This is a genomic window from Sphingobium sp. HDIP04 (genome assembly GCF_000445085.1).
Classification (GTDB): Bacteria; Pseudomonadota; Alphaproteobacteria; order Sphingomonadales; family Sphingomonadaceae; genus Sphingobium; species Sphingobium indicum.
On the sequence record NZ_ATDO01000108.1, the window covers coordinates 1 to 57,671 of the forward strand.

A 57,671-nucleotide genomic window follows, 5' to 3' on the forward strand; every position below is an offset into this window, starting at 1 on the left:
CCCACCCCAACCCCTCCCCTGAAGGGGAGGGGCTTAGCACCGATCGATATTCAAGAGATGGCAAGCTTTCGACTTCTTCGTTTCGACGGGGCTGGAGCCGACTCGGCTTTAGGTTTAGGGGCATCGGCATGTTGCGCCTTTCCGGATTGAAGCTGCCCCTCGACCATCCTGCCGAGGCGATGCCAGCCGCCATTTGCGAGCGGCTGGGCCTGGAACCGCAGCAATTGCTGAGCCATGTCGTGGTGCGGCGGGGCAATGATGCGCGGCGGAAGAATGCGATCCAGCTTGTCTATAGCGTCGATATAGAGGTGACGGACGAGGCGGAGGTGCTGGAGCGCTTCGCAGGGGACCATGACGTGCGGCCGCGTCCGGACACCGACTATCGCTTCGTGGCGAAGGCGCCCGCGGGCTGGTCGGGCAGGCGGCCCGTCGTCATCGGCGCGGGGCCGTGCGGGCTGTTCGCGGGCCTCATCCTCGCGCAGATGGGCTTCCGCCCGATCATCCTGGACCGGGGCAAGGTGGTGCGGGAGCGGACCAAGGATACATGGGGCCTGTGGCGCCGGGCCGAGCTGAATCCCGACAGCAATGTCCAGTTCGGCGAGGGCGGGGCGGGGACTTTTTCCGACGGCAAGCTCTATTGCCGGGTGAAGGATCCGCGCTTCCTGGGCCGCAAGGTGCTGGAGGAATTTGTCGCGGCAGGCGCGCCGGACGATATTTTGACCGAGGCGCATCCGCATATCGGCACCTTCCGCCTCGTTTCCATGGTGGAGGCGATGCGGCGGCAGATAGAGGGGTTGGGCGGCGAATATCGCTGGCTGCACCGGGTCGACGATCTGGAACTGGAGCGGCAGGGCGACGGCACGCGGAAGCTGCGCGGGGTGCATCTGGCGGACGGGGGCTTCATCGAGACCGATCATGTCGTGCTGGCGGTGGGGCACAGCGCCCGGCCGACCTTCGAAATGCTGCATCAGCGGGGCGTGCATATCGAGGCGAAGCCCTTTTCCATCGGCGTGCGGATCGAGCATCCGCAAAGCTGGATCGACCGGGCGCGCTACGGCAATTGCGCCGGGCATCCGGTGCTGGGCGCGGCCGCCTACAGCCTGGCGCATCATTGCGGCAATGGGCGCACCGTCTATAGTTTCTGCATGTGTCCCGGCGGGCGGGTGGTGGCGGCGACTTCGGAGGAGGGGCGCGTCGTCACCAACGGCATGAGCCAATATTCGCGTGCGGAGTTCAACGCCAATTCCGGGCTGGTGGTCGGCATCGATCCGGAGCGCGACTATCCCGGCGGGCCGCTGGCGGGGATAGAGTTGCAGCGCCATTGGGAAAGCATGGCCTTCGTCGCGGGGGGCGAAACCTATCATGCGCCGGGGCAGCGGGTCGGGGATTTCCTGGCCGGGCGGGCGTCGACGGCCTTGGGAGAGGTCATTCCCTCCTACAAGCCGGGCGTCACCATGACCGACCTGTCGCGATGCCTGCCCGAATTCGTGGTGGAGGCCTTTCATGAGGCGATCCCGGTGTTCGGGCGGCAGATCGCCAATTACGATCATCCCGACGCGGTGATGACGGGGGTGGAGACGCGCACCTCCTCCCCGATCCGGATCACGCGGGGGAAGGATTTTCAGAGCCTGAACGTCGCGGGGCTCTATCCCGCCGGGGAAGGGGCGGGCTATGCGGGCGGGATACTTTCCGCCGCCATCGACGGTATCAAGGTGGCCGAGGCGGTGGGGCTGAGCATCGCCGGAGCATAGCAGGGTCGCGCCATCCTCCCGCGACTTCGGCATCGGGACGCCGTCACCGCCCGACGGCGCGGGGGCCGGCACTGACCGGGAGGAACCGGAACCCCGGCACAGACATTGTGCATATCGTCAGCGGGCGAGGCGTCGGGACGGGACGCGCGGGCGCATTATGCCGCGATCCTCTCGACCATTTGCCCGAATAACGCCGGCGTGCGGCCCACGCCGCCGGAAGGGAGGCGCGGCGATGATCGTCATTTACGTTCACGCCCTGACGGCGACTGGCGTGGTGCGCAATGCGCGGCTGCTGGCGGCGGCTTTGGCGGAGCGCGGCCATCGTGTGGAACTGGTCACGGCGGCGCCCGGCGGCGAGGGCGTGCCGGGGGTGCGGCACTTCCCGCTGCTCCAGCGGAGCCATGCGTCGAGCCTGATCGAAAAGCTGATCGCGATCCGCGCGCTGAGCCGCCATTTGCGGCGGCGCAGGCCCAGCCTGCTGATCTCCGCCGGCAATCATGGCCATTTCGTCGCCTGGGCGGCCAGCAGGGGCCTTGGCGGCCCGCGCCGGGTCTATCGCATCAGCAACGACATGGTGCGCGCCATTCCGGGCGCCCCGCATGGCGGGTCGGCAGGGTGGGAACGGCGGATCATGACCCACCTGATCGCCGCGGATGCAGACCGGATCGTGCTGGTGTCGCCGACCCTGGCCGCAGCCCCGGCCTTTGCGGCGGCGGCGCGCGAGGGGCGGGTGGCGGTCATCCCCAACGGCATAGACGCCGCCGCGGCGCGGGCAAGGGCGGAAGGCCCGGCGCCCCATGGCTGGATGACGGAGGGTGTTCCGGTCATCCTCGCCATCGGGCGGCTGGCCAGGCAAAAGAATTTCGAGACGCTGCTGCGCGCCTTCGCCACCCTGCGGCAGAGTCGGCGGGCGCGGCTCATCATCCTGGGCGAAAGCCGGGACCGCATGCGCGACAGGCTCATGGCGCTGGCCCGAAGGCTGGGCGTGGCGGACGATCTGGCGCTGCCCGGCGTGGTGGCCAATATCTTCCCCTGGCTGGCGCATGCCGACGCCTTCATCCTGCCGAGCTGGTGGGAAGGATCGCCCAACGTGCTGCTGGAGGCGATGGCCGTGGGCGTTCCGGTGGTTGCCTCCCGCACGGCAGGCAATGCGGCCGATCTGCTGGATGGCGGGCGCTTCGGCCGGCTGGTCGATCCCGCCGATGCCGCAGCCATGGCGGATGCGCTGCTGGGCCAGATCGATCCGGCGCGCGCCGTCCTGCCGGGCGACAGGATCGATGCGTTCAGCCTGGACCGGGTGATGGCGGGCTGGATGAATATCGTCGAGCGGCGGGACGTGCCGGCATGCCCCGGAAAGGACCGAGTCGTCGCGGCGAGGCGCGGTCCGGCCCATCAAAACTGATCAACGACAACGGGTTGGCGCATATCCTGACCTCATCCTTGCAGCCATGCGGCCGCACCCGGGAAACGGGCCGATCGTGAAATATCATGCATGCCGATGAGATTGTTGGTTTATATTCATTACCAGGAAAGCCAATTTTATAATATATAACTTCGCGCCGCTTTCGGCCGGTCAGATACCGCCGCAGCCGCGATCCACTCAATCATTATCCCGGCGGAGGAGGCCCTTATGCGTGCCAGATATTTGGTGCTTTGCTCATCCCTGCTGCTGTCGACAGGGGTGAGCGCCAGACAGCCCGGCGAACAACTGACCGTCATTGCGTCTGCGGACAAGGAAATGACCATCGAAAAATGGCAGGGACGGACCGCGAGCCGGCTGGCCGGCAGCATTCGCCGCGCCGCCGACCAGAATTTCGACCGCGATGCGACCGGCTATACCCGCGTCGAATTCCGTCTGGGCGAGGATGGGCGGCCCCAGGCCGTCGCGCTGGCCCGACCTTCATCCTCGCGCGCCGTCGACCGCATATCGCTGCGCGCGGTGAGCACCATGGGGCGGTTGACGCCCCTGCCGCCGCAGATCGCCGCTACTTCCCGCTTCGAGGCATGGATCATCGTCGCCAGCGATGCCAGGGAACGCGACGACATGCTGGGGCGGTTGCGCACCGACCACCGCGCCCGGATGATGGCGCAGGCCGGCGGCGACCGGCCCGTCCTGATTGCGTCGCGCTGAACGCCGTCCTTCCCCCCACGGACGACATGGCGCGACGCGGAGTGTGGAGGAGCGGCTTGCCGGCACGATGCGGCGCGGGCCACCGGCGCGCATCCGCCCATTCGCTCCTCCAGCTTCCGCCGCCTGTTAGCGGAATGGGCGGCGGAGCGGCGTTAGGGCTGCGCCTTCGCCATCCGGACACGGTCATGCGTCTTGCGGGCAATCCCCATGCCGAAATTCAGCGAACAGATAGGCGTTGACGCCTTTCCCTATGCTCGACCTGTCGGTTCCCGCCTGTCCACGGCTCCCGTCGCGGCGCCGGCGTCATGGCGCCCAGATCGACGGGCGTTTTCAGCCGGGTGCCCGTCAATGCCGGACATGGTCGCGACCTGAACCAGCCTGTCTCCTGCGACAAGCGCCCCAGCGTGCACGCTGAATATGTCGGAAGCCATATATCGGCTGAACGGATATTTTAATATTCTGTATCAAAGCGATACATATTTGCTCCCCATGTCGAAATAGGGTGGAGCATCGATTGTGGATGCGTAAAGATACGCAACAGGGACAGGCTTCCGGTCGGAAACGGGGCTGGCCGGCAGCGGGGGTTCAGCGAAGGCCAGTTCCGATGCCGACGCCGGCCTTCCGGAACCATCGGAGGCATGAATTTGGCGCCAATCTCCCCGCGGGCTCCCGCAACGGCTCTGCGGATGATCGCGCCAATATGCTGCACAGGGCGACAAGGGTGGGAGAGGACATGATTGGCAGCTTGGGGGTCGCGCTTCCCGGCACGGGGTGCAGGGCATGATCGCCGCGATGTTCCTTGCTTCCGCCCTGACCGTGGTCGACGGCAGCATGCTGCGCGTGAATGGCGAGCCGATCCGGCTGCTGGGCATCGAGGCGCCTGACATTGCCGGCCGCTGCCCCAAGAGGAAGGCCTGCACGCGGGATAGTTCCCGCCAGAGCAGGGAAAGCCTGAAGCGCGCCTTGCGCGACCCCATCACCATCGTTCCCGTGGCGCGCGACGCCTATGGCCGCACGGTCGCCATCGTCTATGCCGGGGGGCTCAACATGTCGTGCGAGCAGCTTCGCAAGGGCATGGCCGTCTACAAGCCCGCCTGGGACTTGGGGCGCCGCCTGGCCAAGGAATGCCGTTTCGCGACAAAGCGCTGACCGGGCTGGCATCCTTGGCGGTCAATGCCCGACAGGTTTTGCCGCTCTCAATATTTTCGAAGAAAGTCTGGATGCCCGACAAGGATTCGAACCTTGATTGACGGAGTCAGAGTCCGCTCTCTTACCATTAGAGGATCGGGCATCAGGATGGGCCACAGGCTCACCGGAGAGGCGCAAATAGGCGGCGATTCCGGATTGGTCAAGGGGGTTTGAGACAGGCTTTCCCGACAATCTTACCCTGCCGACCGCCGCCCCGAAAGAAAACCCGCCGGACAAGCTGTCGCTTCCGGCGGGTTCTCCATCGATCCCTTTTGGGGTACGAAGGGCTGGGAGCCGCTTCCTGAGATAGGAAGCGGATCCCTTTATTTCAAAGCGCTTATTCCATGTCCTCGGTGGTGAAATCCTCACCCTGGACGACGGCCAGCGGATCGTCGCCGATGGCGGCTTCCGGACCCTGGCGGAGTTCGGCGGCATGCTCCTCGGCAGCCGTCTTGGGCGCGATCAGATCAACCTGGCTGGAGGCGCGCAGCGCGGCCCGCATCGCCGCGTCGCGCGACGAGGCGGCGACCCGCATGCGGTTCATGCCTGCGCCCGTGCCCGCCGGGATCAGGCGGCCGACGATGACATTTTCCTTCAGGCCCACCAGCGTGTCCTTCTTGCCCTGGACCGCCGCTTCCGTGAGGACGCGGGTGGTTTCCTGGAAGGACGCCGCCGAGATGAAGCTGCGGGTCTGCAGCGACGCCTTGGTGATGCCCAGCAGCACCGGCTTGCCCTCCGCCGGCTGGAAGCCGGGCTGGAGCTTCGCGTTGATCTCCTCCATCTCCTCGCGGTCGACCTGCTCGCCCACCAGCAGGGTGGTGTCGCCGGACACGGTGATCTCGACCTTCTGCAGCATCTGGCGAACGATCGTCTCGATGTGCTTGTCGTTGATCTTCACGCCCTGCAAGCGATAGACTTCCTGGATTTCGGCAACCAGATATTCGGCCAGCGGCTCGATGCCCAGCACCTCCAGAATGTCGTGCGGGTCGGGCGAACCACCGATCAGATTGTCGCCGCGCTTCACATAGTCGCCTTCCTGGACGTCGATCACCTTGCTCTTGGGGATGAGGTATTCGACCGGCTCGCTACCGTCCTCGGGATTGATGGCGATCTTACGCTTCGCCTTGTAATCCTTGAGGAACTGGACGCGGCCCGACACCTTGGCGATGATCGCATTGTCCTTGGGCTTGCGGGCTTCGAACAGTTCGGCGACGCGCGGCAGACCGCCGGTGATGTCGCGGGTCTTGGCCGCTTCGCGGCTGACACGCGCCAGCACGTCACCGGCCTGCACCTGCGCGCCGTCGTCCACCGACAGGGTCGCGCCCACCGCCAGCATGTAGCGAGCGGCTTCGCCCGACTGGTCGTCGAGCAGGGTGAGGCGCGGACGCAGATCCTCCTTGGTGCGGGCGGAACCGCGATGCTCCGTCACCACGCGCTGGGCGATGCCGGTGGCTTCGTCGGTCTGCTCGGTCAGCGTCTTGCCGTCGATCAGATCCTGATATTTCACGATGCCCGGCTTTTCCGTGATCACCGGCATGGTGAAGGGATCCCACTCGGCGAAGCGCTCGCCCTTCTTCACGGCATCGCCATCCGCGAACAGGATGGTGGCGCCGTAAGGCAGGCGGTGCGTTTCGCGTTCGCGGCCCTCGGAGTCGATGATCGCGATCTCGCCGTTGCGGGCGAGGCTGAGGCGGCGACCGTTCTTGTCGGTGATGGTCGGCATGTCGCGCAGCTCGATCGTGCCGTCCGACATGGCTTCCAGGTTCGACGTTTCGTTGAAGTTCGCCGCGCCGCCGATGTGGAAGGTCCGCATGGTGAGCTGCGTGCCCGGCTCGCCGATGGACTGCGCCGCAATGACGCCGACCGCTTCGCCGATATTGACCGGCGTGCCGCGAGCGAGGTCGCGGCCGTAGCACTTGCCGCAGACGCCCATCTTGCTCTCGCAGATGAGAGGCGAGCGGATCTTCACCGACTGCGTGCCGATGGCCTCGATCTGCGCCACGAGCGCTTCGTCGAGCAGCGTGCCGATCGGCACGATGACCGAACCGTCCTTGCTGTCGACGATGTCCTGCGCCGTGGTGCGGCCCAGGATGCGCTCGCCCAGCGAGGCGATGACGCTGCCGCCCTGGACGATGGCCTTCATCTCCAGCGCCTTGTCGGTGCCGCAGTCCTCTTCGACGACGGTGCAATCCTGGCTGACGTCGACCAGACGGCGGGTCAGGTAACCTGAGTTCGCCGTCTTGAGCGCGGTGTCGGCAAGCCCTTTTCGAGCACCGTGGGTGGAGTTGAAATATTCAAGGACGGTCAGGCCTTCCTTGAAGTTCGAGATGATCGGCGTCTCGATGATCTCGCCCGAAGGCTTGGCCATCAGGCCGCGCATGCCGGCAAGCTGCTTCATCTGCGCCTGCGAACCGCGAGCGCCGGAATGCGCCATCATGTAGATCGAGTTGATCGGCGCCATGCGGCCGGTCTGCGGATCCTTGGGTTGGGCGCGGATTTCGTCCATCATGGCGTTCGCGACCTGGTCGCCGCAACGGCTCCAGGCGTCGATCACCTTGTTGTACTTTTCCTGCTGGGTGATCAGGCCGTCCTGATATTGCTGCTCATAATCGGCCACCAGCGCCTTGGTTTCATCGACCATCGCGGTCTTCGAATCCGGGATCACCATGTCGTCCTTGCCGAAGGAAATACCGGCCTGGAAGGCGTGGCGGAAGCCCAGCGCCATGATGGCGTCGGCGAACAGCACCGTGTCCTTCTGGCCGGTGTGGCGATAGACCTGGTCAATGACGTCGCCGATTTCCTTCTTGGTCAGAAGGCGGTTGACGACGTCGAAGGGCACCTTGTGCGACTTGGGCAGGCATTCGCCCAGCAGCATGCGGCCCGGCGTGGTTTCAAACCGCTTCATATACTGGTTGCCGGCTTCGTCGGTCTGCGGCACCCGGCTGATGATCTTGGAGTGCAGCGTCACCGCCTTGGCATAGAGCGCCTGATGCACCTCCTGCATGTCGGCCAGCAGCATGCCTTCGCCCGGCTCGCCCTCGCGCTCCATCGACAGATAATAGATGCCCAGCACCATGTCCTGCGACGGAACGATGATCGGCTTGCCGTTTGCGGGGCTGAGGATGTTGTTGGTCGACATCATCAGCACGCGGGCTTCAAGCTGCGCTTCCAGCGAAAGCGGGACGTGGACGGCCATCTGGTCGCCGTCGAAGTCGGCGTTGAAGGCCGAGCAGACCAGCGGGTGAAGCTGGATCGCCTTGCCCTCGATCAGCACGGGTTCGAACGCCTGAATGCCGAGGCGGTGGAGCGTCGGCGCGCGGTTCAGCATCACCGGATGCTCGCGGATCACCTCGTCCAGGATGTCCCAGACTTCCTTGCGCTCCTTCTCGACCCACTTCTTGGCCTGCTTCAGGGTCATGGAAAGACCCTTGGCGTCGAGGCGGGCGTAGATGAAGGGCTTGAACAGTTCGAGCGCCATCTTCTTCGGCAGGCCGCACTGGTGCAGCTTCAATTCCGGGCCGGTCACGATGACCGAACGGCCCGAATAGTCGACGCGCTTGCCGAGCAGGTTCTGGCGGAAGCGGCCCTGCTTGCCCTTGAGCATGTCGGACAGCGACTTCAGCGGACGCTTGTTCGCGCCGGTGATGACGCGGCCGCGGCGGCCATTGTCGAACAGGGCGTCGACCGCCTCCTGCAACATGCGCTTTTCGTTGCGGACGATGATGTCCGGGGCGCGCAGTTCCATCAGCCGCTTCAAACGGTTGTTGCGGTTGATGACGCGGCGGTAGAGGTCGTTGAGGTCCGAGGTCGCGAAGCGGCCGCCGTCCAGCGGCACCAGCGGGCGCAGTTCCGGCGGGATCACAGGAACCACGTCCAGGATCATCCATTCTGGGCGGTTGCCCGATTCCAGGAAGCTTTCCACGACCTTGAGCCGCTTGATGATCTTCTTGGGCTTCAATTCCGACTTGGTGACGGCCAGCTCGTCGAGCAGCACCTGCTTCTCGCCCTCCAGGTCGAGGTCCATCAGCATCTGCTTGACCGCCTCCGCGCCGATCCCGGCGGAGAAGGCGTCCTCGCCATATTCGTCCTGCGCGTCGAGCAGTTCGTCCTCGGTGAGGAGCTGATACTTCTCCAGCGGGGTCAGGCCCGGCTCGGTGACGATGTAGCTTTCGAAATACAGGACGCGCTCAAGCTGCTTCAACTGCATGTCGAGCAGCAGGCCGATGCGCGAGGGCAGCGACTTCAGGAACCAGATGTGCGCGACGGGCGCGGCCAGTTCGATATGGCCCATCCGCTCGCGGCGGACCTTCGACACAGTGACTTCGACACCGCACTTTTCGCAGACGATGCCCTTGTACTTCATGCGCTTGTACTTGCCGCACAGGCATTCATAGTCCTTGATCGGACCGAAGATGCGGGCGCAGAACAGGCCGTCACGCTCCGGCTTGAAGGTGCGGTAGTTGATGGTTTCCGGCTTCTTGATCTCGCCGAAGGACCAGCTGCGGATGCGCTCCGGAGAGGCAAGGCCGATCTGGATCTGGTCGAAGGTTTCCGGCTTCTGGATCGGATTGGCGAAGTTCGTCAGTTCGTTCATTTTCATGCTCCTAAGCCAAAGGCTTCAGGTTCAAATTCCGTCCGTTCGCCCTGAGTAGGGACTGAGCTTGTCGAAGGCCCGTATCGAAGAGTCCTTCGATACGCCATTTCGCTCAATGGCTACTCAGGACGAACGGTGATTCCATGGTCCGGCTTACTCGGCCGCCTGCGCGAAGCCGTCGTCGTCCTCGATCTCGTCCATCGACGCGAGTTCAACGTTGAGGCCCAGCGAGCGCATTTCCTTGACCAGCACGTTGAAGCTTTCGGGAATGCCAGCCTCGAACGTGTCGTCGCCCTTGACGATCGCCTCATAGACCTTGGTGCGGCCGACCACGTCGTCCGATTTCACCGTCAGCATTTCCTGCAGCGTGTAGGCGGCGCCATAGGCCTGGAGCGCCCACACCTCCATCTCGCCGAAGCGCTGGCCGCCGAACTGCGCCTTACCGCCCAGCGGCTGCTGAGTGACGAGGCTGTAGGGGCCGATGGAACGCGCATGGATCTTGTCGTCGACCAGGTGGTGCAGCTTCAGCATGTAGATGATGCCCACGGTCACCTTGCGGTCGAACTTGTCGCCCGTGCGGCCGTCATACAGGTCCGACTGACCTGAGGAGTGCAGGCCCGCCAGCTCCAGCATCGCCGACACGTCGGCTTCGCGGGCGCCGTCGAACACCGGGGTCGCCATCGGCACGCCGCGCGACAGATGTTCGGCGAGGTCGACGATCTGTTCCGGCGTCCGGCCTTCGATCTGATCGGCATATTGCGGCCCATAGGTTTCGAGCAGACGGGTCTTCACCGCGTCCGGCATCTCGCCCCCTTGAGCGTTCGGATTGGCTTCGCGCCATTCCTCCAGCGCATGCTTGAGCTGCTGGCCGAGGCCACGGGCGGCCCAGCCCAGATGCGTCTCGAAAATCTGCCCGACATTCATGCGCGACGGCACGCCCAGCGGATTGAGCACGATGTCGACATGGGTGCCGTCCTCCAGGAACGGCATGTCCTCGATGGGCAGGATGCGGGAAATGACGCCCTTGTTGCCGTGGCGGCCCGCCATCTTGTCGCCCGGCTGCAGCTTGCGCTTCACCGCGACGAAGACCTTGACCATCTTCAGCACGCCCGGCGGCAGTTCGTCGCCGCGCTGCAGCTTGTCGACGCGATCCTCGAACTTCTCGACGATCAGCTTCACCGCTTCGTCATACTGCGCCTTGACGGCTTCGATACCGGCCTGGCGGGCGTCGTCCGCGACCGCGAACTTCCACCATTCATGCCGCTCGACCTCGGCCAGCAGCGCTTCGTCGATCTCCACGCCCTTCTTGATGCCCTTGGGCGCGGCGGCGGCGACCTGACCTAGCAGCATTTCCTGCAGGCGGTTGAAGGTGGCGCGGTTGAGGATGGCGCGTTCGTCCTCCCGGTCCTTGGCCAGGCGGTCGATCTCCTCCCGCTCGATGGCCATGGCGCGTTCGTCCTTGTCGATGCCGTGGCGGTTGAAGACGCGCACTTCCACCACCGTTCCGGCGACGCCCGGCGGCAGGCGCAGCGAGGTGTCGCGCACGTCGCTCGCCTTTTCGCCGAAGATGGCGCGGAGCAGCTTTTCCTCCGGGGTCATCGGGGATTCGCCCTTGGGCGTGATCTTGCCGACCAATATGTCGCCCGGCTCCACTTCGGCGCCGATATAGACGATGCCCGCCTCGTCGAGGTTGCGCAGCGCTTCCTCGCCGACGTTCGGGATGTCGCGGGTGATGTCTTCCGGACCCAGCTTGGTGTCGCGGGCCATGACCTCGAACTCCTCGATATGGATCGAGGTGAAGACGTCATCCTTCACGATCCGTTCGGAGATCAGGATGGAGTCCTCATAGTTGTAGCCGTTCCAGGGCATGAACGCGACGAGCGTGTTGCGACCCAGCGCCAGTTCGCCGAACTCGGTCGACGGACCGTCGGCGATGACGTCGCCCGCCTCGATCAGGTCGCCCACCTTCACCAGCGGGCGCTGGTTGATGCAGGTGTCCTGGTTCGAACGCTGGAACTTCTGCAGCGTGTAGATGTCGACGCCCGACTGGCCGGGTTCGATGTCGCCGGTGGCGCGGATCACGATGCGGGTCGCGTCGACCTGATCGATGATGCCCGCACGACGCGCCGCGATGGCGGCGCCGGAGTCGCGGGCGACCGTGCCCTCCATGCCGGTGCCGACGAAGGGCGCTTCGGCCCGGACGAGCGGAACCGCCTGACGCTGCATGTTCGATCCCATGAGGGCGCGGTTGGCGTCGTCATTTTCCAGGAAGGGGATGAGCGAGGCCGCGACCGAAACGAGCTGCTTCGGGCTGACGTCCATCAGGGTGATATGGTCCTTGGGCGCCATCAGGAATTCGCCCGCCTCGCGCGCCGAGATCAGGTCTTCCGCCAGCGTGCCGTCGGCGTTCAGTTCCGCGTTGGCCTGCGCGATGGTGTGCTTGGCCTCTTCCATCGCGGACAGATAGACGACCTCGTTCGTCACCTTGCCGTCGATCACCTTGCGGTAGGGCGTCTCGATGAAGCCGTATTTGTTGACGCGGCTGAAGGTGGCGAGCGAGTTGATCAGGCCGATATTCGGGCCTTCCGGCGTTTCAATCGGGCAGATGCGGCCATAATGGGTCGGATGGACGTCGCGGACTTCGAAGCCTGCGCGCTCGCGGGTCAGGCCGCCCGGCCCAAGCGCCGACACGCGGCGCTTGTGGGTGACTTCCGACAGCGGGTTGGTCTGGTCCATGAACTGCGAAAGCTGGCTGGAGCCGAAGAATTCGCGCACCGCGGCCACGGCGGGCTTGGCGTTGATCAGGTCGTTCGGCATCACCGTCGACACGTCGACGCTCGACATGCGCTCCTTGACGGCGCGCTCCATGCGGAGAAGCCCGACGCGATACTGGTTCTCCAGCAATTCGCCGACCGAACGGACGCGGCGGTTGCCGAGATTGTCGATATCGTCGATCTCGCCCTTGCCGTCCTTCAGGTTCACCAGTTCCTTGACGACCGCAAGAATGTCCTCGGTCCGCAGGGTGGTGACGGTATCCTCGGCGTCGAGGTCGAGGCGCATGTTGAGCTTCACGCGACCCACCGCCGACAGGTCATAGCGCTCCGGATCGAAGAACAGGCCCGCGAAGAGAGCTTCGGCGGTTTCCTTCGTCGGCGGTTCGCCAGGGCGCATCACGCGATAGATGTCGGCCAGCGCCTGGTCGCGCTCCTCGGCCTTGTCGGCCTTGAGCGTATTGCGGATCCACGGCCCCGTGGTGACATGGTCGATGTCCAGCAGTTCCAGCCGGTCGATGCCCGCCTTGTCCAGCTTTTCGAGATTTTCCGGCGACACTTCGTCGCCCGCCTCGATATAGATTTCGCCGGTCGCCTCGTTGATCAGGTCATAGGCGCTGTAGCGGCCATAGACTTCCTCGGTCGGGATCAGCAGGGTTTCCAGCCCGTCCTTCTCCGCCTTGTTGGCGGCGCGGGGCGAAATCTTGTGACCGGCGGCGAATACCACCTCGCCCGACTTGGCGTCGACGATGTCGAAGGCGGGCTTCTGGCCGCGCCAGGCTTCGGCGGTGTAGGGGATCTGCCAGCCGCCTTCGCCGCGCAGGAAGGTCACCTTGTTGTAGAAATAGCCGAGCATGTCCTCCGGCGTCAGGCCCAGGGCATAGAGCAGCGCCGTGACCGGCAGTTTGCGCTTGCGGTCGATGCGGACGTTGACGATGTCCTTGGCGTCGAATTCGAAGTCCAGCCAGCTACCGCGATAGGGGATCACGCGGGCGGCGAACAGATATTTGCCCGAAGAGTGGGTCTTGCCCCGGTCATGGTCGAACAGCACGCCCGGCGAGCGGTGCATCTGCGACACGATGACGCGCTCCGTGCCGTTGACGATGAAGGTGCCGTTCTGCGTCATGAGCGGCATGTCGCCCATGTAAACGTCCTGCTCCTTGATGTCCAAAACGGAGCGGGTTTCGGTGTCTGCATCCACCTCGAACACGATCAGGCGCAGCGTGACGCGCATCGGCGCCGCATAGGTGATGCCGCGCTGACGGCATTCCTCGACGTCATATTTTGGGTCTTCCAGCTCGTAATGGACGAAGTCCATCTCGGCGGTGCCGGCGAAGTCGCGGATCGGGAAGACCGAGCGCAGGGTCTTTTCCAGGCCGGAGACATAGCCGATCGACGGATCGGAACGGAGGAACTGCTCATAGCTCTCCCGCTGGACCTCGATCAGGTTCGGCATCTGCACCACTTCGTGGATGTCGCCGAATACCTTTCTGATGCGCTTCTTCGCGCCGGTATTGCTGATCGTCGGGAGAGCCTTGGTCGCCATTGCGTATCCTGCCTGGTTGTTCGTCGCATTTTTTCGCATCGCAGCGAAAATTCAGCCTGGCGTGGCGATTTCAGGGGTGATTCGCCCCATCATCGCCACGCAAAAAAGTGCGGGCCGGGACTGTCCGATCCGCACTGTCAGCGTCCTGTGACCCGCCGTTTTCGCCCAATCCCGCCGGTTCCGTGCGCTAAACGAAGCCGGTCCCCGGGCGATCCGGGGGACGGTTCCTCCCTTGCCCGAAGGCAAGGCCGGAACCGGATTTGAAAGGTGCATATAGGCCCCATGTCCCCCTTTGTGAAGGGGGCAGGCGGCTTGATTCTGGCTGGTTGCCGCCAAGGGTCGTTGCTGTAGAGAGATGGGGTGATTCCCGCCGTCATTCAACCCTTTCCGCCATCGTCGCGCCTGCCGTGAAGCAATGGGCCCGCCTGTGCTGCGTATCGGCGCTGGCCATGGCGCCTGCCCATGCGCAGGCGGATGAGGGCGAGGGCGCGCAGGGGCGGATCGTCTTCGTCACGGCCCGCCGCGTGGCCGAAGCGCAGGACGGGGTTCCGATCAGCCTCGTCCGCCTCGATGCGACCGACCTGGAACGGCGCGGCGTCGCGCGGCTGGCGGACCTGGCGGGGGTCGTGCCCAATCTCGCCATGCCGACGGTCGGCGCCTTCGGCGCGCAGCAGCCGATCATGCGCGGCGTCTTCTCCCCCATCGGCGCGTCCACGGTCGGCCTCTATGTCGATGACGTCCCTGTCCAGATCCGGTCGCTGGAGGTGGCGGGCAATCCCGACCTGCGCCGTTTCGACCTTGATCGCGTGGAGGTGCTGCGCGGCCCGCAGGGCACGCTGTTCGGCGCCGATTCCATGGGCGGAACGATCCGCGCGCTGTCCCGGCAGCCCCAGTTGGAAGGCCTGGATGCATGGGCCGGCGGGGAGCTTTCGTCCGTCAGGGGCGGGGGGCTTGGCCGCGAAGTGCAGGCGGCGCTGGGCGGCGCGATAGTGCCCGGCCGGATCGGCGCGCGCATCAGCGCCTATCATCGCCGCGACGCGGGCGTCGTCGATCGGTTTGATCCCGCCTCCGGCGCTTTGCTGGCCCGGAATATCGATCATGACGCGACGCTGGGCCTGCGTTTCGCCGTGAAGGCGGCCCTGGGCGATCGTCTGGAGCTGACGCCGTCGCTTTTCTACCAAAGGACGGCGCGGGGCGACCTGCCCTTTTACGAAAGCAGCCTCGGCCCCTTCCGCCAGTCCGCCAGCCTGCGCCAGCCGGGCCGCGACCGCTTGCTTCTGCCCAGCCTCACCGCGCGGCTGGACCTGGGCGGCGCCACGCTTACCGGCGTCACCGCATGGCTGGATCGCCGCAACCGCCAGATCGTGGACTATTCCGGCTTTTTCGGGGAGATCGTGCTGGGCGGCATGGTCCCCGGCATCCGCACCCCAGGCGGCAGCTACAGCCGCACGACGGTCGACCAGGCGGTTTTCACGCAGGAACTGCGCGTCGCGTCGGCCGATCCGCAGGCGTCCGTCCGCTGGCTCGTCGGCGCTTTCTACAGCCGTTCGCGGATCGCCATGGAACAGGGGGTGGTGGAACCGGGGATCGCCGATCTGGCGCAATCGCAACTGGGCCTGTCGGTCGAGGAGATTTTCGGCCTGCCGCTGCTGCCGGGCGGGCAGAGCTATCACAGCCGCCAGCAGATCCGCGAGCGCAGCCTGGCGGCCTTCGGACAGGTGAGCTGGGCCTTCGCGCCCCGCTGGGAAGTGACGGGGGGCCTGCGGTTGTCGCATAATCCCTTGCGCTTCCGCCTGATGTCGGAGGGGCCTTTCGCCGGCGGCAGCAATGCGGTCGGCCCCCGGCGCCAGAGCGACACGCCCCTCATCCCCCATGCCGCCCTGTCCTGGCGTCCGGGGGGCGACAGCCTGGTCTATCTGAGCGCGGGCAAGGGTTTTCGCGGCGGGGGAACCAATGGAGCGGTGCCGGCGAACGGTTGCGCGGCCGATCTCTCCGCATTGGGCCGTGCCGCCGCGCCGGACAGCTATGGCTCCGATTCGCTCTGGAGTTACGAGGCGGGGGTGAAGGCGGGATTGCCCGATCGGCGGCTTCGCCTGTCGCTGGCCGCCTTCCGCATCGACTGGCGACGCATACAGCAGTCCGTCACCCTGCCCAATTGCGGCTTTTCCTATGTCGACAATCTGGGCGCGGCGCGCAACCGGGGCGTCGAGCTGGCGTTGCGGAGCGAGCCGTCGCGGCGGCTGGCGCTGGATTTTTCGCTGGGTTTCGTCGATGCGCGCTTCCGCCGCGATGTCGGACCTCCGGGCGCGGGCATCGTCGCTGCGGGGGACCGCATTCCCTATGTGCCGCGCTGGTCGGGGACGATGGCGGCGGAATATGGCTTCACGCTGCCGGGACGGCTGGAGGGGTTCGTCCGGACCGAATGGCGGCATGCCGGACGTTTCCGCCGCGCGCCCTCGACCCGGTCCACCGCCTATGATCCACGCGTCTATGCGGGCGAAGGAAGCGACCTGCTGTTCCTGCGCCTGGGCATCGGCCGGGACGGATGGCGCCTGTCCGCCTTCACCGACAATCTGCTGGACAGCAGGACGGTGCTCTATCGCAATGCGGAACTGGTGCCGGCGACCGGATCGCCCCTGCGCGAAATGACGCAGCGGCCGCGCACCGTCGGCCTCTCAGCCAGCATCGGCCTTTGACGGACGCACCGACGCGATGAGCGGCGCCGCGGCCAGCGCCAGCGCCGCATAGACCGATATGGGCAGGCCATAGCCGCCGCCCGCAGCGCGCATCTGGTCGGTCCAGAGCGGCGCCAACGCGCCCAGCAGGCTGACCACCGCGGTGTTGAGGCCCAGCAGGCGCGCGAACGCCTCCTCCTTCACGATGTCGGCCAGCAGCATCGATCCGGACTGGCCCGGCAGCGCGCTGGCGACGCCCCAGAGCAGGACGAACAGCCAGACCCCGGCCATGCCCATCATGCCGGTCCCCAGCAATGCCATCGTCCCCGCCGCCAGCAGCAGCGCCGTGGCGATCAGGCTGCGCCGCGCGCCGATGCGGTCGGCCAGCATGCCGCCCGCCAGCAGCGCGGGCAGGCCGACCAGGTTGGCGCTGCTATAGGCCAGGACCGCGCCGGACTGGCCCAGGCCCTGCGCCATCAGGCAGTCCACCGCCGCGAACAGCACGCCGTTGATGGCAAGCTGCAACAGGGTCATGGCCAACAGGATCCGACGGAAATTCCCGCTGCCCAACGCCCTCCATGGCGCGTCCCGACCCGCCGCCGGTTCCGGCGCGACATCCGCCCGCCCGCCGGGTACGATCAGGACCAGCGGAGGGCAGGCCAGCATGATCGCCGCGGCGCAGAGCAGCATGGCCGCGCGCCATGTCCAGCAGGTCATGGCCGCGCCGACAAGGGGCGGCACCACCGCCCCTGCGGCGACGGCGGCGCCCAGGAAGATGGCGAGCGCCAGTCCGCGCCGCGCGACATGATGCCGGGTGATGACAGCGATGCCGGGCACGATGGTCGATGCGCCGACGCCAAGGCCCGACAACGCCATGCCCGCCATCAGGACGGGCCGCTGCTGCGCCATGGCGGCAAGGGCGAAGCCCGCCGCGCTCAGCAGAATGCCGATCAGCAGCACCGGGCGGACCCCCGCCTTGCCCAAGGCCCAGCCGACCGTCAGGCTGGCCAGGCTCATCGCCAGCAGGAATATGGTGATGCCGCCGCCTGCCTGTCCGAAATCGGCCGCCATGCCGGGAAGGAGCACGCCCAGCGACATCAGCGTGCCGCCCTGGACCAGCAGGGTGATCGCCGCCAGGGCAAGGACCGGAGGCCAGCCGCCGTCTGCCGAAGGGCGGGGAGAGGGGTGCAAGGGGCGCGGCACGGCAGCAGCCTTATCGGTTTTTCCAGTGATTTGAATGGGGAATGTCCGATTTGTGCAATGCGGCGAGGTGCGCTTGCGTATATCCCGTTTCGGGAAATCGGGGAGAATGGACAAGGCTGTGATCCGGACGGAGGAAATCTACGACGCGGCGACCGACGATGAGGCGTTCGATCGGCTGGCTGCGACGCTGGCCGATGCGGTCGGCGCGCGATCGGGCGTCCTGCATTGGGGCCGCACGCCCCAGCATGTCGCGGAAATTTCCTATTCCGGCTATTTCTCCGACGCGCAAATGGCGCTTTACGACGAGGAGTTTCAGGGCGACGACATCTGGGGCGTCGCGCTTGACCGGGCGGAGGCGATCAACCGCGTCTGGAATGTGGAGGCTCTTGTGCCCATCCGGGCCTATGAGGACAGCCGGATCTATAATGAGTGGATCAGGGGCATGGGCGACGACACTTTCCATTGCCTGGGCGGCGTGATCCAGAAGGACGGGACGACCGGCCATATCGGCCTGCACCGGGGCCGAGCGCAAAAGCCCTTCAGCGAGGGCGAGGTGCGGGCGATGCAGGACAATATCGGTCATATCGGCCGCATGTTCGCGATCCGCAGCAAGCTGGACCGCGCCCGTCATCATGGCCGTTCGCTGCACGCGACGCTCGACATGGTGGGCCACGCCGTCTTCACCCTGCGTCCCAACGGCGCGCTGATCGACTGCAACCGCCTGGCGGACGCGCTGCTGCGCCGGGGCGATGCGCTCGGCCTGCGCCAGCGGCAGTTGAAGGCGCTCGACCCCCGCGACGACGAAGCGTTGCAGGCGGCCTTCCGCGCCGCGGCCGCGCGCCAGGGCGGGCAGGCAAGCGCGATCTTCGTCCATCGCGAACGGGGCCTGCCCTATGTGCTGTCGATCGCCGCAGTGCGCGTCGGCACGGAACGGCAGATCGTCGCGATCGTCACCGATCCGGCCGACCGCGACCTGAGCCTTTCCAGCCGCATCCGCGCCCTATACGGCCTCACCAGGGCGGAGGCGGAGGTGGCCGAGGCGCTTTGCCAGGGACGGGGGCTGGAGGAATTGTCGCAGGAACGCGGCGTCGCACTCAACACGGTGCGGACGCAGATCAAGAATATCTATGTGAAGCTGGATTGCAGCCGCCAGTCCGAACTGGTCGCCCGCATCGGCGCGCTGCCGCGCCTGAGCGGGTTCGAGGACATGGAATAAAGGGCGTGACGCGGCGCGCCTTCACGGTTGGGCGGGCGCCGTGACCGCCGGTGAGGGCGGCGCGATCTTCACCACTTCGAAGCGTTCCTTCCGGCGCACGCCCGCCAGTTCCGGGGCGGTGGCGGGCGGCGTGGAGGCCGACGTCCTGGGATTGCGCTGGAGCATGCATTCATCCTTGTTGGCCCGCGGCGTCTGAAAGCAGTTCCAGAGCGATCGCTGCAATCCCGTGGCGCTGTTGTGGATATAGGCGAAGGCCATGCTTTCCATCTGGTCGCCCGACAAGGGCAGGCCGCCCGGCGCAGTCCCTGTCCGCCAGGCCATGATCCGGCATTCCGGTCGCCCGGCGCAAAAGGTCTGGGCCATGGCGGGCCAATTGTCGGGCGAGGCGGTGCGCCCCAGTTCGACCAGGAAGCTCCTGGCCCCCGGCGCGATGGCGATCAGCCGCACGCCCGCCATCGTCCGGCCCAGCGAATCGGCCCCGATCATCTGTTGCGGCCTGGCGGCGAGATCGGTCACCGTGCCGCCGGCCAGGATGAGCGGCGACGGGCCGGCAGGCGCGGCCGGATCGCCCTGATGCGCGGCAGACAAGCGCGCGATGCGCTGCACCAGCGGCTCGCCGCTCTCGCCAGCGCGGCGGAAGGCGGGGGGCGTGCCCCACCAGCCCCGCCAGCGGAAGAAGAGATGAGTGCCGACCGACGCGATCTTGTCCAGGCTGCCGCTCCAATAGGGAACCACCCAGTCGGTATGATAATGGGTGGCGTAGCCGACCGGCCTGTAGACCTTGCCCGCCAGCGCCGACCGGGCGATGTCCCGCGCCCTTTCCCAGGCCGCCTGAGTCGGTGCGCGGGCGAGCGCGCCGTCGCAGGTGAAGGTGAACTGGCACCCCGTAGCGCGTTCCTGCCCCTGGAAGACGACGCCGCAGACCGTCTTGGGAAAGGCGGGATGCCGCACGCGGTTCAGCACCACCTGCGCGACGGCCCGCTCGCCCACGGCATCGTCGCCCGCCTCGTAAAGCTGCGCGGCGGCCAGGCAGTCCGTGGCGCGGGCAAGGTCGACGGGCGATCCTGAGAAGATGAATGGCCGCGCCGCCGGATTGGGCAGGCGGGAGAAGGGAATGGCGGCGTTCAGCGCCCGCGCCTGGTCGCGCTCCAGGGCATAGACCTCCACCGGGGCAACCGCAGGCGGGGGCGTCGCGGGACGCCTGAACCGGGCGGCGGCGACCGCCTCCAGGCGCGCCTTGCCCGGTGGCACCCGCGCCTCCCACGCGGCGACCAGGGCGGGCAGGCCGACGAACAGCAGGAGCCAGAGCAGCCACATCGAACGATGCGGCTGGATGCCGAGATGTGCGTCGCTCATGCCCGTTCCGGCTCTAGCCTGCGTCCGGCCTTATTCGGGCAGGAAATCGGGCACCGACAGATAGCGTTCGCCGGTGTCATAGTTGAAGCCCAGAACGCGGCTGCCCGCTGGCAGTTCCGGCAGCTTCTGGGCAATGGCGGCCAGCGTCGCGCCGGAGGATATGCCCACCAGCACGCCTTCCTCCCGCGCGGCGCGGCGGGCAAACTCCTTGGCGTCGGCTGGATCGACCTGGATCACGCCGTCCAGCAACTGGGTGTGCAGGTTCGCCGGGATGAAGCCCGCGCCGATGCCCTGGATCGGGTGCGGGCCGGGCTGGCCGCCGCTGATGACATGGGACAGGGTCGGTTCGACCGCATAGACCTTGAGATGGGGCCAGAGCGATTTCAGCACCTGCGCCACGCCGGTGATGTGGCCGCCGGTGCCGACGCCGGTGATCAGCGCGTCGAGCGGCGCGTCGGCGAAGTCGGTGGCGATCTCCTGCGCCGTGGTGCGGACATGGACGTCGATATTGGCGGGGTTCTCGAACTGCTGGGGCATCCAGCTGTTGGGCGTCTGCTCGACCAGTTCCAGCGCGCGCTCGATCGCGCCCTTCATGCCCTTTTCCCGCGGCGTCAGGTCGAAACTGGCGCCATAGGCCAGCATCAGCCGGCGGCGCTCCAGGCTCATGCTTTCGGGCATGACCAGGATCAGCCTGTATCCCTTGACCGCCGCCACCATGGCCAGGCCGACGCCGGTATTGCCGGATGTCGGCTCTATGATGGTGCCGCCGGGCTTCAGGTCGCCCGACGCCTCTGCCGCCTCGATCATCGACAGGGCGATTCGGTCCTTGATCGACCCGCCGGGGTTGGACCGTTCGGACTTGATCCACACTTCCGTGCCTTTTGGCGCGTCCCCGAACAGCCGGTTTACGCGGATATGCGGCGTGTTGCCGATGGTTTCCAAGATGCTGGATGCCTTCATTGCACTATCTCCTGAATGGATTTTGGCTCCTGCGTGGGCTCGGCCGCCCTTGTTTCGGGTGGGTCGAAGGTACGGGCAAGACGGAGTTCTGGAAAGAGCTTCGCCCAGATCAGGGTTATCGCGATGGCGCCGATCCCGCCGCCGATCACCGCCGCGACCGGGCCGACCAGCGCGGCGAGGAAGCCGGATTCCGCCTCCCCCAGTTCGTTGGAGGCGGAAATGGTGAGCTGCGACAGGCTGGACACGCGGCCGCGCATCTCGTCCGGCGTGTGAAGCTGGATCAGCGACTGCCGGACATAGACCGACACCATGTCGGCCGATCCCAGCAGGACCAGCGCCGCAATGCCGACTTCGGACGCAATGGCGCGGGGCAGGAAGGCGGTGGAGCCGAAGACGATGGTGGCGATGCCGAACAGGATGACGGCGCCCAGCATTTTCAGGCCCACCTCCGTCCTCATCGGCCGGAAGGAAAAGAAGAGGGCCGTGGCGCCCGCGCCGAAGCCGGGCGATGCGGCGAGATGGCCCAGGCCTGCCGACCCCACATGCAATATGTCGCGGGCATAGACGGGCAGCAGCGCGGTCGCGCCCGCCAGCAGCACCGCGAACAGGTCCAGCGTGATGGTGGCCAGCACCAGCCGGTTGGTGCGGACATAGGTCAGGCCGTCGATCATCTGGCGCACGGGATGGCGGCTGGTGTCGCGGGGCGGCTGGGGCACCGGGCCGATCAGCAGCATGCAGAGCAGGGCGACGGCGAACAGGCCCGACGCCAGCGCATAGGCGCCCCAGGGCTGCGCCGCATAGGCATAGCCGCCCAGCGCCGGCCCGGCGATCATGCCCGCCTGCCAGACGACGCTGGAAATGGCGATGGCGTTGGGCAGCACTTCGCGGGGCACCAGATTGGGGGCGAGCGCGCTGTAGGCCGGTCCGTTGAAGGCGCGGGCGACGCCGACGATGGCGGCGATGCCGAAGATCAGCGGCAGGCTGACCCAGCCCTCATAGGTGGCGAAGGCCAGCGTGCCCGACGCCAGCACCAACAGCAGCAGGGTGAAGCGGGTGATCATGCGGCGGTCGAAATGGTCCGCCACCCATCCGGTCACGGGCGTCAGGAAGAAGAGCGGCAGGAACTGCGCCAGGCCGATCAGCCCAAGCTGGGCGGCGGCGGCGCCGGTGCTCATGGTTTCGCGGGCGACATTATAGGCCTGCCACGCCAGCACGATCATCATGCCATATTGCGCCAGCACCGCCGTCAGCCGGCCCAGCAGATAGGCGCGGAAATTGCCGAAGCGCAGAGGGTGGCGGGGAATGGAGGGGCTGTGCATGGCCCCCCTCCTTTAGCGCCTGCGCAGCGGGTTTCGCAACCGAGCGAGTAGAGAAAAGGCGCAGCAATATTTGGGCCGGGGAAGGTTTGGCTTTTAGGGTGGGGCGGAGGATTGGTGATGTGGGGGGGGGTGGTCGTTATTGGCCCGTTACGGTCATCAGTTTCCGTCACCCCGGACTTGATCCGGGGTCTCGCTTTTCCCTCTACACTGCCTCGTCCAAGGCAGCGAGACCCCGGATCAAGTCCGGGGAGACGGAAGGAGGAATGACGGCTTCCCCCCCAACCTCCTCAATCCGGCGCGTGCAGCATGATCCCGCTGACCGACCCGTTGCGCACCGAGCAGACGAAGGGCACGGACCCCCGGCCGCCGGAGACTTCGCCTTCCACTTCCCAGCCGGTGGACATGGTGCTGGCGGCGACGCGGCCCAATATCTTCGCGCCCGGACCGGCCTCTTCCCGCGCTTTCGCCGCGCAGGCGTTGCGCGCCGCCGCGGCGGTGCGGATCGTGCCGTAGCCGGGGGAGACATAGGGCTGGCGTTTCGCGTCGCGTTCGGCCTGACGGTCGCGGGCGATGTCGCTGGCGATGGCGGCGTCCACGGCGCGGTGCAGGTCGCGCCGATTCTGCGCATGGAGGGCCTGCCCATGGACGGGGAGCGTCAGGCCCGCCGACGCCAGGCCCATGATGCAGATGATCGTCTTTCGCATGGCGTTCTCCCCTCCGCTTATTTGAACAGGCTGCCCAATATGCCGCGCACCAGTTGGCCCGCGATTCCGCCCGACCTGCGGCTGGACCCGCCGAACACGGCGCGGCCCAGTTCATTGGCGACCTGACGCCCGACCGACGACGCGGCGGATCGGGTGGCGGACTGGATCGCCTTGTCGAAACCCGACGGCTTGGCGGCTTCACGGGCGGCGGCGGCTTCCTGCCGCGCCTGTTCCTTGAGCTGGGCTTCGCGCTGCTTCGCCTCCACCTTGGCCTGGGCTGCGGCGGCCTTGTCGGCCTCGGCCTGCGCCTTGGCGGCCTGCGCGGCGGCTGCGGCGGCCTGACCCCGCGCCGCCAATATCTCCTCGGCGGACTCGCGGTCGACGGTCGCGTCATATTTGCCCGCGCAGGGCGAAATCGACTGGATGATCGCCCGTTCCTTCGCGTCCAGCGGGCCAAGGCGCGAGCGGGGCGGGGCGATCAGCGTCCGCTGCACGATGCCGGGCGAGCCGTCCTCCTGCAACAACGATACCAGGGCCTCGCCCACCTTCAGTTCGGTGATGGCGGTCTCGACGTTCAGATCCGGGTTGATCCGGAATGTTTCCGCCGCCGCCTTGATCGCCTTCTGGTCGCGGGGGGTGAAGGCGCGCAGCGCGTGCTGGACCCGGTTGCCTAGCTGGCCCGCCACATCCTCTGGAATGTCGATGGGGTTCTGCGTCACGAAATAGACGCCCACGCCCTTGGATCGGATCAGGCGCACCACCTGCTCGATCTTGTCGGTCAGCGCCTTGGGCGCGTCGTCGAACAGCAGATGCGCCTCGTCGAAGAAGAAGACGAGGACGGGCTTGTCCGGATCGCCCACTTCGGGAAGCGTCTCGAACAGTTCGGACAGCAGCCAGAGCAGGAAGGTGGCGTAGAGCTTCGGGCTTTGCATCAGCTTGTCGGCGGCCAGCACGTTGACATAGCCGCGCCCCTTCTCATCCACCTTCAGCATGTCGTGGATGTCGAGCGCGGGTTCGCCGAAGAAATGGTCGCCGCCCTGGCTTTCCAACTGGAGCAGCTGCCGCTGGATCGCGCCGACGCTGGCCTTGGTCACATTGCCATATTGGGCAGACAGGCTGTCGGCATTTTCCGCGCAATAGGCCAGCATCGCCTGCAGATCGCCCAGGTCCAGCAGCAGCAGGCCCTGCTCGTCGGCATATTTGAAGGCGATGGAGAGCACCCCCTCCTGCGTTTCGTTGAGACCCATCAGGCGGGAGAGGAGCAGCGGCCCCATCTCGCTGACGGTCGTGCGGACGGGATGGCCCTGCTGCCCGTACAAGTCCCAGAAGATGGCGGGATTGTCGGCATAGCTGTAATTGTCGAGGCCGATCTCCTGGGCGCGGGCGACCAGCTTGTCGGCATTTTTCGCGGTGGGGGAACCGGCCATGGAAATGCCCGACAGGTCGCCCTTCACGTCGGCGAGGAAGACGGGGACGCCCAGCGCCGAGAAGCTCTCGGCGATGCCCTGCAGCGTCACGGTCTTGCCCGTGCCGGTCGCGCCGGCGATCAGGCCATGGCGATTGGCCCGGCGCAGGTTCAGCGTCTGCGGGATGCCGCCATCCTTGTCCGGCGCGCCAAGGCCGATGAAAATGCCGTCGCTCATCTCGCGTCATTCTCCCAAAAGGTGACGGGCCGCGCCCACCGGAGTCTGCCGCCCCTTTGTAAAGGGGAGGCGGGGCTTCCGGCAAGCGCGACCCGTAACGATCGGCTGGTTCTCAATTCTTTGCCTGTCGCGCGTCGCGCGCCCTTATTTGTCGCGCAGCCGCACCGGCAGGAACACGGCGGGCTGGCCGCGCCGCAGCACCTGAAGCAGGATCGCGCTGCGGCCCTGCGCCGACACCGCCTTCACCTGCGCGTCGAGGTCCGCCTGGGTCGCGACGGGCCGGTTGTTCGCGGTGATGATGACATCGCCGCGGCGCAGGCCCTTGGCGCCCGCATCGGTCGATCCGTCGACGGCGGTGATCACGATACCCCGCGTATCGGCGGCGATGCCGAGTTGGCGGATGATGGTCGAGGTCAGCGGAATGGCCGAAATGCCCAGCGATTGCTGGCTGGCTTGGCCATTATTGGAGGGGTTCTCCTGCTGCTGGCTGAAATCCTCATCCTGGCTCTGGGCGAAGGCGTTGAGTTCGTCTTCCGACGGACGCTCGCCCACCACTGCCGTCACCGTCTGCCGCTGCCCGTTGCGCAGCAGCACGATGGGTACGCGCGAGCCGATGGGCTGGGAAGCGACGATGGACGAGAGATTCTGGTCCGGCGTCACTTCCTGGCCGGCGACGCTGACGATCACGTCGCCCGCCTTGATCCCTGCCTTGTCCGCGCCCTTGCCCGGCTCCACGCCCTGCACGAATTCGCCGCGATTCTTGGCGAGGCCGAGCGAATCGGCCAGATCCTCGCCCAGCGGACTGATCTGGATGCCCAGATAGCCGCGCTTGACCGCCTGCCCCTTGCGCAGCGTGTCGACGATGGGCGCCGCCTGTTCCGACGGGATGGCGAAGCCGATGCCGACATTGCCGCCCGAGGGCGAAAGGATCTGGCTGTTGATGCCGATCACATTGCCGCGCATGTCGAACATCGGACCGCCGCTATTGCCCTGGTTGATCGAGGCGTCGGTCTGGATGAACTTGTCATAGGTGCCGCCGGTGCCGCGATGCACGGCGGAGATGATGCCCGCCGTCACCGTGCCCGACAGGGCGAAGGGGTTGCCGATGGCGATCACCCAGTCGCCCACGCGCGCCTTGGTGCTGTCGCCGAACTTGACGAAGGGCAGCGCCTTTTTCGGCTCGATCTTCAGCACGGCGATGTCGGTCGCGGGATCGCGGCCGACCAGCCGGGCTGGATATTCCTCGCTGTTGGTCAGGGTGACGGTGATGGAATCGACGCTGGCTCCTTCGGCGCCGGCGGACACCACATGGTTGTTGGTGACGATATAGCCGTCGGCCGAAATGATGAAGCCCGACCCCAACGATTGCGCCTGGCGCGTCTGCGGCCTTCCGCCCGGAGCGCCGAACAGGTCGCCGAACGGCGTGCCGGCAAAGGGATTCTGCACCTGCACGCGCTGCTTGGTGGAAATGTTGACCACGGCCGGTTGCAGCTTTTCGACCATGTCGGCCAGGCTGGCCGGGGCGCCGGCGGGAGCTGCTGCCTGCATGCCTTCATTCTGCGCGACCTGGGCGCCGACATTCGGGCTGGAGGTAACGGCGATGGCGGTGCCGCCGAGCAGCAGGGCGCCGGTAATGGCATAAGCGTAACGCACTCGTGACGGTCCTCTCATGAACTTGGCGAAGGAAAGGCGGGACTCTGCGATGAGCGGGATGCGCCGTCTAGTCTTAACCCTCATTGAATGACGCGGGTTCCGTAATGAAATCAACGCCCCTGAAACTGTTTCAGGAAATCATTGTCGCGGGAGAGGACCATGGCGGTCGACCCCTGCCGATCCGGGGCGAACGTATAGCGATAGGCCTGCATGGCGCGATAGAAATCGTAGAATTGCGCATCCTTGCCGAAGCTGTCCGAATAGATGCGGGCGGCGTTGGCGTCCGCTTCGGCGCGGATGATCTGCGCCTGCTTGGCCCCCTGGGCGCGGATGGTGAGCGCCTCCTGCTCCCGCGCCGTCCGCATCCGGGTGAACGCGCTTTCCAGCGGCGCGCCGTCGGGCAGGTCGGCCCGCTTGATGCGCACGTCGACGATCTGCGCGCCATATTGGCGGGCGACGCGGTTCAGGCCGGCCTCTATATTGTCCATCACTTGGCCCCGCTCGGGGGAGAGCAGCGCCGCGAAGGGCCGCTTGCCCAGTTCGTTGCGCAGCGCGGAACCCAGGATCGGGCGGAGCGCGTCCGACACCCGCTCCTCGCTGCCCGCCGCGATGTACATGCGCAGCGGATCGACGATGCGGTAACGGGCGAAGGCGTCGACCTGCAAGCGTAGCTGGTCGGTGGACAGCACCTGCTGCCGCTCCATTTCCACCGACAGGACGCGCTTGTCGATCCAGACGATCTGGTCGATGAACGGCCAGCGCAGGATGACGCCCGCGCCGGTCTTGCCGAAATCCTCGTTCGGGCGGTATCGGTTGATGATCTTTTTGGGATCGCCGAAGCGCACGATCACGCCCTGCTTGGTTTCGGGCACGATGGCGATGGTGCTGCCGACCAGCAGCAGCGCGGCGATGGCCAGCAGCGCCAGCGCGACGGGATGGCGGACAAGGCTCTGCATCACTGGCCCTCCACGGTCGCGCTGCCCTGCGGCGCGCCGCCCTGTGCCCTGCGCCTGAGTTCGGGAAGGGGCAGGTAAGGCGTGACATTGCCGCCCTCGACGATGGTCTTGTCGACGTTCGACAGAACACCCTCCATGGTTTCATAATACATGCGGCGGCGGGTGACGTCGGGCGACAGCCTGTACTGCTCATAGACCTTGTCGAAGGCGGCGGCCTCGCCCTGCGCCTTCGCCGTCACCTGCTGCGCGGCGGCGCGGGCTTCGTTGAGATAGGTCTGGGCGGTCTGCTGCGCCGCGGACACCGCCTTGAACGCGTCGTTGACGGCGGTTGGGGGATCGGCCTGCTTGATGGCGACGCCCTGCACGCGGATGCCCGACCTGTAGCCGTCCAATATCTCCTGCATCCGCTGCTCGACCTGCTGCTCGATCTCCGTGCGGCCCGCGCCCAGCGCATCCTCCAGGCTGACGCTGGCGACGACCGAGCGCATCGCGCTTTCGGCGACTTCGCGCACCGAGGAGTCAGGGTCGGAAAGCTGGAACAGGTAAAGTTCCGGGCTGCGGATGTTCCAACGCACCGAATAAGCGAGGTCGATGATGTTCTGGTCGCCGGTCAGCACCAGATTCTCGCTCTCCGCCCGCGTCGATCCGATGTCGATGGTGCGGATTTCCTCGACATCGACGGTCGTCACATTTTCCAGCGGGGCGGGCAGCGTCAGGCTGATGCCGGGGGAGAGGGTGCGGCTGTACTTGCCGAGCAGGGTGACGACGCCGCGCTCCTGCGGGCCGACGCGGTGGAAGCAGGTCAGGACCAGCCACAGCACCACCAATATGCCGATGGCGGCCGGCCACAGCGCCTTGCCGGAGGGGCGCGGCGGCAGATTGCCGAAGCCGCCCCCGCCCTGGCCGAAGCTCTCCTTGCTGCGGCGGAGCAGTTCCTCGATCGCGGAAGGGCCCTTGGCGCCGGGGCGGCCCGGCTGGGTCCAGGGGTTGCGCGGTCCGTCGCTCCCCTTGCCGTCGCCGTCCCTGCCCTGGCCGTCATTGCCGTCCGGCCCGTCGCTCTTGCCGCCCCACGGACCCTGGGCCATGGCGCTCGCTATGCCCGGCATCCACCCGAAAAATCTCTTCATGCCCCCTCTATAGGTAGGCTCTCCGGCGAAAAACAGTGCCCTTCGCAACGATTATTGTTTCGAATGATGTCGGCGGCCAAGAAAAACGGCCCCCTGCCGGTTTCGCCGGATGGGGAAAGTCCCTAGATGGCCTGCCATGACCCAGCTCGAAGATTTCGCCGCCCGCCTGAAAACGCTGACCGACGGCCGCGCCAGCGCGCCGCGCCTCAAGGACGGGGTGATGTCGCTGGCGCTGGACGTGGCGGGCCTGTCGCCGGAGCAGCGCGACGCCGTGGCCGCCGCGATCCGCGAAGGCGCGCTGACCGTGCCGGGCGTCGACGACGTGCGCATCGCCATGACCGCCGAGCGCAAGCCGTTGAAGATCGTCGCCGTCGCGTCGGGCAAGGGCGGGGTGGGCAAATCGACCCTGTCGGCCAATCTCGCCGTCGCGCTGCAAAGGCTGGGGGTGAAGGTCGGGCTGGTCGACGCGGACATTTACGGCCCGTCGCAGGCGCGGCTGATGGGCAGCGAGGACAGGAAGCCGCAGGCCAGGGACAAGCAGCTCATTCCGGTGCAAAGCCCCTTCGGCGTTCCGATGCTGTCCATGGGGCATCTGGTGGAGCCGGGCAAGGCGCTGGCCTGGCGCGGACCGATGGCGGGCAATGCTCTGGCCCAGTTGATCGAGGCCGATTGGGGCGACATGGAACTGCTGGTCGTCGACATGCCGCCGGGCACCGGGGACGTGCAATTGTCGATGGTGCAGAAGCACAAGCCGGTCGGCGCCGTCATCGTCTCCACGCCGCAGGACCTGGCGCTGATCGACGCCACCCGCGCCGTCAGCCTGTTCGAACAGACGCAGGTGCCGATGATCGGGCTGGTGGAGAATATGGCGGGCTATGCCTGCCCCCATTGCGGCGAACTGTCGGACCCCTTCGGCCAGGGCGGCGCGGAAGCCGCCGCCGGGGAGATGGGCATGCCCTTCCTCGGCCGGATACCGCTCGCCATCGACATTCGCCGCCGGTCCGACGCTGGCGATCCCCCGGCAGCGGGCGACGACGCGCACGGCGCGCCCTTCCGCGCCATTGCGGAGAAGGTGGCCGCATGGTTGCGGGACGGGCGCTGAAATTCTTCCCCATCCCGCCTTTCGTCACCCCAGCCTCTTCTTCCCTATCCCAGCCTATTCTCTCGTCATCCCAGCGAAAGCTGGGATCTCGTGAGGCTAAGCCGCGCCCTATCGCCTGAGATCCCAGCCTCCGCTGGGATGACGGGGTTGGCGGCAAGGCTGCACGACCGAACAGCAGGACAGCCCATCCCCCAATCGTCATGCTGAACTCGTTTCAGCATGACGGAGGAAGGGGCGTAGGGTCCAGCCACCCCTGCACGCACCCCGCGCCATCATGTCGATGGAACGGCTTGCGCCCCTCCCGCGTCCTTCCCATGTCCCAGCAACAGGAAGGACCGCCCCATGCCGCTTACCGCCGATCAGGATATCGCCGATCTGCTGAACGAAACCCGCACCATCGCTCTTGTCGGCATCTCCGACCGGCCCGATCGGCCAAGCTATGGCGTGATGAAGACCCTTCAGGACCATGGCTATCGCGTGCTGCCGGTCAATCCGCAGATTGCGGGCGAGCATGTGCATGGCGAGTTCGTCTGGGCCAGACTGTCCGACATCGGCGTGCCCATCGACATGGTCGACATCTTCCGCCGCAGCGAGGCGGCGGGCGAAGCGGTGGACGACGCCATAGCGGCGGGCGCGAAGGCGGTCTGGATGCAGTTGGCCGTGGTGAACGAAGCCGCCGCCGCCCGCGCCGAGGCGGCAGGATTGAAGGTCGTCATGGACCGCTGCCCCGCGATAGAGATACGCCGCCTCCGGCTTGAGCCGGTCGGCTCGCAATAGGGCTTTCCAGAGCTTCCGCGCCTCTTTATCAGCGGTCTCATGGGGCGCGCACCGCGGAAGCAGGGTCAGCAGACGGAAAGGGGCTTGAACCGGCGCGCGCTGCTGGTCGGCGGCGGCGCGACGGCGGGCCTGCTGCTGGCATGGGCGGTCTGGCCCCGCGCCTACCGCGCCAACCTCAACACCGCGCCGGGCGAAACCGCCTTCAACGCCTTCCTCAAGATCGACCGGGCGGGACAGGTCATCGTCGTCGTGCCGCAGACGGAGATGGGGCAGGGGGTCTCGACGCTCCTGCCGCAGATCTTGGCTGACGAGCTGGGCGCCGACTGGCGCACCATAGGCGTGCAGAGCGCGCCCATCGGCCCGCTCTACGCCAATATCCTGCTCGCCCGCCAATGGCTGGTCAATGACTGGAGCAGGCTGGCAGGCGATGCGGGCGAATGGACCATTGATCAATATGCCATCCGCCGCGCCCTGATGCTGACCGGGGCTGGCACCTCGGTCCCGATGTTCCACCAGGCCTATCGGGAGGCGGGCGCGGCGGCGCGGGTGCTGCTGTGCAAGGCGGCGGCGGCGCGATGGGACGTGGCGTGGGAAAGCTGCGACATCAAGGACGGCATCGTCTCCGACGGCGGAAAGCGCACGCTGAAACTGGGCGAAGTGGTGGAGGATGCCGCGACATTCGACCTGCCCGATATATTGCCTTTCCGCCAGGCGGAGGTGGACCGGCTGGCGGGGCAGGATCTTCCCCGGCTCGACACCCCGTCCAAGATCGACGGCAGTCATAATTTCGCCGCCGACATCCGCCTGCCCGACATGGTCTTCGCTTCCATCCGGCAGGGTCCGATCGGGGACGCCGTCCTGAAAAGCGTCAATGAGGGCGCGGCGAAATCCGTCACCGGCTTCCTGAAGCTGGTGCGGCGGGAACGCTGGGTCGCGGCGGTCGCCAGCAACTGGTGGGCGGCGAACAAGGCGCTGGATCTGGCCGACCCCGTCTTCGCGCTTTCCGGCACGCCGGTGGGCAGCGCCGGTATCGAGGCGGCGCTGGAGCAGGCCTTTGCCGACTCCTCGGGCGAGCGGCTCTATGCGCGGGGCGATCCGCAATCGCTGTTCGAGGATGCGACCGTCCTCGCCAGCGAATATCGGGTGCGGCCGGGCCTGCATCTGGCGATGGAGCCGATGTGCGCCACCGCCCGGATCGGCGAGGACGGCGCGGAGGTGTGGATGGCGACGCAGGCGCCCGGCCTGGCCCGCGCCGCCATCGCCAGGGCGCTGGACCTGCCGGCGGAGGCAGTGACGCTCTATCCGCTGCATGCCGGCGGGGGCCATGGCCGCCGCATGGATTTCGAGGCAGGGGTGCAGGCCGCGCTCCTCTCCCGCGAGATGGGGCGGCCAGTGCAACTGCTCTGGTCCCGGCTGGAGGATGTGATCCAGGACCGACCCAGCGCCCCCGCCCATGCGCGCATGGCTGGCAAGCTGGGCCGCAACGGCGCGGTAGAGGGCTGGTCCGCGAAGGTCGCCGCCCCCTCCGCCCTGACCCAGACATGGGCGCGCATCGCCCATGGCAAGCTGCCGCACGAAGCAAGCGCCGATGCATCGGGCACCTCCACCCGGCTGGCGGTGGCGGGCATGGATTTGCCTTATTCGGTGCCCAACTGGGCTGTCGACCATTTCCCCGCCGATGTCGGCCTGCCGCTGGGCTTCGCGCGCGGCAATGCGAATCTGCACGGGGCGTTCTTCACCGAAAGTTTCATGGACGAACTGGCCCACCAGGCGCAGATGGAGGCGATGTCCTTTCGTATCCAGATGCTGGGCGGCAATCCCCGGCTGGCGCATTGCCTGACCACCGTGGGCGCCATGGGCGGCTGGCAGGGCGGCATAGAGGGAAGCGGGCAGGGGCTGGCGGCGCATGTGATGAACGGCGCCTTCATCGCTGTCATGGTGGAGGCGGGCGTGGACGAGGGCAAGCTCCAGGTCTCGCGGATCGTCGCCGCCGTCGACGGCGGGGAACAGGTCAATCCCGACATCGCCCGGCAACAGGTGGAAAGCGGCCTGATCCACGGCCTGGCATTCGCCATGGGGGCGTCCGTCCCCTATGCGAAGGGCATGCCGACACGGGCGATATTGGGCCGGATGGGCCTGCCTCGGCTGGGCGATGTGGGGGACGTGACCGTCGAACTGATCCGCAGCACCGCGCCGCCCGCTGGCCTCACCGACCTGGGCGCGCCCGTGGTCGCGCCCGCGGTGGCCAATGCCCTGTTCACCACCACCGGGCGGCGGTTCCGCAGCCTGCCCCTGCTGATGGAAGGATGAGGGACTTGGGCAAGGTCGGCCTGCTGGTCATCAATCTGGGCACGCCGGACGGGCCGGACCCGGCGTCGGTGCGGCGCTATCTGGCCGAATTCCTGTCCGATCCCCGCGTGGTGGAGATACCGCAACTCCTGTGGCAGCCGATCCTGCGCGGCCCGATCCTGCTGACCCGGCCGAAGAAATCGGCCCATGCCTATCGGCAGGTGTGGATGAAGGACGGGTCGCCGCTCGCCGTCTACACCCGCGACACGGCGCGGGGATTGCAGGACAGGCTGGGCCCCGAGGTGATGGTCGACTGGGCCATGCGCTACGGCAATCCGGCCATCGGCACGCGGCTGGCGGCGATGATCGCGGCGGGGTGCGACCGCATATTGCTGGCGCCGCTCTATCCCCAATATTGCGCGGCGACGACGGCGACCGCGCTGGACGCCGCCTATGCCGCGCTGGGCAGGATGCGGGCGCAACCGGCGATCCGCACCCTGCCGCCCTATCATGCCGATCCCGCCTATATAGAGGCGCTGCGCGCATCGACGCAGGCGCAATTGGACGCGCTGGACTTCGCGCCGGACCTGCTGATCGCCAGCTTCCACGGCATGCCGGAGAGGACGCGGCAATTGGGCGATCCTTATCGCGATCAGTGCGTCGAAAGCGCGCGCCTGCTGGGCGAGGCGCTGGGGCGGGAGGTGCGGGTCACGTTCCAATCGCGTTTCGGCCCGGCGAAATGGCTGGGTCCGGCGACCGATGCGGTGCTGCGGCAACTGCCATCCGAAAATGTCCGGAACATTGCTGTCCTCACTCCCGGATTCTCGGCGGACTGCCTGGAAACCCTGGAGGAAATCGCCATTCGCGGCAAGGAGGATTTTATCGCTTCCGGCGGTAATAATTTTGTCCATTTGAGTTGTTTGAACGCGTCTCAGGACGCTATGAATCTGTATGAGAGTCTGGCCCGTCGCGAACTGGCCGGTTGGCTGGAGAGGTAAGTTTCGTCCCGTCATTTTTCTTTGAGGAGAGCCATCATGAGCAAGGTTGCAGTCGTCACGGGCGGAACACGTGGAATTGGCGAGGCAATCAGCCTGGCGCTCAAGGACATGGGGTTCGCGGTCGCCGCAAACTATGCCGGCAACGACGCCAAGGCGCAGGCCTTTTCCGAGAAGACCGGCATAGCGTCGTTCAAATGGGACGTGGGCGATCACCAGGCCTGCCTGGACGGCTGCGCGCAGGTGGTCGAAGCCCTGGGGCCGATCGACGTGGTGGTCAACAATGCAGGCATCACGCGCGACGGCGTGCTGGCGAAGATGAGCTTCGACGACTGGAACGAGGTGATGCGCATCAACCTTGGCGGCTGCTTCAACATGGCGAAGGCGACCTTCGGCGGAATGCGGGAGCGCGGCTGGGGCCGTTTCGTCAATATCGGATCGATCAACGGGCAGGCGGGCCAATATGGCCAGGTCAACTATGCCGCCGCCAAGTCCGGCATTCACGGTTTCACCAAGGCGCTGGCGCAGGAAGGCGCGAAATATGGCGTTACCGTCAACGCCATCGCGCCGGGCTATATCGACACCGACATGGTCGCCGCCGTTCCCCCCGCCGTGCTGGAAAAGATCGTCGCCAAGATTCCGGTCGGTCGCCTGGGCCATGCCGATGAAATCGCGCGCGGCGTCGCCTTCTTCTGCAGCGAGGATGGCGGCTTCGTGACCGGCAGCACGCTGTCGATCAATGGCGGCCAGCACATGTACTGATGGCAGGCGAGGGGCCTTCCCATGACGCTTCGGCGCCGGCGGCATCGCCCTTCGCTCCGCCGGTCAAGCGCAGCGTGACGATTGCGGGCCATCAGACCGCGATCAGCCTTGAACCGATATTCTGGCAAGCCCTCCGCGCGGCCGCCGCGCGGGAGGGCTTGCCGATCAACGCCCTGATCGCGCGCATCGACGTGGCGCGCATGGCGACGGCCGCGCCGCCCAATCTGGCGAGCGCGATAAGATGCTGGCTTTTCGTCGGCGCTATACGATCATAAAATAATAATTAGTCGCAATAGCGTTGACTCTGCGAACAAGTCGCAATAGCAGGCCCCTCAAGGTTCAAGAAAGGGGTTCTTTTTCCATGTCCAAAGCACTGTCACGACCTTCCTTCCTGGCGCTGGGTTGCGTCGGCGCGATCGCCTTCGCCACATCCGCCCAGGCGCAGGACGCCGCGCAGGGCGCCAAGCTCGGCGGAATGACGGTCACCGACACGGCGATCGACGAATCTCCGATCAAGGTCGAGAAGGCTGAATCGCCCAAATATACCCGGCCGTTGCTCGATACGCCGCAGACCATCACCGTGATCGGCAAGGAAACCATCCGGCAGCAGAACCTGCTGACGCTGCGCGAAGTGCTGTCGACCGTTCCCGGCATCACCTTCGGCGCGGGGGAGGGCGGCTTCGGCTATGGCGATCGCATCATCCTGCGCGGGCAGGACGCGAAGAACGACGTCACGGTCGACGGCGTGCGGTCCGGCGCGTTCCTGAACCGCAACGAAGTCTATAATATCGAACAGGTCGAAGTCACCAATGGCGCCAATTCGGTGATGAACGGCGGCGGTTCCGTCGCCGGGACGATCAACCTGGTGACGAAGCGTCCGCTGGCCGACGACAACACGATCCTCAACGCCGGGATCGGCACGGACAATTATTATCGCGCGACTATCGATGCGAACAAGCGCGTCAACGACCTGATCGCCGTTCGCCTCAATGCCGTCTATCATCGCAACGACGTGCCGGGCCGCGATGTCGAGGACTATGAGCGCTGGGGCGTTGCGCCCGCGATCACCATCGGCATCGACAGCCCGACCAGCCTGACGCTGCAGGGCGAATATCTCGACGACAAGGCGATGCCGCAATATGGCATCCGCTACTTCCCGGCTCTGGGCGGCATCGTGGACCAGTTCGACCGTTCGGGCTATTACGGCTTCGCCAATCTCGACCGTCAGGACAGCAAGACCAAGTCGTTGCAGGCGATATTCAGCCATGCCTTCAGCGACACGGTCAAGGTCCGCAACCTGACGCGTTACGAACATATCCGCCAGGACACGGTGACCAGCCAGCCGAACGGCGTCTTCTGCCTCGACAACGGCACGGCGAGCGGCTTCAATCCCGATACCGGCGGCGCTTGCACCCAGCGCATCGGCACCACCGCCGCCGGCGAGACGCTCACCATCCCGGTCGGCTATTACCTGCCGATCGGCGGTCGCGGCAACCAGCGCTTCATCACCAATGAAACCGCCTATAACCAGATCGACCTCAGCGCCGATTTCGACACCGGGGGCATCGGCCATACGCTGGTCGTCGGCGGCTCGGCCCTGTGGGAGCGCTACGACCAGTTGCAGGGCAGCCTGGGCCGTACCGCCAACGGCTTCGATCCCTATGCCGCGCCCTTCACCACGCCGACCACTGGCGCCAGCGCCGCCAATCCGGCCTATAATGCCGCCGCCAGCCTTGGTTTCTACCTGCCGCTGGTGAACATCGCCGATCCGTCTGCGGGCATCGTCGGCCCGGCCGCCACTACCGGCCTGCCCCGCGTCTATGGCAGCAACAATTATGTCGGTCCCGTCAACTTCATCCTCGGCACGCATAATGTCGGGGAGCAGACCAGCTACGCCGCCTATCTGTTCGACACGATGAAGTTCACCGACTGGTTCGAGATCAACGGCGGCATCCGTTATGAGAAGGTCAAGGGCTTCAACCGCACCTTCACCTACAACACGACCGGCGGCTCGGCGCAGCTTGGCCAGATCAGCACGGTGGGCAATCGCCTGGAGGTGGACGACAATCTCTTCTCCTTCCGCGTCGGCGCGGTCGTGAAGCCGACGCCGGACACCAGCCTTTATGTCGCTTTCGGCAACTCCAAGCTGCCGTCCAAATCGTCGGTCGACGGAAGCTGCACCGCGGACAATGTCGCGGGCGGCAGCGGCACCTGCAATGTCAGGCCCGAAACCACGAAGAATTACGAGATCGGCGCCAAGGCCGACCTGTTCGACAAGCAATTGCTGCTGACCCTGGCGCTGTTCCGCAACGACCGCAATCAGATCAAGGTGGTGTCGGGCGATCCGCTCCTGCCCGATCAGGCAACGGACGGCCACCAGCGGGTGGAGGGCGTGTCCTTCGGCGCGTCGGGCAACATCACCAGCAACTGGACGATTTCGGCCAATTACATGTACCTCAAGAGCAAGATCAAGCAGGGGGTTTCCGACTATTGCCTCGCCCATCCGGGCGCGACCGACCCGGCCGCCGGCACATGCGCCAACAGCACGACCTTCCTTGATCCGACGGCCGGTTACTCGCTGACCAATACCCCGAAGCATTCGGGCAGCCTGTTCACGACCTACCGCTTCGGCTTCGGCCTGGAACTGGGCTATGGCCTGACCTATCAGGGCAGCTTCCTGCTGAACCAGCCGTCGCTCGCCCAACTGGTCGCCAACAGCTATGTCGGTTATCGCGTGCCGAGCTACACCATCCACCGCTTCATGGCCTCCTACCCGATCACGGAGAATCTGACGGCGCAGGTGAATGTGCAGAACTTCACCAATGAGAAATATGTGACCACGGTGCGCAACAACACCAATAATAGCTGGGCGCAGCCCGCCCCGACCCGGTCGGCGGTGTTCAGCCTCAACTATATGTTCTGACCGATCCCTATCCCCCGGCACTCGTCCCTTGCCGGGGGAAACGGGCGGGCGGCGATGCACTCCTATCCTCCTCGGGTCGCCGCCCGTCCGGTCCCTTCGCAAAGATGCGATTGAGTAGCATTAGGATTCGCGTTATGGACGGGCTTCGCCTGCACGGCGGCAAAGGGGATCTGGCATGCTTCGCGTAGCGGATAGATTTGTTGAAGAGGTGGAGGATGACGCTATCGTCGCGCCGCCCGCCGCCCCGCCTTCCATCCCCAGCGCCCCCTTCCGCCCTGAAGCTGCTCCGGCCCGTTATGGCGCGCGGCGCGGACTGAACTACCCGGCGGTCCTTGTCATCGTCCTGCTTCATGCCGTCCTGATCGCCGCGCTCGTCCAGGCCCGGCATCATGTGCAGCGCGTGCGGGAGGCGCGCCTCTCGGTCGTGAACCTCATGCCGCCTCCGCCCCCGCCCCCTTCCGCGGAGGCGCCGCCCCCGCCCCCGCAGGCCGAGGTCGTCGCCCCGCCGCCATTGGTGAAGTTGCCCCAGCCGCCGGCGCCGACAGTGGCGACCACGCCGGACATCGCGCCTCCTGCGCCGCCTGCTCCCCCCGTCACGGTTTCCGCGCCGCCCGCGCCGCCCGCAGCATCCATGGGATCGAGCGTCGTCCAGGGCGGCGACCTGGGCGCGCAGATGATCGCCGGCAAGCCGCCCCGCTATCCGGTGGAAAGCCGTCGCAAGCGCGAGCAGGGGACGGTCGTCCTCGCGCTGACGCTGGGTCTGGACGGCGCGGTGGAGAGCCTGTCCATCGCCCGGAGCAGCGGTTTTCCCCGGCTGGACAATGCGGCGCGCGACGCGGTGCGCGGCTGGCGCTGGAGGCCCGTGATGCGCGACGGCCAGGCCGTCCGGGTCAAGGGCGTGGTCGAGATTCCCTTCGTCCTGCGCAGCGGGACGGAATGATGGACATGGCCTGTTTCCGCTCATCGCCATGCTGACCGTCATTCCCGAATTGCTGGATGCCGATGCGGTGCGTCGCCTGCGCGACCTGATCGACGCCGCGCAGTGGGTGGACGGCAATGTCACCTCCGGCCATCAATCGGCGCTGGCCAAGCGCAACCTGCAACTGCCGGAGGATTGCGCCGAAGCGAAGCAGGCGGGGCAGATCGTGCTCGACGGCCTCCGCCGCTCGCCCCTGTTCATCGCCGCCGCGCTGCCGCTGAAGATATTTCCGCCGCTGTTCAACAGCTATGCGGGCGGGCAGGCCTTCGGCACCCATGTCGACAATGCAGTGCGGATCCAGGCGGGCACGGGCTTTCGCGTGCGGTCCGACCTGTCGATCACCGTCTTCCTGGAAGAACCCGATCGTTATGACGGCGGCGAACTGACGGTCGAGACCAATTTCGGCGTGCAGCAGGTGAAGCTGCCCGCGGGTCATGCGGTGCTCTATCCGTCATCGTCGCTGCACAGGGTGGAGCCGGTGACGCGGGGACGGCGCGTGGCGAGCTTCTTCTGGCTCCAGTCCATGGTGCGGGACGACGCGGCGCGGCAGATGCTGTTCGATCTGGACAGCAGCGTTCAGGCGCTGGCGGGCGAACTGGGGCATGACGATGCGCAGGTCATCCGCTTGACGGGCGTGTATCATAATCTTCTGCGGCGGTGGGCGGACGCCTGACGCGATGCGCAATGGCCGACAGCGGCCGCGCAAGCCGTGCCTGCTCCCCGCTGCTGCTCCTTTCGCGAGCGGTGCCCCCGCAAAAAAGGCCCGCATCCGTAGTTGAAGTGGCCGCTTCCCCTCCATTCGCCAAAGGTTTAAAGGCGGCGTCATGAACGATCTAACCCTTCCCTCCGCGCCCGCCGAAGCCAAGGCGCAAAGCTGGAAAGTGACCTTCCCCTGCACCCGCGCCGAGGCCGAGGCGCTGGATGGCGACATCGCCGCCTTTGCCCTGATGGATCGGCCGCCCGTGCTGATGACCAGCGAAGCGGAGCCTGATAATGAGCAGAGCTGGCGGCTGGACGCCTATTTCGAAGGCCAGCCCGGCCCCGCCGCGATCCGGCTGCTCCGCTCGCTCGTCCCCAGCGCCGCCGGCATCAAGCCGGTGATCGAGCAATTGCCCGATGAGGATTGGGTGACGTTGAGCCAGCAGGGGCTGGAACCCGTCACCGCCGGTCGCTTCCACGTCCGCAACCTGGCCGGCGATCCTGCGGCGCCCGGCCACGTCAATTTCCTAATCGAGGCGAGCCGCGCCTTCGGCACGGGCCAGCATGAAACCACGGCGGGCTGCCTGATCATGCTCGACCGCATGCGGCGCGTCGGCATGCGTTTCGGCAATGTCGCGGACATCGGCACGGGCACCGGCCTGCTTGCCTTCGCCGCGCTGCACCTTTGGCCGCGGGCCTATGCGACCGCGTCGGACATCGACCCCGTGGCGGTCGAGATCAGCGCCGCCAACGCCGTGGCCAACGGCGTTGCGACGGGCAAGGGGCAGGGGCAGCTTGCGCTCTACACCGCCGCCGGCGCGGATCACCCGGCGATTGCGACGCGCGCGCCCTATGACCTGCTGATCGCCAATATCCTGGCCGGTCCGCTGATCGAACTCGCCCCGTCGCTTTGCGCGCTGGTGGAGGAAGGCGGCATCATCCTGCTTGCTGGGCTGCTCCGGGAACAGGCCGATGCGGTGCTCGCCGCCTATCGCGCCCAGGGGATGCGCCTGGCCGAGCGAGCGGACCGGGGCGACTGGCCTACCCTCCGCCTGCGCAAGCGGCCCCGGATCGGCTGGAGGCGCCCGATCCGCATCGACGGCAATGCGCGTGGAGAAGCGCCCGGCTTCGGCAGTCTTTGATTTTCAACGCGGGGAATCGCTGCCCAAACGCTTGGCCACGGCCTCAGTTCGCGAATCCGGCGCCCAGCAGCAGCAGCAATTTCACGTCGATTGCGAAACCGTCCATCCGCCATGCCGCGATCCTGTCGTTGATGGCGTTCAGCGGCACGCGGTGGACCCGTATGTCCTCGCCCTCCACGCCGCCGCCTTCGCCGATTTTCATGAGGTCGTGGGCGCGGAACAGGCTGAAGCTCTCCGAAACCATGCCCGGCGAACTGTAATATTCGCCCAGATTTTCCAGCCGGCCGGGTCGGTAGCCGGTCTCCTCCTCCAGTTCGCGGGCGGCGGCGAGCATGGCTTCCTCGCCCTCGTCCTGGTCGCCCACCAGCCCGGCGGGCAGTTCGATGCAGCGGCGGCCCAGCGGCACGCGATATTGGTCGACCAGCAGCACATGCCGGCCATCCGCAGCCTCATCCACGGCCAGGATGACGGCGGCGCGGATGCCTCGCGCCCGGCCGACATATTCCCAGCGGCCCTGCCGCTTGGCGGTGATGAAGCGGCCCTCCCACATGATCTCCTCGGGGGAGGTTCCGTCCTGTTCGCTCATAATTCGATCAACCTGTCGGGCAGTTCATTGGGATTGTCGCCGGTTGCCGGGAAATGCTCGGCCAATACGCGGCCGACCTGCCGCACCGCCTCCGCCATGCCTTGGGCGGCGCGGCCTTCGCGCACGCCGTCGATCAGCGCCGCCATGGCCTCGCCCCAGACCTCTGGCGCGACCCTTTCGTTGATCGCCGCATCCGCGACCAGTTCCGCCCGATGTTCGTCCAGCGAGAGGTAGATGAGCACGCCGGTCCGACCCCGCGTGCGCCCCTGGGCGACGGCGCGGAACAGGGTGATGGCGCGGCGGCGCACGCGGCGGGCCTTGGTGGCTTTCGGGGTCAGGGCCATGCGCAGCGGCATCCAGGCGAGCGCGTAGCGGACGACGAGGAATTTGAGGATCAGCAGGCCCAGCAGGACCGTCAACAGCTTCCAATCCTCGATCTCATGCTCCCAGCTTTGCAGCAACCAGGAACAGAGGCGGCGGAAATGCTGCGGGAATGCCGCCGCCGCTGACAGGGCCAGGAACGCCGCGCCGATGGCCCAGTGCAGCCCGGCGTCATGATAGGCGTCCGACCGGCGGGCGACGATGGTGACGATTTCGCCATCGGTCGCTTTCTCCGCTTCGGCCACGGCAGCGGTCACGCGGTCGTGATCGGCTTCGTTCATGATCAGGCGCATCACCAGTCCCCCGAAGCGCCGCCGCCGCCGAAGCTGCCGCCGCCGCCGGAAAAGCCGCCGCCACCGCCGCCCCAGCCGCCACCGCCCCAGCCCGATCCACCGCCGCCGCCCCAGCCGGAATCGCCCGGTCCCCAGAGGATGATCGGTCCCGATCCACCCCGATAGCGTCGCCCCTTGCCCCGTCCGGAAAGCATGGCGATGACGATGATCGCGACGATGATGAGCCAGAATATCGCCATGAATGTCCCGCCATCGTCCGACGCGTCGCGCGCCTTTGCCTCGGCCTGCGCCGCAAGCGCCCTGGCCTCGTCCGGCGGCAGGGTCAGCAGCTTGCCGATCGCGTCCACGCCCGCATCGATGCCGCCGGGCAAGTCGCCCGCCTTGAACCGGGGCGTGATGGCGTTGCGGATGATCTGGGACGACAGGGCGTCGGTCATGATGCCTTCCAGGCCGTAGCCGACCTCGATCCGCACCTTGCGTTCGTTAGGTGCGACGATCAGCAGCGCGCCCTCATTCTTTTCCTTGTCGCCGATCCCCCAGGCGCGGCCGAGCCGGTAGCCATAATCGGATATGTCATAGCCCTGAAGGTCGGGCAGGGTCGCTACCACCAATTGCCGTCCGCTCTGCCGTTCCAGCGCCGCGAGCTTGTCGGTCAGCGCCTGTTCCTGTTGCGAGGAGAGCAGGGCGGCGTCGTCCACCACCCGGCCGGTCAGCTTGGGGAAGGTCTGGGCCTGTGCGGAAGGCGCGATTCCCGTCACTCCCGCCGCGGGCATGAAAACCAGCAGCGCGAGGATCAGGAACAGGCGGCGGAGCATCACCGGATCAGTTGCCGAAATCGACCTTCGGCGCTTCTTCCGCGCCGGGCGTGGTGGCCTGGAACGGGGTCATCGGCTTGGCGCCATGGATGATCTTCGCGCCGATCGCGTCGGGGAAGGTGCGGATGCGAGTATTATAGGCGCGCACCGCTTCATTATAGTCGCGGATGGCGACGGCGATGCGGTTCTCCGTCCCTTCCAGTTGCGACTGGAGGTCGAGGAAATTCTGATTGGCCTTGAGGTCCGGATAGGCTTCGACCGAGGCGAGCAGGCGGCCCAGCCCCTGGCTCAGTTGCGCCTGGGCCTGCTGGAACTGCTGCACCTTGGCGGGATCGGACAGATCATCGGCATTGACCTGGACGGAGGTCGCCCTGGCGCGGGCCTCCGTCACCCTGACCAGCGTGTCCTGCTCCTGCTTGCCAGCGGCCTTCACCGTGGCGACGAGATTGCCGACCAGATTGGCGCGGCGTTGATATTGCGCCTGCACGTCGGCCCATTTGGCCTTGGCGACCTCCTCGGCGGCGGGGACGCTGTTGATGCCGCAGGCGCTGAGCGCAAAGGCGCCCATCAGCGGCAGAAGGAACAGGCGGAACTGGCGCAGGATCGTCATGGAACATCCTCAGGCTTTGTTTCGTGTGAGGAAATAGGCGGTTGTCGAAGCCTTCGCAACGGCTCATGCTGTCAATATCGCTATCAGGACAAGGGGTTCCCCATGGGGCTGATTTCCGAATTCAAGACTTTCATCAATCGCGGCAACGTCATGGATCTGGCCGTGGGCGTGATCATCGGCGGGGCTTTCGCCACCATCACCAAGTCGCTGACGGATGACCTCATCATGCCGGTCGTCGGCTATATTTTCGGGGGCGCCGATTTTTCCGGCTATTTCATCCGGCTGGGCGAGATTCCCGCCGGGTTCAAGGGGAATCCGGACAGCTATGCCGACTTGAAAGCGGCCAATGTCGCCATGTTCGGCTGGGGCGAATTCCTGACCGTGTTCGTCAATTTCCTGATCCTGGCCTTCATCATCTTCCTGCTGGTCAAGGCGGTGAACAAGCTGATGCCCAAGCCTGAGGAAGGCCCCGCCGCAACGCCGGAGGACGTGCTGCTGCTGCGCGAAATCCGCGATTCCCTTAAAAAATAAGTCGTTTCCGCGACGAAAGGAGCGTGCGGCGGGAACCATCCTTCGCGCGACCAGTTGATGGGCGTCAGGGTTCCGGGCTTCCGGCACCCTTGCCGAATGACGTCAGCCCATGGGGGCGCAACAGGAGAAAACGCCGTGAAAACCATCGTATCAGTCCTTGGCCTTGCCAGCCTGATCGCGCTTGCTGCGTGCGATTCCAAGCAGGAGAACAAGGTCGAGAACGCGTATGAGAATCAGGCGGACGCCATCGACAACCAGGCCGACAATATGGAAGCGATGGCCGATAATCTGAGCGGCAATGCCGAAGCCGCCGCCGAAAATGCCGCGGACGCGCTGGAAAACAAGGCGGACGCCACTCGCGAAGCTGGCGAGAAGGCGGGCGATTCGGTTGAGAAGCGCGAGGCGCAATAGAGCATCGCGCTCCAGGTTCAGCGCCGCTAATCGAGCCGCAAGGGGCGTCGCGACTGCCGGTCGCGGCGTCCCTTTTTCCTTTCGCGGTTTCACGGTCGCTGTCTTTAACGGGGATTTAACCACAGCCGCGCCATGGTCCGCGCCTATCCATGAGGCGGTGGAATGGACGAGCTACTCCAGGAATTCATATCGGAAACGCAGGAAACGCTGGAGGCGCTGGCTGGAGAGGTCGTCGCCTGGGAAGCCGATCCCGCCGACCGGGACCGGCTGGACGCCATTTTCCGCTTTTTCCATACGGTGAAGGGAAGCTGCGGCTTCCTGAACCTGCCGCGCTTCGAACGGCTGAGCCACGCGGCCGAGGATGTGTTGTCGGAAATCCGGGCGGGCAAGCGGATCGCCGACCCGGCCACAGTCAGCGCCGTTCTGGGCATCATGGACCGCATCGCGGAACTGGCGGAGGCGGTGGCCATCGGTGCCGCCCTGCCGCAGGAGAATGACGATTATCTGATCGCCGCGCTGACCGGCAGGCTGGTCGCGGCGGAGGTTGCCGGGCCGGATGAGAATGAGTCACTGACGGCGGCCGTCGCGGTGGCGAGGGCTTCGGGCGGGCAGGCGGCGCCGCGCACCATCCGCCTGCCGCTGTCGCTGATCGACCAGTTGATGAACGGCGTGTCCGACATGGTGCTGGCCCGCAACGAGCTGTCGCGCAAGCTGCGCGAACGGTCGGGCGATCCGGAGCTGGAGAGCGCCTTCGAACGGCTGTCGACCTGCGTGGCGGACATGCGCGACGCCATTTCCAAGACGCGGATGCAACGCGTCGACCGGCTGTTCACCGCCATCCCGCGCATGGTGCGCGACCTGGGCCGGGATCTGGGCAAGCGCATCGACCTCAGCCTGGAGGGCGGCGATGTCGAGATGGACCGGGAAATGGTCGAGATGGTCGTCGATCCGCTCACCCATATCGTCCGCAACAGCATCGACCATGGCATAGAGACGCCGGAAAAGCGCCGCGCATTGGGCAAGCCCGAAGCGGGCCGGCTGCGGCTGGAGGCGCGCCAGTCGGGCAACCAGATCGTCATAGAGATTTCCGACGACGGGCATGGGATCGACACCGGACGGCTGGTCGACAAGGCTATTGCTGCGGGCCGCCTGACGCCCGAAGCGGCGGCGCGGATGAGCGAGGCGGAGAAGCTCGACCTGATCTTCCACCCCGGCCTTTCGACCGCCAACCAGGTCACGGCCATTTCCGGGCGCGGCGTCGGCATGGACGTGGTGCGCGCCAATGTGGAGCGGATCGGCGGCGTCATCGCGCTCGACAACCGGCCCGGCTGCGGATTGACCATCACCCTTCGGGTGCCGCTGACGCTGACCATCATTCCGGGATTGATCGTGCGGGCCGGCGACCTGCATTTCGCCATTCCCCGCGCCGCCGTCGTGGAAATCCTGCACGACAACAATGAGACGCTGAACATCGCGCAGGTGGGCGGCGCCAAGATCGCGACGATCCGTTCCGTCCGCCATTCGATGATCGATCTGGAGGATGTGCTGGGCATGGAGCGCGTCGCGCAGCCGGGGCCGCGCGCCGTGATGGTCGTGCGCTCCGCGACCGGCGTGCCGTTCGCCATGGGCGTGTCGGCGGTGGAAAATCACGAGGAACTCGTGATCCGTCCCGCATCGCCGCTGGTGATGGCGTCGGGCGTCTATGCCGGCATGACCCTGCCCGACAATGGCAAGCCGATGCTGTTGCTGGATGCGGCGGGCCTCGCCAATGCGGCGCGCCTGCCCAATATCGTCGACGATCATGCGGCGCGTCGGGCCGGAGAGGGCGAGGAGGCGCAGGGCGTCGTCGAGATGGTTCCCGCCTTGCGGTTCGAGGAATATTCGGGCGAGCGTCGATTGCTGAAGCTGTCGCTGATCGAGCGGGTCGAGGACATCGACGCCCGGCTGTTCGGCCGGTCGGGCGGTTGCGGCTTCGTGCGCCTGGACGGACGGCTGGTGCCGGTCGCCAACGGTCATCACGCCTTTTCCGAGGAGAAGGTCGCAGCGCTTCGCCTGCGCGACGGTGCGCGGGAGGCCTGCTATCCGGTCGCCGCGGTGCTCGACATCGTGGAAATGCCCGCCGTGCCGGACATGGTCGCAATGCATGGCCTGTTGAGCGGCGTCGCGGTGATCGACGGCGAGCATCTGGAGGTGATCAATCCCTTCGCCCTGTTCGCCGCCCTGCCGGACGAGCCGATCGCCGAGCGGAGCAGCGGCCGCTGCCTGCTGGCCGACAGCGAGGATGGCTGGACCCGCGAGATATTGGCGCCGCTGCTTCGACAGGCCGGGCATGAGGTGGTGATGGGCCTGCCCGCCGACGAAGCGGTCGACCCGCAGGACGTGGTGCTGTTCACCGGATCGGACGCGTCGCAGGCCGGCGAACTGCTGGGCTGCCGCATCGTCCATCTGCGCGCCACGCCCCGGCCCGCCGGTCCGCAGGACAGCAGCATCTATCGTTACGATCAGGACGCGCTGATGGCCGCGCTCTCCGGATCGCAGCGGTAGGAAGGGAGAATGGCCGCATGAACCAGCTTTACCTTTTCGCCACGCTGGCGGGCACGAGGATCGCCGTCCAGACCCGGGAGGTCGAGGCGGTGGTCAAGCTGACCGACATCTCGCCGGTGCCGGGCATGGGCGCGCATGTCGCGGGCCTTTCCGCGCTGCGCAGCCGGGTGCTGACCGTCATCGACGCCGCCGCGCTGGTGCGCGGGCTGCCGACGCCCGCGGAAAAACGCGGTTTCGCGATCATCGCCGACATCAGCGGCCACAGCTATGGACTGATGGTCGATGCCGTGCACGACATCTGCCAGGTGCCGGAGGGCGAATTGCCGCTGCGCGGCCAGCTGGATCCCGCCTGGGCTCCCTATGCCCGCGGCCTGGTGGAGCATGAGGGCCAGCCCTATCTGCTGGTGTCGCTGAGCGGCTTCATCGAGGGCGGCTCGCTCGCGCAGGCCGCATGACGATCTCGCACCGGCGTTTACCAAATCCTCGCCTTTGCCGGTTAAGGCCTGTGACCATGGGACGCAAAAAAAGGACGCATTATGAAAAACTGCCTGGTCGTCGATGATTCGAAGGTCATCCGCAAGGTTGCCCGCCACATATTGGAATCGCTCGACCTTTCGGTGAGCGAGGCGGTCGACGGCCGCGACGCCCTTACGCAATGCGAAACGTCCGTGCCGGATGTGGTCCTGCTGGACTGGAACATGCCGGTGATGAGCGGCATGGAATTCCTCCAGGCGCTGCCGGACGCCAATCTGGCCACGCGGCCCAAGATCATCTTCTGCACCACGGAAAACGGCATCGGCCATATCAAAGCCGCGGTGGAGGCAGGCGCGGACGAATATGTGATGAAGCCGTTTGACCGGGAAACGCTGGAAAGCAAGCTGACGATCGTCGGCGTGATCTAGCGCCGCGTTCGGGGTCGACCGATCTCCGCCGACCTTCCCGTCTTTTCCTTCAGCTCGCCTTTGTTCAGAAAGATTGCCTCCGATGACCGTTCACGTGCCGATCATGGCCAGCAGGGACGAGGACAGGGCGCTGCGCACCCTGATCGTCGACGATTCGGTCGTGGTCAGGACGGTCATAGAGCGGATTTTGAACGCCGACCGGCGATTTTCCGTCACGCACAAGACCAACAGCGCCGAACATGCGCTGGGCTATTTGCAGGACCATGAGGTCGACCTGATCCTGCTCGACATAGAGTTGCCGGGGCAAAGCGGCCTCATGGCGCTGCCAGCGATCCTGGGGATCAACCCCCGCGCCAAGGTCGTGATCCTGTCGGGCAATTGCGAGGAGGGGAGCGCCGCGGCGGTCGAGGCGCTGGCGCTGGGCGCGAGCGACATATTGGCCAAGCCGGGAAGCGGCAGCTTCGGCGAGCATTTCCCCCAGGCCCTGATCGACCGCCTGTTGCGCCTGTTCAGCGGCGCTGCGACCCCGGTCACGGTCCGGCCGCCGCTGCGGATCGATCCGGAACAGGCGGCCCAGCCGCTTGCCTGCCTGGGCATCGGCGCATCGACCGGCGGCATCCATGCCCTGGGACAGCTTTTCGCGGGGCTGGCCGCGCCGCTGGGCGTGCCGATCCTGCTGACCCAGCATCTGCCCGCCAGCTTCACCCATTATTTCGTCCAGCAACTGGGGCGCATGACGTTCCTGCGCGTCAAGGTGGCGGAACAGGGAGAGATGCTGGCCCCGGACATCGTCTATGTCGCGCCGGGCGACGCCAATCTCCAGCTTCGGCCGGGCCTTCACGGCCGGGTGTCGGTGGCGCTCAATCCGCAGCGCACGCCGACCGGCAACCTGCCCGGCGTCGACCCGATGTTCGCCAGCATGGCCCAGGCCTATGGCGCCGGCGCGGCGGGCGTGGTGCTGACCGGCATGGGGCGGGACGGGACGGCGGGCGCGCGCGACATCGTGGCGGCGGGCGGCTGGATCGTGGCGCAGGACGAAGCGAGCAGCGTGGTCTGGGGCATGCCCGGATCGATCGCCGGAGAAGGATTGAACTGCGCCCTGCTGGAACCCCATGCGATCATGGACTTCGTGGCGCGAAGAGGAAAGAACAGGAACTGATGGCATTGCCCCCTTCGGCCGACTCCCTCCCGTCCGGTTCCGCTTCGGCCGCTTCCATGGGCGGCGCGGCGCGCATCCTTTCCGGCCTGCTGGAGGCGCGCACCGGGCAGATCCTGTCCGAAAGCCGGGCCTGGCGGATGGAAACGGCGCTGAAGCCGGTGCTGCGCGCCCATGGACTGAGCGACATGGATGCGCTGGCGTCCCGCCTGATGGGGCGCAAGGACGCTACGCTGGAAAATGACGTGGTGAACGCGCTGCTCAACAATGAGAGCAGCTTCTTCCGCGACCTCCAGATCTTCGACATGATCCACCGCCATATCCTGCCGCGCATCCAAGGGCAGCGGTCGGACCGGATGTTGCGCATCTGGAGCGCGGGCTGTTCGACGGGGCAGGAGGTCTATTCGCTGGCGATCCAGCTTTGCAACGACATGGCGCGCTGGCGCGGCTGGCGCATCGAAATATTGGCGACCGACATCTCCACCGCGGCCATCGCCCAGGCGAAGGCGGGCATCTTCACGCAGATGGACGTGCAGCGGGGCCTGCCGGTGGGCGACCTGCTCAAATGGTTCGACCCCGCGGGCGACGACTGGCGCGCCAATGCGGCGCTGCGCCAGATGATCGATTTCCGCACCGACAATCTGTTCGACGCGCGCGCGCCAACGGGCGAATATGACCTGCTGCTCTGCCGCAACGTGTTGCTCTATTTCACGCCGGAACGCCGCCAGAGCGTGCTGCGCCTGCTGGCCCGGCACAGCCATGCGGGCTCCGTCCTGCTGCTCGGCGCGGGGGAGACGGTGATCGGGCATAGCGACGATTTCGTTCCCCATGCCGAATTTCGCGGCGGCTATGGACGCCGCGCCGCCGCCGCGACCCAGGCGGGCGGAGCGATGCGCCGGGCGGTCTGATCGCCCCGGCGGGAAAATGCCGCAGCCCGCTTGATTGGCCTGCCGCTGTCGGCCATGGTCTGTCCGCGCCCTCCAGGCGCTGACGGACGCATGCGAGTGACTGGCCCTTGGCGATGAACGACTTTCCGATGATCGACACGCCGTCGCCCAATTTCGACGAGCGCAGCCTGCCGATCTCCATGCTGGTGCTGCATTATACGGGAATGGTCGATGCGGCCACCGCGATCAACTGGCTCGCCAGCCCGGAATCCAAGGTTTCCGCCCATTATGTCGTGACGGAGGATGGGCAGGTCATCCGCATGGTCGATGAGGAAAAGCGCGCCTGGCATGCCGGACGGGCGCATTGGCGCGGCATCGACGACATCAATTCGGCCAGCATCGGCATAGAGATCGTCAATCCGGGCCATGAATGGGGCTATCGGCCCTTTCCGGACGCGCAGATGGGGTCGCTGATCCCGCTGATCCACCAGATCGTGCAGCGGCACAAGATCACGCGGGGCAACATCGTCGGGCATAGCGACGTCGCCCCGGCGCGCAAGCAGGATCCGGGCGAGCTTTTCCCCTGGGGGCAGTTGGCGCGGCTGCGGCTGGCCTTGCCGCGCCCGACCAAAAATTTGATGGACCCGCATTGGAGCGACGGCGGCTTCATGCTGGCGCTGGAGCGTTTCGGCTATGACATTGCAGAGCCGCAGGCGGCGGTGGTGGCGTTCCAGCGGCGCTTTCGCCCCGAACTGATCGACGGGATCATCGATGGAGAGTGCCGGGCGATCCTGCTGGCGCTGCTGCTGCCCAAGCCCCAGGGTGACGACTAAGCGGCGTGATGACTGAACGGGGATGACGGGCGTTGATGACGTGTGTATAGGCGCTTTTGCCAGAGGGCCGGGCGGCCGCGGCGTGGCGGGTAACTTCCACGGCGAGGAAAGTCCGGGCTCCACGAAATGACGGTGCCGGCTAACGGCCGGCTGGAGTGATCCAAGGGACAGTGCAACAGAAAGCAGGTCGCCCAAGGCTTCGGCCCCAAGACTTCGGTCGGGTGAAATTGAAAGGGTGCGGTAAGAGCGCACCGCGCCTGCGGCAACGCAAGGCGGCACGGTAAACCCCACCGGGAGCAAGACCGAATAGGGGCGGCGCGCAGTTTCGGCTGCTAGGCCAGTTTCGGCTGAGACCGCCCGGGTTGGTTGCTTGAGGGACGGAGCGATCCGTCCCCTAGAGGAATGGTCGCCACCCTTCGCAAGAGGGAGACAGAACCCGGCTTACAGGCCCTCTGGCATTTCGATCGGATGAACAGCCGGATTTCGGCTTTTGGCCATTTCCCGACATTCCGAATTTGTCCACTCTGCCTAGTTCTGCCGTTGGGAAATTTTTGCAGCGTCCGAACTGGGTTCCTGCCGGCGCAGGAACACGACGGCCCATATATTCTCACCCCAGCCCGAACTCCGCCCAGATGGGGAGATGGTCCGACGCCTTGCGGGCCGCCGCGCTTTCATGGACGCCGCAATCGACCAGTTTCAACCGCCCGCAATGCATGATCCGGTCGAGCCGCGCCACCGGGCGCCGCGCATGGAAGGACCGGCCGCAGGGCGCGAATCTGTAATGGCGGGCGAAATCGGCCAGGCATCCCCGTTCCGCGCTCCATTCGTTGAGGTCGCCCATCAGCACCGTCGGCATGGCGTCGCGTGAGGATGCGGCGTGGATCACCGCCGCGGCCTGCTTGCGCCGCCATAGCCCGGACAGGTCGAGATGCATGCCGAAGACGCGGAGGGACGCCTTGCCCAGCGTCACTTCCGCCATGGTCGCGCCGCGCGGCTCCAGGCAGGGGAGGTGCAGCACGTCGTGCGCGCCGATCTCCACATCCTTGCGCACCAATATCGCGTTGCCGTGCCAGCCCATCGAGTCCACATGCACGTTCAGCGGCACGGGCCGGTAGGGGCTGATGCTCTCCAGCAGCCAGGGTGGCAGCGCCGCCGAGCGCACGCCGAAGCGGCGGTCAGCCTCCTGCAACGCGATGATGTCCGCGTCCAGTTCGTTCAGCACGTCGATCACCCGCTCGGGAACCCGGCGGCGGTCGGTGCCTATGGCTTTGCGGATATTGTAGCTGGCGACGCGAACGGTCTTCATGGCGAAACAATGCGCCATGGCGCGCCCGGTTTCCATCGGAAGATGCAAAGAGCAATTGTGTTCCGCATATGTTCTGATATGCATGAGGCATGGCAAAAGCAAAGCGCAAATTCGTCTGTCAGCAATGCGGCACCGTTTCCGGCCGGTGGCAGGGGCAGTGCGACGATTGCGGCGAATGGAACAGCATCGTCGAGGAAGCGGCGGAGACGGTCTTTTCCGCCCGCCATGACCTGCATAGCGGGGGCAGGGCGCTGATGCTGGTGGGGTTGGACGACAAGGTGGAGCTGCCGCCGCGCACCACGACCGGGATCGCGGAGTTCGACCGGGCGCTGGGCGGCGGGATCGTTTCCGGTTCGGCCACGCTGATCGGCGGCGATCCCGGCATCGGCAAGTCGACGCTGCTGTTGCAGGCGGCCGCCCGCATCGCTTCGGCCGGGCACAGCGTCGCCTATATCAGCGGCGAGGAGGCGTCGGACCAGGTCCGGCTGCGTGCACAGCGCCTGGGCCTGGGCAATGCGCCGGTGCAGCTTGCCAGCGCCACTTCGGTGCGGGACATATTGACGACTTTGGGGGAGGGGGCGCCGCCCGCCCTGCTGATCATCGATTCGATCCAGACGATGCACAGCGACCTGATCGAGGGCGCGCCGGGCACGGTCAGCCAGGTGCGCGCTTCCAGCCAGGAACTGATCCGCTTCGCCAAGCAGCGCGGCACCGCGCTGATCCTGGTCGGCCATGTGACCAAGGACGGCAGCATCGCCGGTCCCCGCGTGCTGGAGCATATGGTTGACACGGTGCTGAGTTTCGAGGGCGAGCGCAGCCACCAATATCGCATATTGCGCGCCATCAAGAACCGCTTCGGCGGCACGGACGAGATTGGGGTGTTCGCCATGGTCGCGGAGGGGTTGGAGGAGGTCGCCAACCCGTCCGCTCTGTTCCTTACCCATCGCGACGAGAATGTGACCGGCGCGACCGTCTTTCCCGCGCTGGAGGGTACGCGGCCGGTGCTGGTGGAGATCCAGGCGCTGGTGGTGCGGCTTTCCAGCGGCGCGACCCCCCGCCGCGCCGTGGTGGGGTGGGACAGCGGGCGGCTTGCCATGGTGCTGGCCGTGCTGGAGGCGCGCTGCGGCCTCAGCTTCTCGACCTGCGAAGTCTATCTGAACGTCGCGGGCGGCTATCGCCTGTCGGACCCGGCAGCCGACCTTGCCGTCGCCGCCGCGCTGATGTCCGCGCTTTCCGAACGCCCGGTGCCGGCCGATGTCGTCCTCTTCGGGGAAATCGCGCTGTCGGGGGAAATCCGCCCGGTGGCGCATGCCCCGCTGCGGCTGCGGGAAGCCGCCAAGCTGGGTTTCAACCGCGCCTTCGTCCCCGCCGCCGTGGCGGACGGGGTCAAGGGCATTTCGGTCAGCGGCTATCGCGCCCTTGCGCAACTTGTTGACCAGATGCTTGGGCGCGGATAGCCAACAGCGCGATGAACGCGATCGATATTCTCGTCCTGCTGCTGATCGGCGGCTGCGCCATTTTCGGGCTGATGCGCGGTTTCGTGCAGGAAACCCTGTCGCTGATCGCATGGGTGCTGGCGATCTTCGCGATCCGGCTGTTCCATGCCTCGGTCACGGAACTGGCCACGTCCTTCGTCGGCAGCACCAGCGGCGCGGCGGTGCTTGCCTTCGCGCTGGTGTTCGGCATCACCTTCGGCTTGGGCAAGCTGCTCGCCCGCGCCATTGGCCGCCGTACGCGGCAGTCGGTGCTGGGGCCTGTCGACCGGGTGCTGGGCGCGGGGTTCGGGGCGGTGAAGGGGCTGATCGGCGCGACGCTGGTCTTTCTGGCGTTCAGCCTGGTCTACGACACCTTCTACGGCAGCGGCGCCCGGCGGCCGGACTGGCTCTCCGATGCGCGCACCTATCCGTTGCTGAACGCCAGCGGCCAGGCGATCAGCGAATTCGTCGCGGAACGGCGGGCGCGCAGGCCTTCAGAAACGGACTAGGGCGGCCCCCGTCCGTTCCGCCTGCGTATTGGAGGCAACTTTCGGTTCTGCCCGCCCGTTTATGGGGCAACAGCAACCGAAGGAGACATCCGATGGGTGAGATGACCGACAAGGTGAAGGCGGCCGGCAACAAGGCTGCCGGAGCGATCAAGGAAGCAACCGGCCGCAACCAGCGCGATCCCGATCTGGTCGCGGAAGGCCGGGCGCAGAAGGCCAAGGGTACGGCGCAGGACGTCAAGGGTTCTGTCAAGGGCGCGCTTGGCGACAAGATCTGAACGCAAGTCCAAGAGCGTTTCATAGAATGGCCTCGCCTTTTTGGCGGGGCCTTTTACTGTATTATTGACATCATACGCCTCTTGCTGTTCCAATCCGTTCGGCAAGGGAGTTCAGGAACATGTTGGACAGACGGTCGATCATCGCGGGCGGGACGGCTTCGTTCCTGTGCGCCGCCGGGTTGCGGGCGCAGGTTCTGCCGCCGCAGGGTTTTGCGACGCCTTCGGGCACCGTCCCCTTCGCGCCCGACGTGTTTCGCGAGCGCCGCCGCCGGGTGATGGAGGCGTTGAAGGACGGCGTCGCCGTCGTCCATGGCGCGGGGCCGGTGGAAAGCAGCGCGGCGGTGGCGCCGCCCTTCGTGCAGGATGGCGATTTCGCCTGGCTGACCGGCATTGTCGACGAGCCGGGCGCCGTCCTGGTCATGGCGCCCGCCGAGCGCACGGTCAGGGAATGGCTGCTGCTGCCGTCCCGCGACGTGGAGTCGGAGCGGTGGGAGGTAGAGCGCCTGCCGCTGGGCACCGAACTGGAGCGGCGCACGGGCTTTTCGCGGGTGGCGCGCACCGGCGGCCTGGGGAGCCTGGTCACCACCCTGGCCGAGCGGTCCAAGACGCTGCATTTCCTGGGGCCGATCGTCAGCGCGTCCGCGCCCGTGCCCAAGGCGCTGGAGCTTTACGGCAAGGTGATGCAGCGGGTGCCGGGCGTATCGTTGAAGGACGACAGCGGCCTTCTGCCCTCGCTGCGCATCGTCAAGGAGGCGCGCGAACTGGAGTTGATGCGCAAGGCGATGGCGGCGACGGCGCGGGGCCATCTTGCGGCGATGAAGCAGGCGCGCCCCGGCATGACCGAAAGGCAGCTGAAGGCGATATTGGAGGATGGCTTCCGCGCCGGGGGCGGCGAGGGGCTGGCCTATGACAGCATCGTCGCCACCGGGCGCAACGCGGCGTCGCTGCACTATACGGGCGGCGGCGGGGTGATCGGGGAGAAGGATCTGATCCTGATCGACGCGGCGGCCTCCGTCGGGGGCTATGCCTGCGACGTGACGCGCACCTTTCCGGCCAGCGGCAGGTTCACCGACGAGCAGCGCGCATCCTATGAACTGGTGTTGGCTGCCCAAGCGGCGGCTGTCGCGAAGCTCAAGGCCGGGGTCTATTATGAGGATCTGGTCGAGGCGGCGAAGGAGGTGTTCCGCAAGGCGGGGCGGGTCGACGATTTCACCCATGGGTTGGGGCATCTGGTCGGGCTGGACGTCCATGATGCGGGCGACATGTCGAAGCCGCTGCCGGCGGGCGCGGTGATCACGGTGGAGCCGGGGCTTTACGTCCAGTCGGCCAATTACGGCATCCGGATCGAGGATTTGTACCTGATCACGCCGACAGGATCGCAGCGGTTGAGCGAGGGCGTGCCGCGTACGGTGGAGGAGGTCGAGGCGGCGATGGGGCGGTAGACTTGCTTTTGGATAGCGCCGGGCTCCTGCGAAGGCAGGAGCCTATGCCGCGTGGACAGATTCGGAATGTCGGGAAATGGCCATACCCGACCTTGTTGCATCCTAATTCCCTTTCCGCTAAAGGCGCCGCAAGAAATCGGGCGGTTCGCCGCCTGATACCCTGACAAATCCATGGCGCCCAAAAGGGGGCACCGGATGGACGCTGGCCGGCGAGGTTTCGCCCGCCGGCGATTTTGTCGTTTGGCGGGGTAGCGCGGTTTTCCGGGCCTTTCGGTCCAAATGAGGTGATGATGTTCGATTCGCTCAGCGATCGTCTTGGTGGGGTATTCGACAAGCTGCGTGGGCGCGGTGCGCTGACGGAGGACGATGTCCGCGCCGCGATGCGCGAGGTGCGAATCGCGCTGCTGGAGGCCGATGTCGCGCTTCCCGTCGTCCGCCAGTTCGTGGAGCAGGCGACCGAGCGGGCGGTCGGCAGCGACGTGCTGCGCTCGGTCACGCCGGGGCAGATGGTCGTCAAGATCGTCTCCGACACGCTGACCGAGACGCTGGGCGCGGAAACCAGCGACCTGCTGATCGACGTAACTCCGCCCGCCGTCATCATGATGGTCGGCCTGCAGGGGTCGGGCAAGACCACCTCCACCGCGAAGATCGCCAAGCGGCTGAAGGAAAAAGAGCGCAAGAAGGTGCTGATGGCGTCGCTCGACGTCCAGCGCCCCGCCGCGCAGGAGCAGTTGGCGGTGCTGGGCACCCAGACCGATGTGGCGACCCTGCCCATCGTGCCGGGGCAGCAGCCGGTCGACATCGCGAAGCGGGCGTTGCAGGCGGCGAAGCTGCAGGGCTTCGACGTGGTGATGCTGGACACCGCCGGTCGCCTGCATGTCGACCAGGCGCTGATGGACGAGATGAAGGCGGTCGCCGAAGTCTCCAACCCGGCGGAAATCCTGCTGGTGGTCGACTCGCTGACCGGCCAGGACGCGGTGAATGTCGCGACCAGCTTTACGGCGCAGGTGCCGCTGACCGGCGTGGTGCTGACCCGGATGGACGGCGATGCCCGTGGCGGCGCGGCGCTGTCGATGCGGGCCGTCACCGGACGTCCGATCAAGTTCGCGGGGACCGGCGAGAAGCTGGACGCCATCGAGCCTTTCCATCCGGCGCGGGTGGCGCAGCGCATATTGGGCATGGGCGACGTCGTCTCGCTGGTCGAGAAGGCGGCCGAGACCATCGACGCCGAGGAAGCGGACAAGCTGGCCAAGAAGATGGCCAAGGGTCAGTTCGACATGAACGACCTGCGCGCCCAGCTCAACCAGATGCGCCGCATGGGCGGGCTTGGCGCGCTGGCGGGCATGCTGCCGGGCCTCAAGAAGGCGCAGGCGGCGATGGCCAATAGCGGCGCCAACGACAAGACGCTGATCCATCTGGACGCGATGATCGGCTCCATGACGCCTAAGGAGCGGGAGAAGCCCGCCCTGATCAACGCCAAGCGCAAGATCCGCATCGCCAAGGGCAGCGGCACCACGGTGCAGGAAGTCAATCGCCTCCTGAAAATGCATCAGGAAATGGAAACGGCGATGAAGAAGATCCGCAAGATGGGTGGCCTGAAAGGGCTGGCCAAGATGTTCACCGGCGGCGGGCTGGACGGGATGCTCGGCGGGGGCGGCGCGGCGCCGCAGGGCCTGCCGGGGCTGGGGGGCAATATGCCGAACCTGCCGCCGGGCTTTCAGAATTTCTTGAAGAAATAGCCCGTCATCCCAGCGGAGGCTGGGATTTCAGGCACCAGATCCCAGCCTTCGCTGGGATGACGAATTGAGAAACAGACAGTTAGTTAGAAAGGTCAAATTACATGGCAACGTCCATTCGTCTTTCGCGCGGCGGTTCCAAGAAGCGTCCCTATTATCGCATCGTCGTGGCCGACAGCCGCGCGCCGCGTGACGGCAAGTTCATCGAGCGCATCGGCAGCTACAACCCTGTCCTGCCCAAGGGCGACGAGAAGCGCGTCGTTCTGGACGTCGAGCGGGCGAAGCACTGGGTCGCCGCCGGCGCGCAGCCGACCGACCGCGTGGCCCGCTTCCTGGACGCCGCCGGCGTGAAGGAGCGCGCCGCCCGCAACAACCCGAAGAAGGCCGAGCCGGGCCAGAAGGCCAAGGATCGCGCCGAAGACCGCGCCGCCAAGGCCGCGGAAGCCGCTGAGGCCGCCGAAGCCGCCAAGGCTGCCGCCGCCGAGGCCGCTGCCGCTCCGGCTGTTGAGGAAGCTGCT

Annotated in this window: 47 protein-coding genes, 1 tRNA gene and 1 other RNA gene (1 of these 49 running past the window's edge); 32 read left to right on the forward strand and 17 right to left on the reverse strand. The window is 66.4% G+C overall.

The window, feature by feature from the left end; genetic code table 11:
• Window positions 1–128 precede the first annotated feature (128 nt).
• From L286_RS39000 to L286_RS39015, 4 genes are all read left to right on the forward strand, one after another.
• A complete protein-coding gene (locus L286_RS39000) occupies window positions 129–1,751 on the forward strand; it encodes an NAD(P)/FAD-dependent oxidoreductase (RefSeq protein WP_020819102.1) in 1,623 nt (540 codons plus the stop codon).
• A 232-nt stretch (window positions 1,752–1,983) separates the two neighbouring features.
• The gene (locus L286_RS39005; protein WP_020819101.1) at window positions 1,984–3,153 is read left to right on the forward strand and encodes a glycosyltransferase; all 1,170 of its coding nucleotides are present in this window, start codon (window positions 1,984–1,986) and stop codon (window positions 3,151–3,153) included.
• A gap of 228 nt (window positions 3,154–3,381) precedes the next feature.
• On the forward strand, window positions 3,382–3,882 hold the full coding sequence (locus tag L286_RS39010) for a hypothetical protein (RefSeq protein WP_007687058.1): 501 nt from the start codon (window positions 3,382–3,384) through the stop codon (window positions 3,880–3,882).
• A gap of 780 nt (window positions 3,883–4,662) precedes the next feature.
• Window positions 4,663–5,031, forward strand: coding sequence for a thermonuclease family protein (locus L286_RS39015; RefSeq protein ID WP_021223654.1), 369 nt, complete (start codon window positions 4,663–4,665; stop codon window positions 5,029–5,031).
• A gap of 68 nt (window positions 5,032–5,099) precedes the next feature.
• Here L286_RS39015 and L286_RS39020 read toward each other — a convergent pair.
• From L286_RS39020 to rpoB, 3 genes are all read right to left on the reverse strand, one after another.
• A tRNA-Gln gene (locus L286_RS39020) sits at window positions 5,100–5,173 on the reverse strand.
• A 234-nt stretch (window positions 5,174–5,407) separates the two neighbouring features.
• The gene (gene rpoC, locus L286_RS39025; protein WP_020819099.1) at window positions 5,408–9,664 is read right to left on the reverse strand and encodes a DNA-directed RNA polymerase subunit beta'; all 4,257 of its coding nucleotides are present in this window, start codon (window positions 9,662–9,664) and stop codon (window positions 5,408–5,410) included.
• 153 nt (window positions 9,665–9,817) lie between these two features.
• Entirely contained in the window at window positions 9,818–13,981 is a 4,164-nt protein-coding gene (rpoB, locus tag L286_RS39030) for a DNA-directed RNA polymerase subunit beta (protein ID WP_020819098.1), read from the reverse strand.
• Here rpoB and L286_RS49015 point away from each other — a divergent pair.
• Window positions 13,971–14,132 (forward strand): hypothetical protein, encoded by a 162-nt coding sequence (locus L286_RS49015; RefSeq protein WP_157838160.1) that lies wholly within the window; start codon window positions 13,971–13,973, stop codon window positions 14,130–14,132. The two genes, rpoB and L286_RS49015, sit on opposite strands and share 11 nt — an antisense overlap.
• Window positions 14,133–14,388: 256 nt before the next feature.
• Entirely contained in the window at window positions 14,389–16,677 is a 2,289-nt protein-coding gene (locus tag L286_RS39035; protein WP_021223656.1) for a TonB-dependent receptor, read from the forward strand.
• On the opposite strand, the gene L286_RS39040 is transcribed toward L286_RS39035, so the two are convergent.
• Window positions 16,657–17,859 (reverse strand): MFS transporter, encoded by a 1,203-nt coding sequence (locus tag L286_RS39040; RefSeq protein WP_021223657.1) that lies wholly within the window; start codon window positions 17,857–17,859, stop codon window positions 16,657–16,659. The genes L286_RS39035 and L286_RS39040 overlap by 21 nt on opposite strands.
• Before the next feature lie 106 nt (window positions 17,860–17,965).
• On the opposite strand from L286_RS39040, the gene L286_RS39045 reads away from it, so the two are divergent.
• Window positions 17,966–19,075, forward strand: coding sequence for a helix-turn-helix transcriptional regulator (locus tag L286_RS39045; protein WP_020819095.1), 1,110 nt, complete (start codon window positions 17,966–17,968; stop codon window positions 19,073–19,075).
• A 21-nt stretch (window positions 19,076–19,096) separates the two neighbouring features.
• Here the strand turns inward: L286_RS39045 and L286_RS39050 are convergent, their stop codons facing one another.
• From L286_RS39050 to hflK, 8 genes are all read right to left on the reverse strand, one after another.
• The gene (locus L286_RS39050; protein ID WP_020819094.1) at window positions 19,097–20,431 is read right to left on the reverse strand and encodes a cell wall hydrolase; all 1,335 of its coding nucleotides are present in this window, start codon (window positions 20,429–20,431) and stop codon (window positions 19,097–19,099) included.
• A gap of 30 nt (window positions 20,432–20,461) precedes the next feature.
• Window positions 20,462–21,391, reverse strand: coding sequence for a cysteine synthase A (gene cysK, locus L286_RS39055; protein WP_007687070.1), 930 nt, complete (start codon window positions 21,389–21,391; stop codon window positions 20,462–20,464).
• Complete coding sequence (locus tag L286_RS39060) at window positions 21,388–22,710, reverse strand: MFS transporter (RefSeq protein WP_020819093.1); 1,323 nt, start codon at window positions 22,708–22,710, stop codon at window positions 21,388–21,390. The genes cysK and L286_RS39060 overlap by 4 nt, the downstream gene beginning before the upstream one ends.
• Window positions 22,711–22,997: 287 nt before the next feature.
• Window positions 22,998–23,414 (reverse strand): hypothetical protein, encoded by a 417-nt coding sequence (locus L286_RS39065; RefSeq protein WP_020819092.1) that lies wholly within the window; start codon window positions 23,412–23,414, stop codon window positions 22,998–23,000.
• A 17-nt stretch (window positions 23,415–23,431) separates the two neighbouring features.
• A complete protein-coding gene (locus L286_RS39070) occupies window positions 23,432–25,057 on the reverse strand; it encodes a helicase HerA-like domain-containing protein (RefSeq protein ID WP_020819091.1) in 1,626 nt (541 codons plus the stop codon).
• Between the two features lie 144 nt (window positions 25,058–25,201).
• Window positions 25,202–26,710: a Do family serine endopeptidase gene (locus L286_RS39075; protein ID WP_020819090.1), complete on the reverse strand. Its 1,509-nt coding sequence runs from the start codon at window positions 26,708–26,710 to the stop codon at window positions 25,202–25,204.
• A gap of 110 nt (window positions 26,711–26,820) precedes the next feature.
• Window positions 26,821–27,666: a protease modulator HflC gene (hflC, locus tag L286_RS39080; protein WP_007687078.1), complete on the reverse strand. Its 846-nt coding sequence runs from the start codon at window positions 27,664–27,666 to the stop codon at window positions 26,821–26,823.
• Window positions 27,666–28,793 carry an FtsH protease activity modulator HflK gene (hflK, locus tag L286_RS39085; protein ID WP_021223659.1) on the reverse strand — a complete coding sequence of 376 codons (1,128 nt, stop codon included), beginning with the start codon at window positions 28,791–28,793 and terminating at the stop codon, window positions 27,666–27,668. The genes hflC and hflK overlap by 1 nt, the downstream gene beginning before the upstream one ends.
• Window positions 28,794–29,127: 334 nt before the next feature.
• Here hflK and L286_RS39090 point away from each other — a divergent pair, with 334 nt between their 5' ends.
• The 10 genes from L286_RS39090 to L286_RS39135 all read left to right on the forward strand — a co-directional run bounded on the left by L286_RS39090 (window position 29,128) and on the right by L286_RS39135 (window position 40,461).
• On the forward strand, window positions 29,128–29,895 hold the full coding sequence (locus L286_RS39090; protein ID WP_235181698.1) for an Mrp/NBP35 family ATP-binding protein: 768 nt from the start codon (window positions 29,128–29,130) through the stop codon (window positions 29,893–29,895).
• A 342-nt stretch (window positions 29,896–30,237) separates the two neighbouring features.
• Window positions 30,238–30,672: a CoA-binding protein gene (locus L286_RS39095; RefSeq protein WP_013039495.1), complete on the forward strand. Its 435-nt coding sequence runs from the start codon at window positions 30,238–30,240 to the stop codon at window positions 30,670–30,672.
• A 39-nt stretch (window positions 30,673–30,711) separates the two neighbouring features.
• Window positions 30,712–32,982: a molybdopterin cofactor-binding domain-containing protein gene (locus L286_RS39100; RefSeq protein WP_021223660.1), complete on the forward strand. Its 2,271-nt coding sequence runs from the start codon at window positions 30,712–30,714 to the stop codon at window positions 32,980–32,982.
• Entirely contained in the window at window positions 32,979–33,959 is a 981-nt protein-coding gene (gene hemH / locus L286_RS39105) for a ferrochelatase (RefSeq protein WP_021223661.1), read from the forward strand. The genes L286_RS39100 and hemH overlap by 4 nt, the downstream gene beginning before the upstream one ends.
• A gap of 36 nt (window positions 33,960–33,995) precedes the next feature.
• Window positions 33,996–34,718 carry an acetoacetyl-CoA reductase gene (phbB, locus tag L286_RS39110; protein WP_007687090.1) on the forward strand — a complete coding sequence of 241 codons (723 nt, stop codon included), beginning with the start codon at window positions 33,996–33,998 and terminating at the stop codon, window positions 34,716–34,718.
• The gene (locus L286_RS39115; RefSeq protein WP_020819085.1) at window positions 34,718–34,993 is read left to right on the forward strand and encodes a ribbon-helix-helix domain-containing protein; all 276 of its coding nucleotides are present in this window, start codon (window positions 34,718–34,720) and stop codon (window positions 34,991–34,993) included. Before phbB ends, L286_RS39115 begins: the two co-directional genes overlap by 1 nt.
• Before the next feature lie 86 nt (window positions 34,994–35,079).
• Window positions 35,080–37,641, forward strand: a complete 2,562-nt coding sequence (locus L286_RS39120; protein ID WP_020819084.1) for a TonB-dependent receptor — start codon at window positions 35,080–35,082, stop codon at window positions 37,639–37,641.
• A gap of 175 nt (window positions 37,642–37,816) precedes the next feature.
• A complete protein-coding gene (locus L286_RS39125) occupies window positions 37,817–38,581 on the forward strand; it encodes an energy transducer TonB (protein ID WP_020819083.1) in 765 nt (254 codons plus the stop codon).
• A gap of 28 nt (window positions 38,582–38,609) precedes the next feature.
• Complete coding sequence (locus L286_RS39130; RefSeq protein ID WP_007687096.1) at window positions 38,610–39,293, forward strand: Fe2+-dependent dioxygenase; 684 nt, start codon at window positions 38,610–38,612, stop codon at window positions 39,291–39,293.
• A 151-nt stretch (window positions 39,294–39,444) separates the two neighbouring features.
• On the forward strand, window positions 39,445–40,461 hold the full coding sequence (locus L286_RS39135; RefSeq protein ID WP_020819082.1) for a 50S ribosomal protein L11 methyltransferase: 1,017 nt from the start codon (window positions 39,445–39,447) through the stop codon (window positions 40,459–40,461).
• Between the two features lie 43 nt (window positions 40,462–40,504).
• Here the strand turns inward: L286_RS39135 and L286_RS39140 are convergent, their stop codons facing one another.
• From L286_RS39140 to L286_RS39155, 4 genes are read right to left on the reverse strand one after another with little or no spacing between them, the layout of a single operon-like run.
• The gene (locus L286_RS39140; protein ID WP_020819081.1) at window positions 40,505–41,047 is read right to left on the reverse strand and encodes an NUDIX hydrolase; all 543 of its coding nucleotides are present in this window, start codon (window positions 41,045–41,047) and stop codon (window positions 40,505–40,507) included.
• Window positions 41,044–41,721: a TPM domain-containing protein gene (locus tag L286_RS39145; protein WP_020819080.1), complete on the reverse strand. Its 678-nt coding sequence runs from the start codon at window positions 41,719–41,721 to the stop codon at window positions 41,044–41,046. The genes L286_RS39140 and L286_RS39145 overlap by 4 nt, the downstream gene beginning before the upstream one ends.
• Window positions 41,721–42,536 (reverse strand): TPM domain-containing protein, encoded by an 816-nt coding sequence (locus L286_RS39150; protein ID WP_020819079.1) that lies wholly within the window; start codon window positions 42,534–42,536, stop codon window positions 41,721–41,723. Before L286_RS39150 ends, L286_RS39145 begins: the two co-directional genes overlap by 1 nt.
• 7 nt (window positions 42,537–42,543) lie before the next feature.
• Entirely contained in the window at window positions 42,544–43,146 is a 603-nt protein-coding gene (locus tag L286_RS39155) for a LemA family protein (RefSeq protein ID WP_020819078.1), read from the reverse strand.
• Window positions 43,147–43,248: 102 nt separating this feature from the next.
• Here L286_RS39155 and mscL point away from each other — a divergent pair, with 102 nt between their 5' ends.
• The 9 genes from mscL to rnpB all read left to right on the forward strand — a co-directional run bounded on the left by mscL (window position 43,249) and on the right by rnpB (window position 50,870).
• Window positions 43,249–43,677 (forward strand): large conductance mechanosensitive channel protein MscL, encoded by a 429-nt coding sequence (gene mscL, locus L286_RS39160; protein ID WP_020819077.1) that lies wholly within the window; start codon window positions 43,249–43,251, stop codon window positions 43,675–43,677.
• A gap of 135 nt (window positions 43,678–43,812) precedes the next feature.
• Complete coding sequence (locus L286_RS39165; protein WP_007687106.1) at window positions 43,813–44,088, forward strand: hypothetical protein; 276 nt, start codon at window positions 43,813–43,815, stop codon at window positions 44,086–44,088.
• Window positions 44,089–44,250: 162 nt separating this feature from the next.
• A complete protein-coding gene (locus tag L286_RS39170; RefSeq protein WP_007687108.1) occupies window positions 44,251–46,632 on the forward strand; it encodes a chemotaxis protein CheA in 2,382 nt (793 codons plus the stop codon).
• Window positions 46,633–46,649: 17 nt separating this feature from the next.
• Entirely contained in the window at window positions 46,650–47,087 is a 438-nt protein-coding gene (locus L286_RS39175) for a chemotaxis protein CheW (protein WP_013039509.1), read from the forward strand.
• Window positions 47,088–47,168: 81 nt separating this feature from the next.
• Window positions 47,169–47,534, forward strand: a complete 366-nt coding sequence (locus tag L286_RS39180) for a response regulator (protein ID WP_007687112.1) — start codon at window positions 47,169–47,171, stop codon at window positions 47,532–47,534.
• An 82-nt stretch (window positions 47,535–47,616) separates the two neighbouring features.
• Window positions 47,617–48,693 carry a chemotaxis protein CheB gene (locus L286_RS39185; RefSeq protein WP_020819076.1) on the forward strand — a complete coding sequence of 359 codons (1,077 nt, stop codon included), beginning with the start codon at window positions 47,617–47,619 and terminating at the stop codon, window positions 48,691–48,693.
• Window positions 48,693–49,598, forward strand: coding sequence for a CheR family methyltransferase (locus L286_RS39190; protein ID WP_020819075.1), 906 nt, complete (start codon window positions 48,693–48,695; stop codon window positions 49,596–49,598). The genes L286_RS39185 and L286_RS39190 overlap by 1 nt, the downstream gene beginning before the upstream one ends.
• Window positions 49,599–49,711: 113 nt before the next feature.
• The gene (locus L286_RS39195) at window positions 49,712–50,410 is read left to right on the forward strand and encodes an N-acetylmuramoyl-L-alanine amidase (RefSeq protein ID WP_013039512.1); all 699 of its coding nucleotides are present in this window, start codon (window positions 49,712–49,714) and stop codon (window positions 50,408–50,410) included.
• A 59-nt stretch (window positions 50,411–50,469) separates the two neighbouring features.
• Window positions 50,470–50,870, forward strand: an RNA gene (rnpB, locus tag L286_RS47545) — RNase P RNA component class A.
• 147 nt (window positions 50,871–51,017) lie between these two features.
• On the opposite strand, the gene L286_RS39200 is transcribed toward rnpB, so the two are convergent.
• A complete protein-coding gene (locus tag L286_RS39200) occupies window positions 51,018–51,716 on the reverse strand; it encodes an endonuclease/exonuclease/phosphatase family protein (protein ID WP_025160895.1) in 699 nt (232 codons plus the stop codon).
• An 89-nt stretch (window positions 51,717–51,805) separates the two neighbouring features.
• Between L286_RS39200 and radA the strand changes: the two genes are divergently transcribed.
• The 6 genes from radA to rpsP all read left to right on the forward strand — a co-directional run.
• Window positions 51,806–53,173 carry a DNA repair protein RadA gene (radA, locus tag L286_RS39205; RefSeq protein ID WP_007687127.1) on the forward strand — a complete coding sequence of 456 codons (1,368 nt, stop codon included), beginning with the start codon at window positions 51,806–51,808 and terminating at the stop codon, window positions 53,171–53,173.
• 11 nt (window positions 53,174–53,184) lie between these two features.
• Entirely contained in the window at window positions 53,185–53,700 is a 516-nt protein-coding gene (locus tag L286_RS39210) for a CvpA family protein (protein WP_013039515.1), read from the forward strand.
• Window positions 53,701–53,792: 92 nt separating this feature from the next.
• The gene (locus tag L286_RS39215; RefSeq protein ID WP_020819073.1) at window positions 53,793–53,975 is read left to right on the forward strand and encodes a general stress protein CsbD; all 183 of its coding nucleotides are present in this window, start codon (window positions 53,793–53,795) and stop codon (window positions 53,973–53,975) included.
• A 119-nt stretch (window positions 53,976–54,094) separates the two neighbouring features.
• Window positions 54,095–55,417, forward strand: a complete 1,323-nt coding sequence (locus L286_RS39220) for an aminopeptidase P family protein (protein WP_020819072.1) — start codon at window positions 54,095–54,097, stop codon at window positions 55,415–55,417.
• Window positions 55,418–55,704: 287 nt separating this feature from the next.
• Window positions 55,705–57,156: a signal recognition particle protein gene (gene ffh / locus L286_RS39225; protein WP_020819071.1), complete on the forward strand. Its 1,452-nt coding sequence runs from the start codon at window positions 55,705–55,707 to the stop codon at window positions 57,154–57,156.
• Window positions 57,157–57,257: 101 nt separating this feature from the next.
• Window positions 57,258–57,671: the 5' portion of a 30S ribosomal protein S16 gene (gene rpsP / locus L286_RS39230; RefSeq protein WP_020819070.1), read on the forward strand. 60 nt of this gene lie beyond the right edge of the window; only the first 414 of its 474 coding nucleotides appear in the window; its start codon is at window positions 57,258–57,260; its stop codon lies off the right edge, out of view.

Bases quoted from the DNA above. Each gene is read 5' to 3' on its own strand.
- L286_RS39060 (WP_020819093.1), bottom strand. From the start codon at position 22,710: ATGCACAGCCCCTCCATTCCCCGCCACCCTCTGCGCTTCGGCAATTTC.
- L286_RS39130 (WP_007687096.1), top strand. From the start codon at position 38,610: ATGCTGACCGTCATTCCCGAATTGCTGGATGCCGATGCGGTGCGTCGC.
- L286_RS39070 (WP_020819091.1), bottom strand. From the start codon at position 25,057: ATGAGCGACGGCATTTTCATCGGCCTTGGCGCGCCGGACAAGGATGGC.
- ffh (WP_020819071.1), top strand. From the start codon at position 55,705: ATGATGTTCGATTCGCTCAGCGATCGTCTTGGTGGGGTATTCGACAAG.
- L286_RS39200 (WP_025160895.1), bottom strand. From the start codon at position 51,716: ATGAAGACCGTTCGCGTCGCCAGCTACAATATCCGCAAAGCCATAGGC.
- L286_RS39120 (WP_020819084.1), top strand. From the start codon at position 35,080: ATGTCCAAAGCACTGTCACGACCTTCCTTCCTGGCGCTGGGTTGCGTC.
- L286_RS39140 (WP_020819081.1), bottom strand. From the start codon at position 41,047: ATGAGCGAACAGGACGGAACCTCCCCCGAGGAGATCATGTGGGAGGGC.
- L286_RS39010 (WP_007687058.1), top strand. From the start codon at position 3,382: ATGCGTGCCAGATATTTGGTGCTTTGCTCATCCCTGCTGCTGTCGACA.
- L286_RS39145 (WP_020819080.1), bottom strand. From the start codon at position 41,721: ATGCGCCTGATCATGAACGAAGCCGATCACGACCGCGTGACCGCTGCC.
- L286_RS39100 (WP_021223660.1), top strand. From the start codon at position 30,712: ATGGGGCGCGCACCGCGGAAGCAGGGTCAGCAGACGGAAAGGGGCTTG.
- rpoC (WP_020819099.1), bottom strand. From the start codon at position 9,664: ATGAACGAACTGACGAACTTCGCCAATCCGATCCAGAAGCCGGAAACC.
- L286_RS39090 (WP_235181698.1), top strand. From the start codon at position 29,128: ATGACCGCCGAGCGCAAGCCGTTGAAGATCGTCGCCGTCGCGTCGGGC.
- L286_RS39135 (WP_020819082.1), top strand. From the start codon at position 39,445: ATGAACGATCTAACCCTTCCCTCCGCGCCCGCCGAAGCCAAGGCGCAA.
- L286_RS39115 (WP_020819085.1), top strand. From the start codon at position 34,718: ATGGCAGGCGAGGGGCCTTCCCATGACGCTTCGGCGCCGGCGGCATCG.
- L286_RS39175 (WP_013039509.1), top strand. From the start codon at position 46,650: ATGAACCAGCTTTACCTTTTCGCCACGCTGGCGGGCACGAGGATCGCC.
- L286_RS39005 (WP_020819101.1), top strand. From the start codon at position 1,984: ATGATCGTCATTTACGTTCACGCCCTGACGGCGACTGGCGTGGTGCGC.
- L286_RS39210 (WP_013039515.1), top strand. From the start codon at position 53,185: ATGAACGCGATCGATATTCTCGTCCTGCTGCTGATCGGCGGCTGCGCC.
- radA (WP_007687127.1), top strand. From the start codon at position 51,806: ATGGCAAAAGCAAAGCGCAAATTCGTCTGTCAGCAATGCGGCACCGTT.
- L286_RS39170 (WP_007687108.1), top strand. From the start codon at position 44,251: ATGGACGAGCTACTCCAGGAATTCATATCGGAAACGCAGGAAACGCTG.
- hflK (WP_021223659.1), bottom strand. From the start codon at position 28,793: ATGAAGAGATTTTTCGGGTGGATGCCGGGCATAGCGAGCGCCATGGCC.
- L286_RS39155 (WP_020819078.1), bottom strand. From the start codon at position 43,146: ATGACGATCCTGCGCCAGTTCCGCCTGTTCCTTCTGCCGCTGATGGGC.
- L286_RS39095 (WP_013039495.1), top strand. From the start codon at position 30,238: ATGCCGCTTACCGCCGATCAGGATATCGCCGATCTGCTGAACGAAACC.
- L286_RS39015 (WP_021223654.1), top strand. From the start codon at position 4,663: ATGATCGCCGCGATGTTCCTTGCTTCCGCCCTGACCGTGGTCGACGGC.
- L286_RS39220 (WP_020819072.1), top strand. From the start codon at position 54,095: ATGTTGGACAGACGGTCGATCATCGCGGGCGGGACGGCTTCGTTCCTG.
- hflC (WP_007687078.1), bottom strand. From the start codon at position 27,666: ATGCAGAGCCTTGTCCGCCATCCCGTCGCGCTGGCGCTGCTGGCCATC.
- L286_RS39150 (WP_020819079.1), bottom strand. From the start codon at position 42,536: ATGCTCCGCCGCCTGTTCCTGATCCTCGCGCTGCTGGTTTTCATGCCC.
- L286_RS39065 (WP_020819092.1), bottom strand. From the start codon at position 23,414: ATGCGAAAGACGATCATCTGCATCATGGGCCTGGCGTCGGCGGGCCTG.
- mscL (WP_020819077.1), top strand. From the start codon at position 43,249: ATGGGGCTGATTTCCGAATTCAAGACTTTCATCAATCGCGGCAACGTC.
- L286_RS39180 (WP_007687112.1), top strand. From the start codon at position 47,169: ATGAAAAACTGCCTGGTCGTCGATGATTCGAAGGTCATCCGCAAGGTT.
- L286_RS39215 (WP_020819073.1), top strand. From the start codon at position 53,793: ATGGGTGAGATGACCGACAAGGTGAAGGCGGCCGGCAACAAGGCTGCC.
- L286_RS39045 (WP_020819095.1), top strand. From the start codon at position 17,966: ATGGACAAGGCTGTGATCCGGACGGAGGAAATCTACGACGCGGCGACC.
- cysK (WP_007687070.1), bottom strand. From the start codon at position 21,391: ATGAAGGCATCCAGCATCTTGGAAACCATCGGCAACACGCCGCATATC.
- hemH (WP_021223661.1), top strand. From the start codon at position 32,979: ATGAGGGACTTGGGCAAGGTCGGCCTGCTGGTCATCAATCTGGGCACG.
- L286_RS39000 (WP_020819102.1), top strand. From the start codon at position 129: ATGTTGCGCCTTTCCGGATTGAAGCTGCCCCTCGACCATCCTGCCGAG.
- L286_RS39190 (WP_020819075.1), top strand. From the start codon at position 48,693: ATGGCATTGCCCCCTTCGGCCGACTCCCTCCCGTCCGGTTCCGCTTCG.
- L286_RS39185 (WP_020819076.1), top strand. From the start codon at position 47,617: ATGACCGTTCACGTGCCGATCATGGCCAGCAGGGACGAGGACAGGGCG.
- rpoB (WP_020819098.1), bottom strand. From the start codon at position 13,981: ATGGCGACCAAGGCTCTCCCGACGATCAGCAATACCGGCGCGAAGAAG.
- phbB (WP_007687090.1), top strand. From the start codon at position 33,996: ATGAGCAAGGTTGCAGTCGTCACGGGCGGAACACGTGGAATTGGCGAG.
- L286_RS39125 (WP_020819083.1), top strand. From the start codon at position 37,817: ATGCTTCGCGTAGCGGATAGATTTGTTGAAGAGGTGGAGGATGACGCT.
- L286_RS39195 (WP_013039512.1), top strand. From the start codon at position 49,712: ATGAACGACTTTCCGATGATCGACACGCCGTCGCCCAATTTCGACGAG.
- L286_RS39050 (WP_020819094.1), bottom strand. From the start codon at position 20,431: ATGAGCGACGCACATCTCGGCATCCAGCCGCATCGTTCGATGTGGCTG.